This is a genomic window from Bacteroides sp. B1-V-101 (assembly GCF_023656585.1).
GTDB classification, from domain to species: domain Bacteria; phylum Bacteroidota; class Bacteroidia; order Bacteroidales; family Bacteroidaceae; genus Bacteroides; species Bacteroides thetaiotaomicron.
This window is the reverse complement of sequence record NZ_JAMOKH010000050.1, coordinates 1-42,161: the sequence shown is the minus strand read 5'-3', so window position 1 is coordinate 42,161 and position 42,161 is coordinate 1. Positions and strand designations below refer to the sequence as shown.

General features: G+C 42.8%; 24 protein-coding genes and 1 pseudogene. 21 read left to right on the top strand and 4 right to left on the bottom strand.

The genetic code is table 11. From position 1 onward, the window contains the following. The 5 genes from NBH01_RS23610 to NBH01_RS23590 all read left to right on the top strand — a co-directional run. A partial coding sequence (locus NBH01_RS23610) for a glutaminase domain-containing protein (protein ID WP_250700335.1) occupies positions 1–661 on the top strand: 661 nt, incomplete at its 5' end. Positions 662–718: 57 nt separating this feature from the next. Continuing rightward, positions 719–2,275, top strand: a complete 1,557-nt coding sequence (locus NBH01_RS23605) for an IPT/TIG domain-containing protein (RefSeq protein ID WP_055220889.1) — start codon at positions 719–721, stop codon at positions 2,273–2,275. A 16-nt stretch (positions 2,276–2,291) separates the two neighbouring features. Next, on the top strand, positions 2,292–5,414 hold the full coding sequence (locus NBH01_RS23600; protein ID WP_234119053.1) for a SusC/RagA family TonB-linked outer membrane protein: 3,123 nt from the start codon (positions 2,292–2,294) through the stop codon (positions 5,412–5,414). 15 nt (positions 5,415–5,429) lie between these two features. Next, positions 5,430–7,547 carry a RagB/SusD family nutrient uptake outer membrane protein gene (locus tag NBH01_RS23595; RefSeq protein ID WP_225680783.1) on the top strand — a complete coding sequence of 706 codons (2,118 nt, stop codon included), beginning with the start codon at positions 5,430–5,432 and terminating at the stop codon, positions 7,545–7,547. A gap of 22 nt (positions 7,548–7,569) precedes the next feature. After that, the gene (locus tag NBH01_RS23590) at positions 7,570–8,631 is read left to right on the top strand and encodes a DUF4973 domain-containing protein (protein WP_008762471.1); all 1,062 of its coding nucleotides are present in this window, start codon (positions 7,570–7,572) and stop codon (positions 8,629–8,631) included. Positions 8,632–8,765: 134 nt separating this feature from the next. Here NBH01_RS23590 and NBH01_RS23585 read toward each other — a convergent pair whose 3' ends face one another. Next, positions 8,766–11,321, bottom strand: a complete 2,556-nt coding sequence (locus NBH01_RS23585) for a hypothetical protein (protein ID WP_055299928.1) — start codon at positions 11,319–11,321, stop codon at positions 8,766–8,768. Positions 11,322–11,691: 370 nt separating this feature from the next. On the opposite strand from NBH01_RS23585, the gene NBH01_RS23580 reads away from it, so the two are divergent. From NBH01_RS23580 to NBH01_RS23565, 4 genes are all read left to right on the top strand, one after another. Beyond that, complete coding sequence (locus tag NBH01_RS23580) at positions 11,692–12,285, top strand: hypothetical protein (RefSeq protein WP_225679897.1); 594 nt, start codon at positions 11,692–11,694, stop codon at positions 12,283–12,285. A gap of 551 nt (positions 12,286–12,836) precedes the next feature. Then, entirely contained in the window at positions 12,837–13,277 is a 441-nt protein-coding gene (locus tag NBH01_RS23575) for a hypothetical protein (protein ID WP_225679899.1), read from the top strand. Then, a complete protein-coding gene (locus NBH01_RS23570; protein ID WP_011108854.1) occupies positions 13,274–13,603 on the top strand; it encodes a hypothetical protein in 330 nt (109 codons plus the stop codon). Before NBH01_RS23575 ends, NBH01_RS23570 begins: the two co-directional genes overlap by 4 nt. A 44-nt stretch (positions 13,604–13,647) precedes the next feature. After that, positions 13,648–14,151: a hypothetical protein gene (locus NBH01_RS23565; protein WP_225679901.1), complete on the top strand. Its 504-nt coding sequence runs from the start codon at positions 13,648–13,650 to the stop codon at positions 14,149–14,151. A gap of 97 nt (positions 14,152–14,248) precedes the next feature. Here NBH01_RS23565 and NBH01_RS23560 read toward each other — a convergent pair whose 3' ends face one another. After that, positions 14,249–16,762 (bottom strand): glutaminase domain-containing protein, encoded by a 2,514-nt coding sequence (locus NBH01_RS23560; protein WP_225679903.1) that lies wholly within the window; start codon positions 16,760–16,762, stop codon positions 14,249–14,251. Between the two features lie 13 nt (positions 16,763–16,775). Beyond that, positions 16,776–18,590 carry a glycoside hydrolase family 2 protein gene (locus NBH01_RS23555; RefSeq protein ID WP_117578044.1) on the bottom strand — a complete coding sequence of 605 codons (1,815 nt, stop codon included), beginning with the start codon at positions 18,588–18,590 and terminating at the stop codon, positions 16,776–16,778. 295 nt (positions 18,591–18,885) lie between these two features. Between NBH01_RS23555 and NBH01_RS23550 the strand changes: the two genes are divergently transcribed. After that, positions 18,886–21,834, top strand: a complete 2,949-nt coding sequence (locus NBH01_RS23550) for a glycosyl hydrolase 115 family protein (protein WP_195382343.1) — start codon at positions 18,886–18,888, stop codon at positions 21,832–21,834. Here NBH01_RS23550 and NBH01_RS23545 read toward each other — a convergent pair. Continuing rightward, on the bottom strand, positions 21,831–22,943 hold the full coding sequence (locus NBH01_RS23545) for a glycoside hydrolase family 43 protein (protein WP_195381255.1): 1,113 nt from the start codon (positions 22,941–22,943) through the stop codon (positions 21,831–21,833). The two genes, NBH01_RS23550 and NBH01_RS23545, sit on opposite strands and share 4 nt — an antisense overlap. A 166-nt stretch (positions 22,944–23,109) precedes the next feature. On the opposite strand from NBH01_RS23545, the pseudogene NBH01_RS23540 reads away from it, so the two are divergent. The 11 genes and pseudogenes from NBH01_RS23540 to NBH01_RS23490 all read left to right on the top strand — a co-directional run. Then, a pseudogene (locus NBH01_RS23540) lies at positions 23,110–24,093 on the top strand (glycoside hydrolase family 43 protein); the annotation flags it as partial. Next, complete coding sequence (locus NBH01_RS23535) at positions 24,091–25,020, top strand: family 43 glycosylhydrolase (protein WP_225679926.1); 930 nt, start codon at positions 24,091–24,093, stop codon at positions 25,018–25,020. The pseudogene NBH01_RS23540 and the gene NBH01_RS23535, both read left to right, overlap by 3 nt. A gap of 216 nt (positions 25,021–25,236) precedes the next feature. After that, positions 25,237–26,499 (top strand): glycoside hydrolase family 76 protein, encoded by a 1,263-nt coding sequence (locus tag NBH01_RS23530; RefSeq protein WP_225679905.1) that lies wholly within the window; start codon positions 25,237–25,239, stop codon positions 26,497–26,499. Between the two features lie 56 nt (positions 26,500–26,555). Beyond that, positions 26,556–28,721: a hypothetical protein gene (locus NBH01_RS23525; RefSeq protein ID WP_225679907.1), complete on the top strand. Its 2,166-nt coding sequence runs from the start codon at positions 26,556–26,558 to the stop codon at positions 28,719–28,721. Positions 28,722–28,750: 29 nt separating this feature from the next. Beyond that, positions 28,751–31,228, top strand: coding sequence for a glutaminase domain-containing protein (locus NBH01_RS23520; RefSeq protein WP_225679910.1), 2,478 nt, complete (start codon positions 28,751–28,753; stop codon positions 31,226–31,228). 12 nt (positions 31,229–31,240) lie between these two features. After that, complete coding sequence (locus NBH01_RS23515; RefSeq protein WP_022472144.1) at positions 31,241–33,532, top strand: GH92 family glycosyl hydrolase; 2,292 nt, start codon at positions 31,241–31,243, stop codon at positions 33,530–33,532. 48 nt (positions 33,533–33,580) lie between these two features. Further along, positions 33,581–34,999, top strand: coding sequence for a glycoside hydrolase family 125 protein (locus NBH01_RS23510; protein WP_225679928.1), 1,419 nt, complete (start codon positions 33,581–33,583; stop codon positions 34,997–34,999). Between the two features lie 9 nt (positions 35,000–35,008). Next, positions 35,009–36,142 carry an aldose epimerase family protein gene (locus NBH01_RS23505; protein WP_072067083.1) on the top strand — a complete coding sequence of 378 codons (1,134 nt, stop codon included), beginning with the start codon at positions 35,009–35,011 and terminating at the stop codon, positions 36,140–36,142. A 131-nt stretch (positions 36,143–36,273) separates the two neighbouring features. Next, entirely contained in the window at positions 36,274–38,289 is a 2,016-nt protein-coding gene (locus NBH01_RS23500; protein WP_225679912.1) for a glycoside hydrolase domain-containing protein, read from the top strand. 58 nt (positions 38,290–38,347) lie between these two features. Further along, positions 38,348–40,411: a beta-L-arabinofuranosidase domain-containing protein gene (locus NBH01_RS23495; protein ID WP_225679914.1), complete on the top strand. Its 2,064-nt coding sequence runs from the start codon at positions 38,348–38,350 to the stop codon at positions 40,409–40,411. Positions 40,412–40,625: 214 nt separating this feature from the next. Continuing rightward, a complete protein-coding gene (locus NBH01_RS23490) occupies positions 40,626–41,759 on the top strand; it encodes an aldose epimerase family protein (RefSeq protein ID WP_132059730.1) in 1,134 nt (377 codons plus the stop codon). The last annotated feature ends 402 nt before the right edge of the window (positions 41,760–42,161 follow it).

The following is a 42,161-nucleotide window of genomic DNA, read 5'->3' as shown; positions in this document are numbered from 1 at the left end:
TGATTATGTAAAAAAATATTGGGATCTCTTAACTACTTGGACAAACTATCTCGTAGAGTATGGACAGGACCCGGAGAACCAATTATGCACTGATGACTTCGCCGGTCATTGGGCTCATAATGCGAACCTTTCGGTAAAAGCGATCATGGGTGTAGCCGGATATAGCGAAATGGCGCACATGCTTGGCTTATATGATGTTGCAGAGAAATATGCAGGTATAGCCAAGAAAATGGCGGTGAAATGGGAAGAAATGGCAAATGAAGGTGATCACTATCGTCTTGCTTTCGACCGTGAGAATACCTGGAGCCAGAAATATAATATTATTTGGGATAAAATGTGGAATTTGAATTTATTCCCGAATAATGTAATCGACAAAGAAATTAACTATTATTTAATGAAACAGAATCCTTATGGATTACCATTAGACTCTCGCAAAGAGTATACTAAGTCTGACTGGATTATGTGGACAGCTGCTATGTCTCCAGATTTAGAAACTTTCAAGAAATTCATTGATCCACTCTATAAATATATCAATGAAACGACTTCACGGGTACCTATTAGTGATTGGCATCATACAGATAGTGGTGAATGGGTTGGGTTTAAAGCGCGTTCGGTTATTGGAGGATACTGGATGCAAGTGTTAATGGACAAAACTCGATGAAATGTTTAATTAACTATACATTTATTATTAACTAGAATGAAAAACATGAAATGTAAAATGAAAAAAGTATTGAAGGAATGGCGGTGGATATTGCTGGCATTATTCACGATTTGCATTTGTAGTTGTAAGGACGATGACAATGTAGAGACTGGAGCCTTTGATCCATCAAAACCTGTAGCAATTTCTGATTTTACTCCGAAAGAAGGAGGAGCCTATCAGAAACTATTGATTTATGGTGAAAATTTCGGAACAGATGCTTCGAAGGTAAAAGTGAAGATTGGTGGCAAAGATGCTATTGTTATTAATGTAAAAAGTACTTATGTTTACTGTTTTGTTCCTTCAGGAGCTTTTAGTGGTGAAATTGAAATCACTGTAGGAGAAGGAGAGAATGCAGTAACAACGACTGCGAGTACTACTTTTAGCTATGAGAAAAAGATGGTGGTAGGTACGCTTTGTGGCTATCGCAATAATCGTGATGATCAAGGTTGGAGAGACGGACCATTTGATGGACCGGAAGGTGTCAAATGCTGTGGCTTTAGCGATAACGGACGATTAGCTTTTGATCCGTTGAATAAGGATCATTTGTATATTTGTTACGATGGACATAAAGCTATACAGTTGATCGATTTAAAAAATCGTATGCTTTCTTCTCCTTTGAATATCAATACTATACCTACTAATCGTATACGAAGCATTGCTTTCAATAAGAAGATAGAAGGATATGCTGATGAGGCGGAATATATGATTGTAGCTATTGATTATGATGGTAAGGGAGATGAAAGTCCTAGTGTATATATTATTAGACGTAATGCGGATGGTACATTCGATGATAGATCTGATATACAATTGATAGCTGCTTACAAACAATGTAATGGAGCTACTATTCATCCAATCAACGGAGAATTATATTTTAATAGTTATGAAAAGGGACAAGTATTTCGTTTAGACTTGGTTGATTACTTTAAAACTATTAAGAATGGTGGAAGTTGGGATCCTATAGTAAAGAACAATCCTAATACTTTTAAGCAGTTATTCACTATTGCTGACCCAAGTTGGGAATTTCAGATTTTCATTCATCCTACTGGAAAGTATGCTTATTTTGGTGTGATTAACAATCATTATTTCATGCGTTCCGACTATGACGAGATAAAAAAGGAATTTATCACACCGTATAATTTTGTCGGGGGATATAAACAGACAGGTTATAGGGATGATGTAGGAACTGAGGCCCGTATGCACAATCCGTGTCAAGGAGTATTTGTGAAAAATCCGGATTACACTGGTGAAGAAGAGTATGATTTCTATTTTGTAGATCGATTAAACTTCTGTGTGCGTAAAGTAACTCCAGAAGGTATCGTATCGACTTATGCGGGACGAGGAGCGTCAACTTCCTTAGCTGACGGAAACCAATGGGGAACTGATGATGGTGACCTACGAGAAGTGGCTCGTTTCCGTGATGTAAGTGGACTTGTTTACGATGATGCGAAAGATATTTTTTATGTACATGATCAGGTGGGACATACTATTCGCACTATTTCAATGGAGCAAGAAGAGAATGTAGCCGGTGACGAGAATATGCCGGAAGATGAATCAACAGTGGAATCTAACGAATAAACACATTTATCAGATTATGAAAAAATATTTAGCCATTTTTTTGTTGATGCTAGTTGTCCCATTGACGATTTCAGCACAACAAACAATTACCGTGACTGGTACGGTTACCGACACACAAGATGAGCCGATGATTGGTGTTAATATCACTGTAAAGGATGTAGCAGGTTTGGGAACCATTACAGATATCAATGGTAATTTTTCTATAAAGATGGAACCTTATCATCGACTAGTCTTCTCATACATCGGATATGATGATGTGGAAGTACTTGTAAAAGAACAGCATACAGTTAATGTAAAGATGAAAGAATCAGAGGCCAGTGTACTGGATGAGGTTGTGGTAACTGGTATGGGGGCACAGAAAAAACTGACAGTGACGGGAGCTGTAACCAATGTGAATGTGGGAGATTTAAAACGTTTCCCTACTTCCAATATGTCTAACGCCTTGGCCGGTAATGTTCCGGGTATTATTGCCCGACAAACTTCTGGACAACCGGGAAAAAGTACTTCTGAGTTTTGGATACGTGGTATTTCTACTTTTGGAGCCAGTTCAAGTGCTTACATTCTGGTGGATGGCTTTGAACGTAGCAGTTTGGATGAACTTAATATCGAGGACATCGAATCATTCACAGTATTGAAAGATGCGTCAGCTACTGCTATTTATGGTTCTAAAGGTGCAAATGGTGTAGTATTGATTACAACAAAACGTGGTAAAGCTGGAAAAATCAATATAGATGCCAAGGTAGAAACTTCTTATAATACGCGTACCATCACTCCGGAATTTGTAGACGGTCTTTCTTACGCCAGTCTGATGAACGAAGCATTAGTGACTCGAAATTTAGGAATGGCCTATCAACCGGAAGAATTAGAGTTATTTCGTACACAAATGGATCCGGATTTCTATCCGAATGTGGACTGGATGGATTTGATCCTAAAAAACGGAGCATGGAGTTATCGCGCTAACTTGAACATGAATGGTGGCGGTAACACTGCTCGTTATTTTGTTTCTGCAAGCTATACGGAAGATCAAGGTATGTATAACACAGACCAAACGTTACGTGATGATTACGATACAAATGCCAACTATAAAAAGTGGAATTATCGTATGAATGTTGATATAGATATCACCAAATCGACTTTATTGAAACTAGGTATAGCAGGTTCATTAGCCAAACGTAATAGTCCAGGACTGGCTGATAACGAGATGTTATGGGGTATGCTTTTCGGATACAATCCTATTGCAACGCCTGTATACTATTCCAATGGATACGCGCCTATTTCCCACCGGGATAACGTAAACAAACTTAATCCCTGGGTTGCATCTACGCAAACTGGATACAATGAAGATTGGCAGAATAATGTACAAACTAATGTTACATTAGAACAAAATTTTGATTTCATTACCAAGGGATTGAAGTTCGTAGGGCGTTTTGGTTACGATACAGACAACAGTAACTGGATTAATCGTCATCGTCAACCAGATTTGTATAAAGCGAACGGACGTAGACAAGAAACGGGAGAGATTATTTATGAGAAAATGTTTTCCGCATATGACATGACACAATCAAGTGGTAGCTCTGGCAAACGTCGTGAATTCCTTGATTTACTGTTAAGCTGGGAACGTGCTTTCGGAAATCATCATGGAGGAGTTACTTTCCGTTACACACAAGATAGTGAGAAGCGGACAGTAGACATTGGTACGGATATCAAGAATGGAGTATCAAAACGTAATCAAGGGTTAGCTGGACGATTTACTTATAACTGGAACTATCGTTACTTTGTTGATTTTAATTTTGGTTATACCGGATCGGAAAATTTTGCACCAGGAAATCAATTCGGTTTCTTCCCGGCTTTTTCTCTTGCATGGAACGTTGCCGAAGAGTCATTTGTTAAGAATAACCTGAAATGGATGAATATGTTTAAAATACGTTACTCTCATGGTAAGGTAGGTAATGATAATATTGGAGATAATAACCGTTTTCCATACTTATATACTATAGCCACTACAGGATATAATAGCGAAGGAAAGCCTAATTATGTATATAACTGGGGATTTGGTGATTATGGAAAATCATTCATAGGAACTCATTACACTCAGATGGCTTCTAATGGTATTACCTGGGAAGTTGCGACCAAGGATGACTTGGGTATTGATCTTTCTTTATTTAATGACAAATTTACAGCGACGGTTGACTATTTCCACGAAAAACGTACAGGTATCTTTTTGACACGCGAGTTCTTGCCTGAAATTGCAGGTCTCGAGAGTAAACCAAAAGCGAATGTAGGTGAAGTGAAATCTCAAGGTTTTGATGGCAATTTTGCTCTTAAGCAGAAACTGGGTGAGGTGGATATGACTATTCGTGGGAATATAACTTATAGTAAGAATGAAGTGCTCGAAAAGGATGAAGAGAATCAAGTCTATTCCTATTTATATCAAAAAGGGTATCGTGTAGATCAAGTTAAAGGATTGATAGCTGAAGGATTGTTTGCTGATTACGATGATATTCGTACCAGCCCGAAACAAGAGTTCGGTACAGTGCAGCCTGGAGATATCAAATATAAAGATGTAAATGGTGATGGTGTTGTAAACGATAATGATAAAGTTGCTATTGGTGCTACTACCACTCCAAACTTAGTATATGGTATAGGGGCATCTTTCGCATGGAAAGGAATTGATATAAATGTTCATTTCCAAGGTGCTGGTAAATCCACTTTCCCTATTTATGGTAAGTGTGTATATGCATTCAGCGAAAGTGACTGGGGAAATATCTTTAAAGATATGATAAGTGATCGTTGGGTAGATTCAGAGACTGCTGCCAAACTGGGATTGCATGCTAATGAGAACCCCAATGCAACATATCCGCGTTTAACTTATGGGGAAAATAAAAACAACCAACAAACCTCTACTTATTGGATGCGTGATGGTCGATATATTCGTTTGAAGAATCTGGATATCGGTTATACTTTGCCAAAAAGCATAGTCAATAAACTGCATTTCAATAATATTCGTATCTATATTGCAGGATCAAACCTGATTACATGGTCTAAGTTCAAAACATGGGATCCGGAAACTGGCAATCCGCGGGGTGAAGCCTATCCGCTAACAAAATCGGTTACTATGGGTTTATCTGTTAACTTATAAAAATACTAAGAGATTATGATAAAGAAGATTTATATGTTATTATTAACCGTATTAGGGATGGGAGTAATTTCTTCTTGCTCTGATTACCTGAATTCGGAGAAATATTTTAAGGATCGTCTGACACTGGAGAAAACTTTCGAAAGCAAGGATCATGTGGAAGAATGGTTAGCTTATGCTTTTTCATTTATAAAAAATGAAAACTATGAGGTGACGACTAAAGGACCAAGTGAGAATTCGTTTTGTTTTTCAGACGATATGTATTATGGTGACCGCGATAAGACAATCGATGCAACAAAGAATGAATTGTCATATAATATGTTCAAGTTAGGAGAATATGATGAGAATACTTATAATGTTGGGGCATGGGGGGCATGTTATAAAGGAATTTTCCAAGCATCAGTATTTATCCATAATGTTGACCGGTGTCAAGAGATGGCTGATTGGGAAATACTAGATTATAAGGGGCAGGCTCGTTTTGTTCGTGCTTACTATTACTGGTTGCTCTTACGTCGTTATGGTCCAGTGCCTATTATGCCGGACGAAGGAGTGGATTATACTCAAAGTTATGATCAAATAGCTACTCCACGTAGCTCATACGAAGAAGTGGCACAATATATCAGTGACGAAATGGTACAGGCTACTAAAGAGTTACAATATGATCGTCGTACTGATAATTATGCTATAGGCCGACCTACTCGTGGAGCTGCATTGGCAGTTCGTGCTTATGCACTGATTTTTGCAGCTAGTCCGTTTGCTAATGGAAATAATGATGAATATGCGCAGCAATTGGTAGATGATGAAGGGCGTCGTTTGCTTTCTTCCGAATATAGTGAAGAAAAATGGGCAAAAGCTGCTGCCGCTTGCCGTGATGTCATCGATTTAGATGTTTATGAGTTGAATATTGTAAATAAATCCACATCTGATAATGGACCTTCTGAACGTCCGACTGTTACTCCACCGGCTGATGGCGAGTTTTCCAATCAACCCTGGCCAAAAGGATGGACAAATATTGACCCGCTCAGATCATATCGTACTATCTTTGATGGTACTATATTACCTGCAAACAATAAAGAACTGATATTTACACGCGGGGCAACAAATATAGATATGTTGGTACTTCATCAGATGCCCAAGGATGATGGCGGCTGGAACTGTCATGGTATGACACAGAAAATGCTGGATGCATATTATATGAATAATGGTAGTAATGAGCCGGGTATGAACTCTATGTATCAAGGAGTAGCTAATTATCAAGGTATTGTAGATACTCGTGAACGTAGAACCGGATTTACTGATTTGCAAGACTTGAAGGATAATAAATATCCGGAATTAGGTTGGAAATATGATCCGAAGAAAGGAGATAACGATCAGGCTAAAACTGGGATGAATGTTTCTTTGCAATATGTAGAACGCGAACCACGATTCTATGCTTCTGTTGCTTATAATGGCTGTACCTGGTATTATTTGAGCCAGACTGAAAGCAAACCTGCCGATGTAAATCAACAGGTTTGGTACTACTTTGGAAGTTCCGATGGTTATCGTAATGACGGTTTCTACTTGCGTACAGGTATAGGAATTAAAAAGTTTGTTCATCCAAACGACTATCCTGGCAATTATGTTGCGAAAGCTGAAACTGCAATTCGCTATGCGGATATTCTACTGCTTTATGCAGAAGCATTGAATGAGTTGACTGGAACATACAATATACCTTCTTGGAATGAGGCGACAACCTACACTATTAGCCGTGATAAAGAACAAATGGAAAGAGGTATTCATCCGGTACGTATTCGTGCTGGGTTGCCTGACTATCCAGACGAATTTTATCTGCAGAGTGGGGTTGATGATATGCGTAAAGCATTAAAACGTGAACGTATGATAGAGTTGATGGGCGAAGGAAAACGTTACTTTGATATTCGCCGTTGGAAAGATGCACCAGTAGAAGAATCTCTGCAAATATACGGTTGTAATGTCTTTGTTGGTGAAGCTAAGAGAGACGAATTCCATTCGGCAATTCCTGTTTACAATCTCCCGTCTACTTTCTCGGAAAAGCTATGGTTATGGCCTATCAAACATAGTGAGTTGAAACGTAATTCACGTTTAACACAGAACCCAGGATGGACAATGTATGATTAATTCTAAACATAAAGACTTATATATGAAGAAAATATATACTTTGGCAGCTTTGGCTGCAATGACAATGTTGGGAACTTCCTGCAATTCGGAATGGGAAGATGAACAATATGAGCACTACATTTCTTTCAGTTCACAACTGGATAGTAAGGGAGTGACGAATATATATGTACCTTATAGCCGCCATGATGCAGAAGGAAATTATGCAGAAGGAGGAGAAGGGAGGTCCAATTATCAGTTACCGATACTTGTTAGTGGTTCTACCGATAATCCAAGTAATGTCACTGTACACGTAGCACATGATGCTGATACATTGAATATTTTGAATTACGCTCGTTACGCTACACGTACAGAACTATATTATGAGGATATGGGAGCAGAAGGATTGGCATACGCTTCATATCCAGAATCTCTACAGATAAAAGCTGGAGAAAATAAAGGTTTACTGGATCTTAAATTTGATTTTCGCAACATTGATATGTCAGAAAAATGGGTACTTCCATTGCAGATTGTAGACGACGCGTCTTACAACTACGTAGCTCATCCGCGTAAAGACTATGCTAAGGCGATATTGAGAATCTTCCCATTTAATGATTACTCTGGCGATTATTCTGGTACAGGAATAACCAACAAGGTGGTGACGGGATATGATGGAGATGGTAAACCGATAGAAACAGCAGAATCTATCACAAAATCGTCAATAAGAGGGTATGTGATAGATGAACAGACTATTTTTACGTATGCAGGAATAGTAGATGAGGATTATACAGACCGTAGAAAGTATAAAATCAAATTTGCTTTTAATGGTGAGACGAATGGTTCGGTTACTATTTCCTGTGATAATGCAGAAGAGATTGGATTTGAATTAAACAAGGACGTGACTCCTTCATTTCGTATTTCTTCATCAATGGATGACGCGAAGCCTTATCTGGAACACCGTTATGTAATAATTAATAATGTTGATTATTATTTCAATTATATACCAGTGGAAGGTACCATCATTCGCTATCATGTAAAAGGTACATTGACATTATCACGTGATATCAATACTCAGATTCCAGACGAAGATCAAGCAATTGAATGGTAGTTCCTATTAATCGCTAATCTAATGATTCAAGAAGAGGGTGAAGTTCAAGTATTGAATTCACCCTCTTCTCTTATTTTGAAAAGTTATTTTAGGATTGATTGTGTGCCGTTTATTGTCAAATATCCTAAAGCATACTATTTCGTTTCTGCAACTGTAGAATACGTCACGCTCCCTAGCTTCCCGTCATTACTCAGTGTCTCAGCTTGAATAATCAATGGCGTGGAATACTGATTATTGTAACATTCGATCACTGCCTTACCATTCTCATCCGTCTGCACAGTCGGATTCCAGTAAAGAGTTCGTCTTTTGTCTGCTTTATCTATGTATAATTCTTTATCTATATAAGCAGGAGAATAATACTCTAATGCCGGTGTATATCCCTGCATAACAGTCTGCCGGGTACCAAGAGCTGCAGTCTCGTGTTTATTCAGAACATCATGTTTGGGCAATGGAATGAGGTAGAAAATACTATATTTGTCCAGTTCCGATACATCTACATCATTGGAATTAGACATTTTGGTATTCTGGATAATTTCATCATCTACTCCTCCTGTGCCTTTACTGATGATAATAGAAGCCAAACCGTCTATTTCAGTCAGCATCATGTTTACTTCTGTTGACGATAGAATTTTGTTATCCATAATATAACAGATCGGTTTCTGGCGGTAAGTACAGTTATCATTGGAACGGTCCCAGTAAAAGAGTGGATTTAATTTTTCCATCACTTCCGGGATAGTGGTGACAACTTTGCCATTATCGCGAAGCTGATCGACAGCCTGGCGTATATCATAGTAGGCATCAATACTTTGCTCATTAATTTTAGTCGCCATATTCGTACTTTGACGGCGCCGCTTACTTTTGATTTCAACTTCGTCCAAAAGATAAAGCCCGTCTACCCGACGGATGGAATCTATATATAAAGAGTCGAATTTTTCAGCTTCCTGTTGCCAGTGGGCAATGTTGCTCCACTCCGGGTGCAACTCTCTGTAACCGTAAGCACGCGTAGCAGGCGAGAAATGCCGGTCGATGAGAATAGAAGCGTCCTTATTTCGTTCTTTTCCCACTTTGCGAGTCTGGATCACAGCTTCCATTGATCCCTCGAAATCTTCCAGCGGAATGCTGAAATGTCCGTTCTCATCCGTAACGGTCTGACCGGTAATAATCTCTGCATCTCTCTTCACCATTACGCTGAGAGCTATATCCTTCAGCTTGTTTTTGAGAATCGTAGATTTGACTTGTCCATAAAGTACCAGTTGGCTTTCTGGCAACTGAAGTGGGGTGAATGGGCTGATACCGATCTGTTGTGTCATATCATATTTACGCCATCCGTGTACCATTAACAGTATATCCAGTTCCTTCTGTTTCCGGAGAGAACTCTCTGTGAAGTAGTAGCCGGGTTGATGAATGTAGCCTTTCAAGTCCGATGTAAGTAGAAGGTCGGTGAAGATATTGTTATCATATTCCATATAATCAGAGCGGACGGCGTCACGGATACTGACTGATAATTTGCCGGGTATCGGTTCTCCTATGGCGTTGTTCAACTGCAGTTCGCAGCGGATGGGAGCATAAGGAGCGTAAATCTCTTTTAAACCTTTGGGCGAGATTTGTAAAGGAGCCCGTGGAGAAGCAAAGATAAAGCGGTCGCATAAAGTATTTCCGGCACGATTGAGCAGACTGATTTGTAAGACTCCTGCCGGTAACTTGCGCGACAATACTGTAAATTGCTGAGGCTTATTTGCCTGACAGTGGATAAGCTGATAGGCATGGGGACGTCCCTGATGGCTTATAAAAACGGCTAATGTATCCTGCGGGGTCGCTGCATTACATGATACCGTCACAGAAATAGCCCCTGCATTATTGCCTACTTTCAGAATATACCCGCTTGGCAGTGCTTTAGGGAGGGTAAATTCATACTGTTTTCCTTGAAAGTTTACTTTAGCGATTGCCGGCAGAGCAGAAGGCGTATACTCAAAAGCTCCCATTCCATCGTGTAAAGTTTCAAAAGACGTGATTTCTTGCCCTTCTTTGGTATAAAGTGTGCCTGATAATTGAATATTTCCTTCATTTTTGCTTTCTGCTTTGAAAGCAACCTGCGAAGTTACCCCTTCGACTAACTGTCCTCCTTCCGGAAAGAAACGCAGACTCAGCTTCTCTCTTGTTTCTTCCGGCCTTTTCTCCATAGACGGACTCAACTCATAGGTGCTGATACTACGCTCCAACTGGTCGCTATGAGAAAGCTGATAGACAGGGAAAGTACGTGAAAAGTACTGCGGATCACTGAATGCAAGCATCCAGCGGGTGTAAGCACGTACTTCGTAATAACCGGATAGCATTGACTGGGGGAGTACAAACTGCCCGTTGCCTTCTCCTTGTGATAGTTTAATGATCTGTTTATCAGTAACGTGCCCTGCCTGATCTACCAGTTCCACATACAAAGGACGGCTGATTGAACTGAAAACTTGTTTTTCGGCAAGAGTGACATATGCTTTGAACCATATCGTGTCGCCCACATAATAGCTTGTATTATCAAAATGCAGATATGCTTTTTCACGCGGATAGTTATCGGCAAAAGTTTGAGCTTGATTCATGTACTGTTCGAATATCACTTTAGCGGGTGGATTTTCTCCACGTGCAGATATTGCTAAAAGTCCGCATACTGAGAGTAAAAATAATAACGGTTTATTTTTCATATTAGTGCTGTCTATTTTTAGTTGTCTATTTTATTGTATGATTTTTATGTTCAGCACTTTCTCTGTGCTATTTTAGTATCATGTGAACTACTACAAAGATAGCGGTTTCGATGAATAAAGAAGGAAAAAAAACGTTCAATCTAAGAAAGAAACTGTTCATTACTCTATAAATACTAATCGGATTGCTGTTTCATGTTGATAATTCTTTTTATCAAAATTCGTTTGTACTGAATGAGAAAGGCTGCCTTATTTTTATTGTTGAATAGATTTTATCATTTTTTGAATAGAAAATGTTCGTGTTTTCATTGTTTTTTGTCGTTCTTTGTGTATCACATTAAACAAAATCTAATCAATGATAATAAATAGAATTATGAGAACACTTATTATTTTGCTTTTATGTACGAACACGAGTTTTGCGATAGCTCAGATTTCTCCCAAAGCAGTTGAGAAGAATAACCAATCAGTGAAAACTGCGGGTTTCTTTAATGATTCCGATTCTTTAAATAAGGCAATTCATCTTTCAGATGAGGCGATAGCTTTGGAGCCTTCATACAAACTGGCATATGCAAATAAGGTGAAATACTTAATGGCGTTGGGACAGAAGGAGAAAGCACTGCAAACCATGTTGCAAATGGAGAAATTCTCTCCGGATGATCCTTACTATATTTTAGGTAAGGGAATGATGCTGGAAGAGAATGCTAAAAAGAGTCTGGCTATGGATGCTTACAAACAAGCTGCCTCTCTTTTTGAAAAACGCTTGAAAGAGAAACCAACTGAAGCAGACCTGATGAATTATGTATTCGTACTCTTTTTGAGGGATAACAAGAATTATTCTTTGGATGAAATCGAAAAGGAGTATCCCCAAATCTTCAGTCCAGCAATAAGACAACACACGAAAAAGTTGATGGATGAACTTAGCAATAAAAGAGAGGATGTAATTCATGAGATGCTGGGTGGTAAATGAAAACATAGGGATGACTGTTGTTTCTGGTCGTTTCCCGCTTGGGAACCGTGGTTTCACCTATGAATACTTACTGTCTCTTGTAGAAACAGAAATTATCGGGCTATTTATGTGTTGCAGATAAAGTATCTGCAACATATCTGCAACAGGTATCTGCAACGCTGCAAGTAGATGATAATCAATACACTATTTCGATTTTGTTGCAGATGGCAGATGTTTTTTACTTTTGCAAACTTTTGTGTAGTGCAGGATGCATGCAAGTTTTGCTCCGTTTTTTGGGGTCAAGGTGTATAATGTAAAAGGCAGGGATAGGTACTTTCAAGGCTTGAAAGGTAAGTGCTGTAACAATGCTTGTTATATTGCGTCCCAAGCATTGATAGCTATCATAACAAGCATTGTTATTTGATTTCTCAGCTGTTAATAGTTGATTCCTCAGGTATTAACGGCTGTCGCGTTGGATATTAATACTTGTCAACTCAGTTGTTAATGCCTGACACGCCGATGTGGAAAAGATTAATGTGTTGCTATAATTTGATTTTAAAACTAATATTCATATGAAGTATTATTTTATTTTTTTGTTTCAGCTTATTGTGCTTTCTTCCTATGGGCAGAAGAATAAGGAAGCTGAGATAGATTCACTGGAATCGGAAATGATGAATTTTTTTCAAGCAACGTTGGAAAGAAATTATGGTCGAAAAGATGCTCTTGACTTATTGGTAAAGGGCTTGGAACGATATCACTTCAACTATCTGTTGGATGTAGACAAAGCTCGGCTGAAACAGATTAATGAAAAACTATATGCGGGTGGTTTACTTCATTCCTATTTTGTTGATGGAGCTATTCTGAATGATTCTTGCACGCTGTTTGTTCCGGATGGTGTTTCTCCGTCAGAATATCGTCAGTCTGATGCTTATCAACAAGCGCATCCAAGAATCAGCAGGAGCATGGTGGCTCTCTTAGCCTTGTTGCCGATTCACTACAATATGCGTATATGAAAGCTCAGGTTGAGTATATAATATTGCCGTTTAAGAAACGGTTGGATGGCTTCACATATTGGCAAAGAGAATTGGAACCGGCCATTCATCCGGCCTTGAAAGCGTATGTCAAAGCGGAAAATGCGACAGGAGGAGTTTCTTCGGTTATGATATTTTGGGAAATTGCCAGGAACACGGATCATTTTTGCAGTGATTTTAAAACAGATCGTGATGTGCGAATGTTCCTGACGCTTTATTTCTGGAAATATTTGTGTTATTTTGCAAATATAGATTTTTATACCGGTCAGGATAAAACTGAAGAGATTCTGAAGGGGGAGGCTGATTAGTTTGGAAATCTGATTATTAGTTTAAAACAAGAACCATTAATGTTATGAAATTGAGAATTGTACATTTGTTATTATTGCAGTCCGTAATGCTTCTTCTTTCCTGTTCCAATCAGAGCCGGAAGAATATGGATACATCGGCAGAACCAGCTGACGTACAGGCGAATGTGTCGGACAGTAGTAGAATTGAACAAGAAGCCATCAGCATGATTGAAGACTTTTATGAGGCTTATGCTGCCAGTTTCATGTCCACCGGTAAAGAAGCTCTCGCACTTGGGGATTCAATTAAGCAAAAGTTTCTGACCAAAGAGCTGATAGAGAAAGTTGATAGGCTGATAGAGGCGACAGATGCCGATCCGATCATTCGTGCGCAAGATTTAGGTGAAAATGACATGAAAACATTGTCGGTGAAACATCTGAATGATAATTGGTATGAGGTTAACTATACTTCGGCTAAAGGCAGCCAGTATGAACGTGCCGTGAGTATCCCGGTCAGAGTGGTTAACGTTGACGGGCAATATCTGATTGATGATATAACTCCGGAAAACTGATCGTATCATTAAATGATATGAAAAAAGACAAACAGCATCTTTTACGCTAGGCAAAAGGGCTGTTTGTCTATATTCAACGAGGAAAAGAGTATTCGTTTTATTTCTGTTCTTTGACTTTTTCCATCAGTAGCTTCATGTAGTAGCCACCTACTACGGAACGTGCCTTGAAATTCATCATCTTTCCTGTATTCGTATCATGCCAGTCGCTGATAGGCACACGGGAAGTTGTTTCGTTCGCATAAGTATAGATCGGGTCGATGAACTTTTGGAACGTAGCATCGTCTGGAGACATACAGGCACTCCATAGTACCCAGTCGGATTTGGTATATTGTGCGCGGGAGTCCAATAGCAAACCATATTTATTTTGCTTGGTCAGATAGAAAGGAATTTCCGTATCAAATACTTTCTGCGGGAAAATGTTCATGTTAAACACTTTGTCCCATATCAGATTGTATTTCTGACTCCACGTTCCCGGTTTGTCAAATGCCAGTTTGTAGTGATCGCCGTCAAATGCCATCTTCTCCCATTCTATCGCCAGTCTTTTGGCGGTTTCGATGTATTTGTTCGCGGTCGTTTCTTTGCCCAGCATACGTGCCATTTCTCCGTATCCGGCGATTGCCATGATCGCTTTGGCGGAAAGATTGGCATTGTGTGCCAGATGTCCGGCAAAGTCATCTGTACAAAGTTGGTTTTCAGGGTCCAGACCGTTCTCAATCAGATAGTTTGCCCATGTTGATAATGTTTCCCAGTATTTGGAAGCATAGTTGGCATTGCCTTCCATCATAGAGATGGCTGTAGTTACCAGAATCATGTTTCCGGCTTCTTCGATAGGCATATCTTCACCATAAAGTTGCCCGTTGGCTATTGGATAAGTTCCTAAGTCATGAGCGGGGTAAGGCTTGTTCCAGCGTCCGCTTTCGCTGTAGTAGAAGATAGAGTTGAGCATTCCCTTCATCAGTTCCGTATTGTAAATAAGGTATAGTGGAGCGGATGGATAAGTTAGGTCTACTGTATTGATGCAGCCGTTACTATGGTTCTCTTTGGATAAGAAAAGCAGGTTGCCTTCCTTGTCGGTAAGGAGTTTATGGGCGGTAATGGAGTGGCGGTAAGTCAATGCGAGTAGTTCGGCATATTTCCTGCCTCCGGCTTTTTCTGCATCAGCCATCAGTTGTTGGTCGAAGGCACGGCAACGTTTCATCAATGAGGGATAAGAAGCCTGCGCACGTTCGAAAGCATCAAAGATGCTGACTTGACCGTTGTGTTTCCAGTATGCCATGCGGCGTTCGTAGAAATATTCGATAGAGTAGATATCGTCGTAGCCTAACATCACATATCCGCTTTTCCCTTGATTGTCTACCTTGCCTAAGTTTTCGGTATAAGCCATAGCGGGCATGTCGCTTTCGCTGCGGGTAATGAAATCCTGGGAGTTGGGCAATAGTTTGCCGTTGGTGATGAAGGCTTGCTTCATGTCATAGTAGTTACCTATGCTTAAGTCCTTGTTGGGTGCGCTGTTACTTCCCAGATAAGCATATCCCCAGTCGATGCGTACACCGTCTCCTTTACGTTTTACGTAAGGCTGGTCGATGGTACCTGCCTTGAGGTAATCCATTCCGTTTTTGCTGACCTTTTCTGAGATGGTTGGTTGTGACGGTTCGTGTACGGCAAGTTGCGGGGTTGTTTCGATATACACTTGCACATCATGTTGTTTCTTGTCGAGTGAACGTACCCGATAGGAGATGTAGTTGATAGGAGTCGAGATAAGATCAAGATCTTCCATCAGCAGAGGTGCTGTGAATACAAGATCCAGTTCTACCGGACCGCAGGTGAATGTATAGTAGGTCTGTGTCGGTAATACATCGACAGACTTCTGGATAGCAGCTTCCTTGAAGTTGCTGAGCTGTTTGTTCTCACGGAACAGGCCGAAATCAACGTATGCTCCGCCGGTTGTGTTGTGACAGTGTGCTGCAATAATGTTTGTTCCTTTACGGAGCTTGGCTTTAGCTGATGCGGATAGTTCGATGGTAACATCGTCATTCCAGGAATAATCGGTTGCCACCAGTTTTTCTCCGTTCAGATAGAGCTCGAATACATCGTCGTGTGAATAACGTAAGTAGATAATGTCGTTTGTCAGGTCTTGATTGAGGTTGAAACTACGGCGTACCCAGATGTCTTCGGTGTTCCACTCTGTGCCGATGCGTTTCATGTCTTTGGTGCCGAAAGCGGCTTTGCCCTTGGTCCATCCGGAATCATCGAACTGGGGCTGTATCCAGTTGGCCGCCGGTTGGCTCATGGTGAACTTTGCTTCCCAACGTTCGGTGTTTGTCATCGGAAGGATTGTTTCGAGGTTTAGCTTGTCCTTGCCCATGAAACGATATACTTTCCCGTCCACCCGGAGCGCGCCCAGTAAAGGATGGGTGGCGGCTGTCCAGTGTTCGGTGTTCCCTTCGTTCAGTTCGTTGTAGGGAGACCAGATAGCAAGATAAGTATCGGAAGTGATCAGAGGTACGGACGGTGCGCGCAAAGCGATATCCTGACTCGTTTTAAACAGGTCAGTTGCCTGCACATTGCATGCGAGGCAAACTGACATGATTGTAGAGAATAGTTTATTCATTAATATGAAACTTTTATTTATTTAGCGAGTTACAAATTTTCTGGTTGATGGCTTTGATTTTAGGCTCGTCTACTTTGATCACTTTCCGGTCGTAAGTAACCAGACCGTTCACTTCTTCTTCCACATCTGTGATTTGTGTGTATACGGCAGCCGAGAAGCCTTTCTCGATCAATTCCAATAAATGGTCTGCATATTTTATGTATTCATTAGTCACTTCTTCTGGCGTGTTGAACTTCACGTAGCCCCAGTTCTTGTCTGCCAGCCACAGATGTCCTTTCAGTGCCATACCTATACCGCCATATTCGCCCAGTACGGTAGCGCGTATCGGATCGTAGAGATAGAGGTTCGGTCCGGGATAGTTATGAAGGTCGAGAATATCTCCGCACGTGTAGTGGTTACCTCCACTGGCAGGGTTTACCAGACGGCTGGGGTCGTATTCTTTCGTCCATTTAGTGATTTCAGGAGTCTTGAATTGTCCCCATGCTTCGTTGAAAGGTACCCATACGCCGATGCTCGGATAAGAATACAGGTAGTCGATAATTTCTTTCCATTCTTTGCGATAGTTAGCTTCTGATGCTGCGGAGCGGATGGCGTCTGCGCCGTCATAGTACTTGTGCATCTGCCATTCGGCAGGACCGCGGCCACCGTTCGGCATATCTTGCCATACGATCAGTCCGAGTTGGTCGCAATAAGTATACCAACGTGCCGGTTCTACTTTTACGTGTTTGCGCACCATGTTGTAGCCGAAGTCTTTGATCTTCTTCAAGTCATATACCAATGCTTCGTCTGTTGGCGCTGTGTATAAGCCGTCCGGCCACCAACCTTGGTCGAGCGGACCAAACTGGAAATAATCTTTGTTGTTGAGTTGCAGGCGTGTAATGCCATTCTTGTCTTTATGAGTTGAGAATTTGCGGAGAGCGGTGTAACTCTTCACTTGGTCTATAGCCTTACCGTCTTTATAAAGAGTGACTTCCATATCATAAAGTGAAGGAGACTCGGGTGTCCATAATTTAACGTCTTCCGGCATTGTTAATTCTACCGGTACGCCATTGAGCGCTGCTCCTTTGGCTACGAGGTTTTTGCCGTCGAATACTTTCACTTCCACTTTGTCCGGAGAACATACGTTGGTAGCTACTTCCACTTTGACGGTCTTCTTGTCGATATCCGGAGTTGTTTTCAGTTGGGCGATATGCTGGGCAGCTACCGGTTCCAGCCATACAGTCTGCCAGATACCTGTGACTGGTGTATACCAGATTCCTCCCGGTCTTTCTACTTGCTTTCCTCTCGGCTGTTCGCCACGGTCAGAGGGGTCCCACACTTTCACAACCAGCTGGTTATTGCCCTTATTCAATGCGGAAGTAATATCAAAGTAGAATGGAGTGAAGCCTCCTGTATGTTGTCCTACTTTTACGTCATTTACCCAGACGTCGGCTTTCCAGTCCACAGCTCCGAAATGCAGTAGTATTTGTTTGCCTTTCCAGGCTGACGGTACATCAAAAGTACGCTGATACCATAATTCCTGATGTTCGTTAACAGTTTTGCCTACTCCTGACAGGGAAGATTCCACTGCAAACGGAACTAATATCTCTCCTTGGTAATTGCTTGGTGCCGGTTCTCCTTTTTTAGTAATTGCATAATTCCAGCTACCATTCAGATTTTTCCAATCCTGGCGTTCCATAATGGGGCGTGGGTACTCTGGTAATACGTTTTTAGGATTCAACTGCTCACCCCACGGAGTCTTTATCTTATCACCGGCGGGCTTCCATTGAGCGAATGTCGGGCTACAAAGAGCCAATGCGAATAGCACTGCTAGAAAATTCTTTTTCATGGTAATTATCTTTATATATGTTAAATAGAAGAAGTAAATCTCCTTAAAAGGAATATTGCAAAGAAAAGCCAATCAGAGAAGAATGAAGGAAATTTGCTGTTCAATAAATGATAAATGCTCGTCATTTTATAGTGAATGACAGCTTTTCATGCGATAATGGTTATTTTTTATCCTTAATTGAATAATAAGTAGCTTATATTACCGGAGATAATTATGACTTTTGGAGGGAGAACAATCGTATGTTTCCGCGGATAGTAGTAAATAAACTGAAAAACAACTATAATAAACTTTATCAATGAGAATCCTTTTTTTATTAATAGTATTGTCGGTTACTTCTGCCCTACAGTCGCAGGTAGTCATTAAAGAGAATGCTATTCAGAGTAAGTATGCTTTTCCCTTGGTTACTTCGAAAGCGAAAGCTGTAGTAGTTTATGATACTGATGACTATCTGGTGGTACATAAGACTGCGGAGCTTTTTGTTTCGGATGTCGAATCAGTGACCGGACAACAATTACGGTTGACGGACAAACTGAAAGGCGACAAAGAGATTATTATTGTGGGTACAGTTGAGAAAAATCGGCTGATCCGCCAGTTAGCTGAGAAGGGCAAGCTAGATATCTCTTCTTTGGAAGGGGCATGGGAACGATTCCTGATTCAGACGGTTTCCCGTCCATTCCCCGGAGTCAGCAAAGCGCTGGTAGTAGCGGGAAGCGACAGGCGGGGAGCTGCGTACGGACTTTTCTCTCTTTCGGAAATGATGGGAGTGTCTCCTTGGTACTGGTGGGCTGATGTTCCGGTGAAGAAACATAAGACGCTTTATGTCGATGCTCCCGCCACTCTGTCCAAGACTCCTTCGGTGAAGTACAGGGGGATTTTCTTAAATGACGAAGACTGGGGATTGAAACCTTGGGCTGCCAAGACATTCGAGAAAGAAAGAGGAAATATCGGCCCTCGTACCTATGCCAAAATATGCGAGCTGTTGCTGCGACTGAAAGCTAATCATCTGGCACCGGCCATGCACCCCGTTTCTACCGCATTTTATAAGATACCGGAAAATAAACTGGTAGCTGATACCTTTGCCATTGTTATGGGGTCCAGTCACTGCGAACCGTTATTGCTGAACACTGCCAGCGAATGGGACAGCAAGACGATGGGACCATGGGATTATAACAAGAACAAAGATAAGATCAACGAGGTATTGAGTAATCGTGTGAAGGAAAACTGTGCGTATGAAAATGTATATACGCTGGCTTTAAGAGGCCTGCATGATGCAGCTATGGGTGGTGGAGATGTGCCGATGCGGGAAAAGGTTAAAATGCTGGAAAGTGCACTGAATGCTCAGAGAGATATCATTGCCCGGCATATCGACAAACCTGTTGAAACAATCCCACAGGCATTTACGCCTTATAAGGAAGTGCTGGAAATCTATTCGAACGGACTGGAATTGCCGGATGATGTTACAATTATCTGGGCGGATGATAATTTCGGTTATATGAAACGTTTGAGTGGTCCGCAGGAACAAAAGCGTTCCGGACGTGCAGGCGTTTACTATCATATATCTTATTTGGGCGTTCCTCATAGCTATTTGTGGTATAGTACTACCCCTCCGGCATTGATGTATGAAGAACTTCGTAAGGCGTATGATACCACTGCCGATCGTGTCTGGCTGGCGAATTGCGGAGACTTGAAAGGGGCTGAAACACAAATCTCCCTTTTCCTCGATATGGCTTATGATATAGACAGCTTCAATGCGGATAATGTCGCCACTTATCCGGCACGTTGGCTGGCAAAGATGTTTGGTGAGGAGTACTACGATACATTGGAAGATATTACTTGTTCTCATATAAATCTGGCTTTTTCCAGAAAGCCGGAGTACATGGGCTGGGGATATTGGAATAACTATTGGGGAGGCGGAGAGAAACGTACGGATACGGAGTTCTCTTTTGCTAACTATAATGAAGCGGAAAGACGCTTGACTGAGTATAGCCGTATTGGGAAAAAAACGGAGGACTTGTTAGCTTCATTGGACGAAAAGAGTAAACCGGCTTTCTATCAATTATTATACTATCCGGTGAAAGGGGCCGAACTGATGAATCATATGACCATCAAAGGACAGTTTTACCGTCAGTATGTCCGTCAGCAACGTGCTGCAGCCAATCTGCTTAAGGCTCAGGTGAAATGCTATCATGATAGTCTCGAAATCATAACCGATGGATACAACTCTCTGCTGGATGGAAAATGGAAGCACATGATGTCTTTAAAACAGAACTATGATGGTACGAGTTCCTATTTCATGATCCCATTGATGGAAGAGGAATACACACCTGTTGGCGCTCCTAAGCTAGGACTTCAGGCAGAAAGCGAAAATTTGGATAAAGGAGGAATGAGTTTTCATACATTGCCCGCCTACAGCACTTATTCACGTAAAAGTCATTGGATAGATATATATAATCAGGGGACCGGAGAACTAAGCTGGAGCATCACGCCTTCGGAAGACTGGATACTGATCTCTCAGAAAAGTGGTAAGACGTCTGCGGAAAACCGTATCTATATATCTGTTGACTGGGATAAGGTGCCGGCAGGAGAAAAGGTGAAAGGACAAATTGATATAACTTCCGGCACCCAGAAGGAGACTGTACTGGTTTCTGTATTCAATCCTGAGTCTCCTGCACGCACAGAAGTACAAGGATTGTATGTAGAGGAGAATGGTTACATTTCTATTCCGGCAGCCGATTTCCACCGGAAGTTTGAGAGTAATGACATTCGGATGAGTATCCTTCCGGGACTTGGTTTTGAGGGGCGCTCTTTGCAGTTGGGGAATCCGACAGCTCCCTTACAAATGTATCGTGCAGGTGATGTCCCCAGAGTGGAATATGATTTCTATACATTTAATGCCGGGATTTATGATGTATATACGTATGTTTTGCCGACATTTCCCTTGCATGCTGAGCGGGACTACAAATTGCCGGAACATACTAACTCGGATACAAAGTATAGTGTCCGTATAGATGATGGTTCCATTTCTACTCCTTCCACTTCGGCTATCGAATATTCTCAAATCTGGTATGATAGCGTATTAAAGAATTGCAGAGTGAATAAGTCCACTTTATATGTAAAGAAGCCCGGTAAGCACACTTTGCAGATACGCTGTGGTGATCCGGGCGTCGTTATTCAAAAGATTGTCATTGACTTGGGAGGAATGAAGCGTTCTTATCTCGGTCCTCAGAGTACAATCTGTAATTAGTTCTGTTTTTTATGAATAGGGGAACCGGATGGCTTTGCCATTGGTTCCTCCTCTTTCTGAGGAGTTCCCAGCACGGGCATTCCGTCTTTGTCCCAGTCTATCTTCTGTAAACGGGGAGAACGGGAATCGGATGCGCCAGGAGCGTCATTCGGTATCTGGCGGGCATGATATAGCATATACCATTCTTTCCCATCCGGAGACGGAGTGAAAGATATTCCGCCGGGACCGTATACATTGTTTTCTGGGTCTTGCTGTAGTACCGGAACCGGAGACTTCTTCCAGGAAGCCGGATCGAGTAAGTTGGCTTTTGCGTCTGCAGTCAGTAATCCGACACAATAATAAGGAGTCCAGCTACCACTGGCTGAATAGAAGATGCATGCTTTGTCTTTATTCTTTGATTCAAAATATTGGGGTGCTTCGTTTACATGTATCGGATAGGCTGTTTTGCTGCCATCCGGATTTACCCATTGGCATTCCCATTCGTATTCAGGTTTGGAGATGAGAATCCTGTCAGAAGATAGTGTCCATGGATTTTCCATAGTAGCGATGTAGATACATTGGGTTTCACTGTCTATCCTTCGTTTTTGCCAGCCGCACCATATCATATAGCGTTGGCCATCATGTTCAAAGGTGCTGGCATGGATTGCCCAGTTGTTGTCTTTATCTGTCTGTATGCGCCCTTTCATCACAAATGTTCCTTCCATGGGGTTGGCGGCTTCATTCTCGACAACATAAATCTGGTGATTATCCATATTGCCGTCGTCTGCGGCAAAGTAAATATACCATTTGTTGTTTATACGATGAATTTCGGGTGCCCACAGATGATAGGAGTTGCTGGGATCGGTGGGTATCCATACATCTTTTTGAGTAGCATGTGAGAGGTCTGCTATATCATCGGTTTCCCAAAGTATGACTCTGTTTTCTGAGCCTTGTGTATAATAATATTTGCCTTCATGAAAAATAGCCCATGGCTCTGCTCCACGTTCAAGTAACGGGTTTGTATAGGTATCTCCAGAGGCTACAGTTTCTTTTTCTGTTGTAGCCTTCTTATGCTGGCAAGAGACACCGATTAATAAGATAATGGATAATAAAAACAATCTGCTTCTCATGGTACTTCTCATTTGATAATGACAATGCAAAGTAAGCATAAAATATTGATAAATCATGCAAATGGAAGTAGAATGGTCAGTTTTTGTTGTTAAATGAACTGTAATTTCTGAAACTTTTCTTTGTTTTTTCTCATCTTTGCGAAGTGAACTTTTAAATAAATAATATATGAAACTTAGACATCTTTTTCTTTTCTGTGTAATTTGCTGTTCTGTATCTATATTTGCCCAAAACAAAAGTAAGCTTCCGAAAACGAGTGGTAATCCTATTTTCCCTGGTTGGTATGCCGATCCGGAGGGGATTGTGTTTGGAGATGAATACTGGATTTATCCTACCTATTCTGCCGCTTATGATGATCAGATATTCATGGATGCTTTCTCATCAAAAGATCTGGTGAACTGGACCAAGCATCCGAGAATACTGGAAAAAGAAAATATCAGTTGGCTTCGTCGTGCTTTGTGGGCACCGGCTGTCATACATGCGAACGATAAGTACTACATTTTTTTCGGAGCCAATGATATCCAAAATAATAATGAGTTAGGCGGAATTGGCGTTGCTGTAGCAGACAATCCTGCTGGACCTTTTAAAGATGCGTTGGGAAAACCGTTGATTGATAAAATAGTAAATGGTGCTCAGCCGATTGATCAGTTTGTATTTAAGGATGATGATGGACAATATTATATGTATTATGGTGGTTGGGGACATTGTAATATGGTGAAGATGGCACCGGATTTATTGAGTATTGTACCTTTTGAGGATGGTACTATCTATAAGGAAGTGACTCCCCAAAATTATGTGGAAGGGCCGTTTATGCTGAAACATAATGGGAAATATTATTTTATGTGGTCGGAAGGTGGCTGGGGAGGTCCGGATTATAGTGTAGCCTATGCCATTGCGGATTCACCGTTCGGTCCGTTTGAAAGAGTCGGAAAAATTCTGCAGCAAGATACTAATATAGCAACCGGTGCTGGTCATCATTCGGTAGTTAAAGGTCCCGGAGCAGATGAATGGTATATCATTTATCACCGTCGTCCGTTGGGCGAAACTGCAGCGAACAGTCGTGCAACTTGTATAGATCGTATGTATTTTAATAGAGACGGAAAAATAGAGCCTGTCCGTATGACTTTTGAAGGAGTAGGAGCTAGCCCTTTGGCAACACCTGTTCGCGCTAAAACATATGCTAATCCTGTAATAAACTTTAGTTTGCCCGATCCTACTATTATAAAAGGAGACGATGAATATTACTATCTATACGCAACTGAAAGTATTAAAAATGTACCTATTCATCGATCAAGAGACTTGGTAAACTGGTATTATGTAGGTACTGCTTTTACAGATGCTACCCGTCCAAACTTCGAACCTAAAGGGAGAATATGGGCACCGGATATTAATAAAATCGGTGATAAATACGTAATGTATTATTCTATGTCCACTTGGGGAGGTGAGTGGACATGTGGTATTGGTATTGCTACTGCTGATAAGCCGGAAGGACCATTTACCGATTTGGGTAAATTATTCCGGAGCAATGAAATCAATATACAGAATTGCATTGATCCTTTTTATATTGAAGATAATGGAAAGAAATACCTTTTTTGGGGGAGCTTCCACGGAATATATGGTACGGAACTGACAGAAGATGGTCTCTCTTTGAAGAAAGGTGCTCCAATAGAGCAAATAGCCGGTACTGCTTATGAAGGTACGTATATTCATAAACGGGATGGTTATTATTATTTGTTTGCTTCCATCGGCCGCTGCTGTGAAGGTTTGAAGAGCACATATACTACAGTTGTGGGGCGTTCGAAGAATCTGTTCGGCCCTTATGTTGACAAGAAAGGGCGTTCAATGTCGGATAATCATCATGAGATATTGATTCAGAAGAATAAAGCATTTGTCGGTCCGGGGCATAATTCAGAACTGGTGACAGATAAGAAAGGAAACGATTGGATGTTCTATCATGCGGTAAGTGTTGCTAATCCCGAGGGTCGTGTATTGATGATGGATCGTGTACAGTGGAAAGGTGGCTGGCCATTTGTGAAAGGCGCTGAACCTTCTTTGGAGGCTGTCGCTCCAAAATTCTGATCAGAATGATAATCTAAAATATACGGAAATATTGTATATAAATTCCCCTTATCCGGTACGCCGGGTAAGGGGAATTTATATATATACGCTGTTATCTGATACTTTAAAAGGGCGTTTTGGTCTGTATTTGTTCTTTATTGAATAGAGATTATCGTTCTTTTTCGTCTATTTCTGCAATCTTTGTAACAGGAAAAATATTAAAACTTATCAACTATCATGAAAAGCAAAATTCTTTTGGCGGTAGCTTTACTGCTGGCGATATCAACTACTACTGTATGGGCGGCTGATAGCTCAGAAAAAACGAACCAGAAGACAGGGTCTTACACCAATGAAGATGTATGGGCGGCATACGAAGGATTTAATAATACGCTGCTCGACCCGGATAAATATATCTATAAGACAACTTCATCCTATGAACAGGCGGTAGACCGTGGTCATGGCGCAGCGGCTATCTGGTGCCAGCCTATTTACTGGGATATGTCAATGAACGCCTATAAACTGGCGAAGGCTCAGAAAGATAAAAAGAAAAGAGGCTATTACAAAGAGCTCTGCGAAAAGATATTTGCTGGAAATAAAGCCCAATATTGTCACTTTGATTTCGATAATAATAATGAAAATACCGGATGGTTTATCTATGATGATATCATGTGGTGGACGATCTCTTTGGCACGTGCATACGAACTCTTTGGTGTGGATGAATACCTGAAACTGTCTGAAGAGAGCTTCAGCCGTGTATGGTACGGTTCTAAGAAAGTAGGCGATACAGGATCATATGACAAAGAGAACGGAGGGATGTTCTGGCAATGGCAGCCGATCCATAATCCCAAGCCGAACAGACCGGGTGACGGAAAGATGGCTTGTATCAATTTTCCTACCGTGGTAGCAGCACTTACACTATACAATAATGTTCCGAAGAAGAGAAAAGAATCAACCGAAGAATCACCCAAGTATCAGACAAGAGAACAGTATTTGGCTAAAGGTAAAGAGATTTATGAATGGGGAGTAGAAAACCTGTTGGACAAGAAGACGGGACGGATAGCTGATAGTCGTCATGGCAATGGTAATCCAGCCTGGAAAGCGCATGTATATAATCAAGCTACCTTTATCGGTGCTTCCGTATTGCTTTACAAGGCGACTAAAGAAAAACGCTACCTGGATAATGCAATCCTTGCAGCAGACTATACAGTCAATGAAATGTCTGCGAAGCATAACCTGCTGCCCTTTGAAAGAGGAATCGAGCAAGGTATCTATACGGCTATTTTTGCAGAATACATAGCTATGCTGGTATACGACTGCGGACAAACACAATATATCCCGTTCCTGAAACGTAATATCGAATCCGGTTGGGCAAACAGGGATAAGACACGTAATGTATGTGGTGGAGAATATGAGAAAGTATTACCGGCCGGTGCTGAGATAGACAGCTACTCGGCTTCCGGTATACCGGCATTGATGCTTCTGTTTCCGGCAGAAAAATAATCCGAAGAGAAACGGGGTAACGACCAGATATAGAAATGAAAATACACCTGAATATCATGAACAATAAACATTTGCTGATTGCTCTCGGCTTGCTTCTTGCCTGCAATCATGCTACTTATGCGCAAAAAGGAAAAAGCAAAGAAGCAAAGACCACGTTTCAGACTGCTGAACCCTGGAAACCCGAAACAGACGTACGTGCTGATGCCACGATGGTATATGGTACACTGGATAAGCCCGGAGTAACTTTTGAACAACGCATTCAGTCATGGAGAGACAAAGGTTATCTGACGGAATTTATGACCGGAGTTGCCTGGGGAGACTACAAGGACTACTTTCTGGGGAAATGGGATGGAGTAGACGGACATCTGAAAGAAGGACAGCGCGACCGTAATGGAAATGAAATAGCTCATGGTCATCTGATCCCTTATATCGTACCTACCGAAAGTTTTATCCGCTATATGCAGGAAACACAGATCAAACGGGTGATAGACGCCGGGATAACATCCATATATCTGGAAGAACCGGAGTTCTGGATGCGTGGCGGATATAGCGAAGCTTTTAAATCCGAATGGCAGAAATATTATAATTTCCCCTGGAGAGCTCAGCACGAATCTCCCGAAAACACATACCTTTCCAACAAACTGAAATATCATCTGTACTATAATGCGCTGGATAAGATATTCACTTATGCCAAAGAATACGGAAAATCGAAAGGACTGGACATCAAATGTTATGTGCCGACGCATTCTTTGATTAATTATACTTCTTGGCAGATTGTAAGTCCGGAAGCCAGCCTGGCTTCATTGGATTGTGTAGACGGCTACATTGCCCAGGTATGGACAGGGACTGCCCGCGAACCGAATTTCTATAACGGCGTGCAGAAAGAACGTGTATTCGAGAACGCGTTTCTGGAATACGGGTGTATGAAGTCGATGACTGCACCGCTGAACCGGAAAATGTATTTCCTGACAGACCCGATCGAAGACCGTGCGAAAGACTGGCTGGACTATAAAATCAACTATCAGGCCACTTTTGCAGCACAGTTGATGTATCCTATGGTAGATACCTACGAAGTAATGCCTTGGCCGGACCGTATCTATCAGGGACTGTACCGGATAGCGGGAACGGATCAGAAAGAACGCATTCCCCGTTCTTACTCCACCCAGATGCAGACAATGATTAATACGCTGAATGATATCCGTACTTCCGATAAAAAGATTACAGGTACACAGGGCATCGGCGTACTGATGGCAAACTCACTAATGTTTCAACGTTTTCCTAATCATAACGGTTACGATGATCCGCAATTTTCCAGTTTCTACGGACAAACTTTGCCTCTGTTGAAGCGTGGTATTCCGGTAGAGCTGGTACACATGGAAAATACTCCTTTCAAAGAAACATTCAAAGGACTCCACATACTTGTCATGTCTTATTCAAACATGAAACCGATGAAACCGGAATATCACAACTATCTGGCTGATTGGGTGAAGAAAGGCGGAGTACTTATCTATTGTGGAGAAGATATCGACCCTTACCAAACGGTACTGGAATGGTGGAATACAGAAGGAAATGGATATAAAGCGCCTTCGGAACACCTGTTCGAGAAGATGAATCTGTCCCGTAATCCGGGTGAAGGAACTTACCACTATGGTAAAGGAACGGTGATTGTGATGCGTGAAGACCCCAAACATTTTGTTTTGAAAGCCGGAAACGATCAGAAATATTTTGAAACGATCGCATCTGCTTATCAGGAAAAGCAAGGGATAGAGATAGAAACCAAGAACAGCTTCATTGTAGAACGTGGCCCATATACCATTGCTGCTGTCATGGACGAAAGCGTTTCCAAAGAGCCACTGACGTTATCCGGATTATATATCGACCTGTTCGACAAAGATCTGCCGGTACTGACTTCCAAACAAATCCAACCGGGTGAACAGGGGTATCTTTATGATCTGAATAAAGTATCCAATAAAATAAAAGCAAAAGTACTCTGTGGAGCTTCTCGTATCTATGATGAGAAAGTGGGCAAACAAAGTTACTCCTTTGTAGCCAAAAGTCCGATAAATACAACGAATGTATCAAGAGTCCTCTTGCCTCGTAAACCAGAGAAAATACGTGTGAATGGAAAAGAGGAACAACCGGAATGGGATGAATCATCCAAAACTCTTCTGTTGAGTTTCGAGAACGATCCTGCCGGTGTGAATGTGTCAATAGAATGGTAAATAGATAAAATAAAACAGGTAATTAAATTATGAAACAACAACTGATGACGCTGTTGCTGGGAGCAGCCTCTGTACTTTGTAGCTGTGGGACCCAGATGGAACAGCATGTGAAGAGCGAGTTGCGTGCTCCGGCTTATCCGCTGGTGAGCATAGACCCGTACACCAGTGCCTGGTCTTTCACGGACAATTTATATGATGGTTCGGTGAAACACTGGACCGGTAAAGATTTCCCTTTAATCGGTGTGGCTAAAGTCGACGGACAGACTTACCGCTTTATGGGAACGGAAGAACTGGAATTGAGACCTTTGGTGAAAACTTCGGAACAAGGTAACTGGACAGGAAAATATACAATTCAGCAACCTGCCGACGGATGGCAAAATGTCGGCTTCAATGATGCTGCCTGGAAAGAAGGTGAAGGTGCCTTCGGAACCATGGAGAACGAACATGTAGCCAAGACCCAGTGGGGTGAAGAATTTATCTGGGTACGTCGTGTCGCTGATATTCAGGAAGACTTGACTGGTAAGAATGTATATCTGGAATATTCTCATGATGATGATGTGATTATTTATATCAACGGAGTGAAGGTGGTAGACACAGGAAACGCTTGTAAGAAGCACGTACAGGTGAAGTTGTCGGAAGAAGTGGTAGCGTCCCTGAAAAAGGGAGAAAACTTGATTGCCGCTTATTGTCACAACCGTGGAGCAAATGGCTTGCTGGATTTTGGTTTGCTGGTAGAATTGGATAATAACCGTTACTTCAATCAGACTGCACAGCAGACTTCTGCCGATGTTCAACCTATGCAGACTTATTATAACTTCACTTGTGGTCCGGTAGACTTGAATTTGACATTTACGGCACCCCTGTTTATGGATAACCTGGACTTGATGGCACGCCCTGTCAACTATATTTCTTATGAAGTCATTTCTAACGACGGACAGGCGCACCAAGTTGAACTCTATTTTGAAGCTGCTCCTCAATGGGCACTCGATCTGCCTCATCAGGAATCCGTAGCCGACAGCTTTACTGACGGTGATCTGTTGTTCCTGCGCACCGGCAGCCGTAATCAGGACATCCTGAAAAAGAAAGGTGACGATGTACGTATTGACTGGGGACACTTCTACCTGGCTGCTGAAAAAGAGAACAGCACTTATGCTATCGGTGACGGAAAGAAACTTCGCCAAAGCTTTACAGAGAACAAGCTGGAAGCTCCTACCACCAATGGTTATGACAAACTGGCGCTGGTTCGCTCACTGGGTGAAACAAAGAAAGCGAACGGACACCTGCTGATCGGTTACGATGATATTTACTCTATCCAGTACTTTGGTGAAAACCTCCGTCCTTACTGGAATCGTACAGGCAGTGAAACAATCGTATCGCAATTCCAGAAAGCAGAACAGGAATACAAGACTCAAATGAAAAATTGTGCAGCTTTCGATAATAAACTGATGACAGAGGCCGAAGCGGCCGGCGGACGCAAGTATGCCGAACTTTGCGCTCTGGCTTATCGTCAGGCATTAGCTGCCCATAAACTGGTACAAGCTCCGAATGGTGACCTGGTATTCCTTTCCAAAGAAAATTTCAGTAATGGTTCCATCGGAACAGTCGATCTGACTTATCCGGGAGCTCCGTTGCTTCTGCTTTACAATCCGGAACTGGTCAAAGCTACCATGAACCATATCTTCTATTATAGTGAAAGCGGAAAATGGACCAAACCGTTTGCTGCTCACGACGTAGGTACATATCCGCTGGCTAACGGCCAGACTTACGGAGGCGATATGCCGATCGAAGAATCCGGCAATATGGTAGTCCTTGCTGCAGCGATTGCTGCTGTAGAAGGAAATGCCGACTACGCACAAAAGCATTGGGAAACTCTGACAACCTGGACGGATTATCTGGTTGAGTACGGTCTTGATCCGGAGAACCAACTTTGTACGGATGACTTTGCCGGACACTTTGCGCACAATGCCAATCTTTCTATCAAGGCTATCATGGGTATTGCTTCTTACGGCTACATGGCAGATATGCTGGGCAAAAAAGACGTTGCTGAAAAGTACACGAAGAAGGCGAAAGAAATGGCTGCCGAATGGGTGAAGATGGCGGATGACGGCGACCACTACCGTCTGACATTCGACAAACCGGGAACCTGGAGCCAGAAGTATAATCTGGTGTGGGACAAATTGCTGAAACTACAGATTTTCCCGGAAAAAGTTGCTGAGACAGAAATTGCTTATTATCTTACGAAGCAAAATAAATACGGCCTTCCGCTGGATAACCGTGAAACTTATACCAAGACTGACTGGATCATGTGGACAGCTACCATGGCACAGGACAAAGCTACTTTCGAGAAGTTTATTGAACCGGTATATCTGTTTATGGATGAAACGACTACCCGCGTTCCGATGTCCGACTGGGTATTTACGGACAATCCGATTCAGAGAGGTTTCCAGGCGCGTTCCGTAGTTGGCGGCTATTTTATAAAGATGCTTGAAGAAAAACTAACTAAATAAAACAAGAACACCATGAAAAAACTCGCTCTATTAGCTTTTACTTTATTTAGTGCGTGGAATATGGATGCTAAAACGATTACCGGACCAGTGGACTATGTCAGTCCGCTGGTAGGTACTCAGTCCAAGCACGCCTTATCTACCGGAAACACTTATCCCGCTATCGCCCTTCCCTGGGGAATGAACTTTTGGGTTCCCCAGACCGGAAAAATGGGGGATGGCTGGGCATATACCTATGATGCCGATAAAATCAGAGGTTTTAAACAAACCCACCAGCCCAGCCCCTGGATCAATGATTACGGTCAGTTCTCCATCATGCCGATTACCGGTAAAGCCGTTTTCGATCAGGATCAGCGTGCCAGCTGGTTCTCGCATAAAGCAGAAACGGCTACTCCTTACTATTACAAAGTATACCTTGCCGACCATGATGTAGTAACCGAGATTGCTCCGACAGAAAGAGCGGCAGCATTCCGCTTCACTTTCCCTGAGAACGATCACTCTTATGTGGTTGTAGATGCTTTCGACAACGGTTCGTTTGTGAAAGTCATCCCTTCGGAAAACAAGATTATCGGTTATACGACCAAGAACAGCGGCGGTGTTCCTGCAAACTTCAAGAATTACTTCGTACTGGAGTTTGACAAGCCTTTTACTTATACGGCAGCTGTTGCCAATGGTAACATCGATACCAATAAACTGGAAGCCAACGATAAGCATGCCGGCGCATTGATCGGCTTTAAAACCCGTAAAGGCGAACAGGTAAATGTACGTGTAGCTTCTTCTTTCATCAGCCCCGAACAGGCGGAACTGAACTTGAAAGAGTTGGGCAAAGATAACATAGACCAGATTGCGGCAAAAGGCCGTAAGGTATGGAACGACGTTTTGGGACGTATCGAAGTGGAAGATGATGATATCGACCATTTGCGTACTTTCTACTCCTGCCTGTATCGTTCGGTACTTTTCCCCAGAAGTTTCTACGAAATAGACGCGAAAGGAGATATCGTTCACTACAGTCCTTATAATGGTGAAATACTTCCCGGCTATATGTTTACCGATACCGGTTTTTGGGATACTTTCCGTTGTCTTTTCCCTTTCCTGAACCTGATGTATCCGTCTATGAACATGAAGATGCAGGAAGGATTGGTAAATACCTACAAAGAAAGCGGCTTCCTGCCGGAATGGGCAAGCCCGGGACACAGAGGCTGTATGGTTGGCAACAATTCGGCTTCGGTAGTTGCAGATGCTTACCTGAAAGGTCTGAAAGGATATGATATCGAAACCCTTTGGGAAGCTGTAAAGCACGGAGCTAATGCGGTACATCCGCAGGTTTCTTCTACCGGACGTCTGGGCTATGACTACTACAATAAGCTCGGTTATGTTCCTTACAACGTAGGCATCAATGAAAATGCAGCCCGCACACTGGAGTATGCATACAATGACTGGTGTATCTATCAGCTGGGTAAGGCCTTGAACAAGCCTAAAAAGGAAATTGAGATCTTTGCAAAGAGAGCCATGAACTATAAGAATCTGTATGATCCCGAACATAAACTGATGCGCGGCAAGAATGAGGATGGCAAATTCCAGTCTCCGTTCAACCCGTTGAAGTGGGGAGACGCTTTCACCGAAGGAAACAGCTGGCATTATACCTGGTCCGTATTCCATGATCCTCAGGGATTGATCGACCTGATGGGCGGAAAAGACGGCTTCAACCAGATGATGGACTCTGTATTTATCCTGCCTCCTGTCTTTGACGACAGCTATTATGGCGGTGTCATCCACGAAATCCGTGAGATGCAGATTATGAATATGGGTAACTATGCACACGGTAACCAGCCTATCCAGCATATGCTGTATATGTACAACTACTCCGGTCAGCCGTGGAAAGCGCAGCACTGGATTCGTGAAGTGATGGATAAGCTTTATACTCCTGCTCCCGACGGTTATTGTGGTGATGAGGACAACGGCCAGACTTCTGCGTGGTATGTGTTCTCTGCCATGGGCTTCTATCCGGTATGTCCGGGTACGGATGAGTATATTCTCGGTACTCCTTACTTCAAACAGATGAAGCTGCATCTTGAAAATGGAAAGACAGTAACCATCTCCGCTCCAAATAACGGAGACGACAAACGTTATATCTCTTCCATGACCTTGAACGGCAAAGACCATACAAAGAACTACGTGACTCACGAGGACCTTATGAACGGTGCTTCCATCACTTTCAAGATGGATTCCAAACCCAATGAGCAGCGTGGTACCAAAGAAACCGATTTCCCTTATTCTTTCTCCAACGAATTTAAAAAGAAAAAGTAATTTATGAAGAAGCAAGTAAAATATATCAGTGCGGGTATGCTGGCAGGCATGCTCCTTTGTGGCGGTCAGATGCAGGCTGCAAATACGATGTCCGGAATGCATGTATGTGTGACGGACGCTATTCAGAAAGACAATCGTCCGGAAGTTTCCAAACGTCTTTTCCGTTCGAATGCGGTAGAAAAGGAAATCATCCGTGTGCAGAAACTTCTGAAAAACGAGAAACTGGCATGGATGTTCGCAAACTGTTTCCCCAATACCATCGACACTACCGTACACTTCCGCAAAGGCGCGGATGGCAAACCGGACACATTCGTTTATACGGGCGACATTCACGCAATGTGGCTTCGTGATTCGGGTGCGCAGGTATGGCCGTATGTGCAGTTGGCAAACTCCGATCCCGAACTGAAAGAGATGCTGGCAGGTGTTATCCTCCGCCAGTTCAAATGTATCAATATCGATCCGTATGCAAACGCATTTAATGACGGTGCCGTTGAAGACAATCACTGGATGAGTGACCTGACCGATATGAAGCCGGAACTGCACGAACGTAAATGGGAAATCGATTCACTTTGCTACCCGCTGCGTCTGGCTTATCACTACTGGAAAACAACCGGAGATGCCAGCATCTTCTCAGAAGAATGGATTCAGGCTATCACCAATGTGCTGAAAACATTCAAGGAACAACAACGCAAAGACGGAGTTGCCCCGTATAAATTCCAGCGTAAGACAGAACGTGCATTGGATACATTGAATAATGACGGACTCGGAGCACCTGTGAAACCGGTAGGTTTGATCGTCTCCTGCTTCCGTCCTTCGGATGATGCGACGACTCTTCAATATCTGGTACCTTCCAATTTCTTTGCCGTATCTTCATTGCGCAAAGCAGCCGAAATACTTGATAAGGTAAATAAGAAGACTGCTTTGGCTAAGGAATGCAAAGACCTGGCAAAGGAAGTAGAGACAGCATTGAAGAAATATGCGGTATACAACCACCCGAAATATGGTAAAATCTATGCTTTTGAGGTAGACGGCTTCGGAAATCACTTCCTGATGGATGATGCCAATGTACCGAGCCTGCTTGCCATGCCTTATCTGGGTGATGTAGATGTAAACGATCCTATCTATCAGAATACCCGTAAATTCGTGTGGAGCGAAGACAATCCTTACTTCTTCAAAGGCAAGGCAGGCGAAGGTATCGGCGGACCGCATATCGGTTATGATATGGTGTGGCCGATGAGTATCATGATGAAAGCCTTCACCAGCAAGGATGATGCGGAAATCAAAACCTGTATCAAAATGCTGATGGATACCGATGCCGGAACAGGCTTTATGCACGAATCTTTCCACAAAGACGATCCGAAGAACTTCACCCGTGCCTGGTTTGCCTGGCAGAATACGCTTTTCGGAGAACTGATTCTTAAGTTGGTCAACGAAGGCAAAGTAGATTTATTGAATAGTATCAATTAATAGAATACCATGAAAAAGTTATGTGTATGGGCAGTTGCCGCCCTCTTAATGGCAGCTTGTACACCGAAAGCCGAGAAAACAACGGATTCCGGTTTATTGCAAAGTAACTTCCAGATGGAAGTGGATGGAAAGAAAACAGATTTGTATACCTTGCGCAACAAGAACAACATGGAAGTTTGTGTAACGAACTTCGGTGGTCGTATTGTTTCAGTGATGGTACCCGACAAGGACGGACAGATGCGTGATGTAGTGCTCGGCTTCGATTCGATTCAGGATTATGTCAGCAAGCCTTCGGACTTCGGAGCAAGCATCGGCCGTTATGCTAACCGTATCAACCAAGGTCGATTTACTTTGGACGGTACTGAGTATCAGTTGCCTCAGAATAATTACGGTCACTGCCTGCATGGCGGTCCGCAAGGATTCCAGTACCGTGTGTTTGATGCCGTTCAGCCGAATCCGCAAGAACTGGAATTGACTTACATGGCAGAAGATGGCGAAGAAGGTTTCCCGGGAAATATCACTTGTAAAGTGTTGATGAAGCTGACAGACGATAATGCGATCGATATCCGTTACGAAGCGGAAACTGACAAGCCGACCATTGTGAATATGACTAACCACTCTTACTTCAATCTTGACGGAGACGCAGCCCGTAATGAGGCGCATCTGCTGACAATTGATGCTGACTATTATACTCCGGTAGACAGTACCTTCATGACTACAGGCGAGATCGCTCCGGTTGAAGGAACTCCGATGGACTTCCGCACTCCGACTCCGGTAGGCGCACGTATCAATGACTACGATTTCGTACAGTTGAAGAATGGTAACGGTTACGATCATAACTGGGTATTGAATACCAAGGGCGACATTACCCGTAAGTGTGCTACTCTCGAATCACCGCTGACTGGTATCGTACTCGATGTATATACTAACGAACCGGGTATTCAGGTATATGCAGGAAACTTCCTGGATGGTTCGTTGACCGGAAAGAAAGGTATCACTTACAACCAGCGTGCTTCCGTATGTCTCGAAACTCAGAAGTATCCCGATACTCCGAACAAACCGGAATGGCCTTCGGCAGTACTTCGTCCGGGCGAGAAATATATGAGTCAGTGTATCTTTAAGTTCTCTGTAAACAAGAATTAAAGATAAGTTATATCATTAGTTAACCCAGGGGTGACTAAGAAGTCGGTGCTATCTCCAATCTCCTCCTTCCCGAAGGAGGAGATTGGAGATACTACCAACTTTTTAATCAGTCCAGATACTATTTTAGAAGCATGAAAAACAACCGAAGCAGATGGTATGCCCTTCTTTTAGTCGTATTATCTATCATGACACCGTCAGTTGCACAAAATACAAAGTATGTCAACTTGTTTATCGGTACTTCCGGTGATAACGGACAGGTAGCTCCGGGCGCTGCCGCTCCTTTCGGAATGGTTTGTGTGTGTCCGGATAATGATCCGCGTAGCCATGCCGGTTATGATTATGCAGTGACGAAAGTCTCCGGTATCTCTGTCAACCGCCTTTCCGGAGTGGGATGTAGCGGCGGAGGAGGAAACCTGCGCATTCGTCCGGTAGCTCCTTCACAGGAATTGCATATTAAAAAGTCCCGCGAGAAAGCAACTCCCGGATATTACTCGACAGCTTTTACCAATGGTATCAAAACTGAATTGACAGCGACCAACGCCATGGCGGTGGAACGCTATAAATTTCCCCGAAGCCTTTCCGCTGCCCTTTGGATAGACTTCGCCTCTACGTTTGAAGACGTAGCTACCTGCCATTATAAACGTATATCGGAAACTTGCATCGAAGGCTATGTACAGGCAAAGAACGTCTGCGGACATGGACGCTACAAACTCTATTTCTCCTTAAATACCAGCCATCCTTTCCAGTTGGAAGAACAGAAAGAGACGACTGCCTGCCTTACCTTTGGCAAAAAGGTACGTTCGGTGGAAGTCCGTATCGGACTGTCTGCGTTAAGTTCCGAACTGGCGAGCTGGGAATGTGCCCGTTGGGAAAAGATGGACTTCGAAGAAGTGAAATCCCGGACCGCTGATCAGTGGGAAAAACAATTGTCAGCTATCGACGTCAAAGGAGGCAAGAAAGATGACAGGGTCATTTTCTATACTTCCCTGTATCGTACTTACCTGAGTCCGGCGGATGTCAGTTCTCCGGACGGAGCTTATCTGGGTACGGATGGAAAAGTGTATATCTCAGAAGACTTCCGATATTACAGTAACTGGTCGTTATGGGATACCTTCCGCACTAAATTTCCTTTGTTGGTACTGACCGAACCTGCGAAGATGCGGGATATGGCGACTTCCCTGATTCATCTGTATGCAACGGGAAAGAAAGACTGGTCCACCGGATTCGAGTCTACCCCGACAGTACGTACGGAACATGCTGTGATTCTCTTGCTGGACGCTTACCGGAAAGGAATTACCAACCTTGATTTCCGTAAAGGATACGCTGGTATGAAGCAGGAAATGGAGCGGCTGCCCATGCGTTCGCCCGACCAGAAGATGGAATCGGCATATGACTTGTGGGCAATGGCAAGGATAGCGGAAATCATCGGTGAAAAGGCGGATTCCGAACAATACCGGCAACGTTCGGTCTCTCTTTTTGAAGAAACATGGAAAAAGGAATTTATGAATGTGACTCCCGCTTTTGAAGTGATGAAGAACAACGGACTCTATCAGGGAACCCGTTGGCAATACCGATGGGCGGCTCCACAATACATTGATAAAATGATAGAATGGGTAGGGCAGGACTCTCTTCGTTTGCAACTTACCTATTTCTTCGACCATCACCTTTATAATCAGGGAAACGAACCGGATATCCATGTTCCTTACCTGTTCAACCGACTTGGGGCACCGGAGAAAACCCAGCAGATAGTGCGCAGTCTGATGACCGAACCGATGATCCATAAATATGGAGGCAATTCGGAATTTAAGACTCCTTATCTGGGTAAAGCATTCAAGAATGCCCCCGAAGGGTATAGTCCCGAAATGGACGAAGATGACGGTACGATGAGCGCCTGGTACGTGTTCGGGGCAATGGGTTTCTACCCTCTGCTTGTGGGAGATGAATACTATGATCTGACCTCTCCGCTTTTCGACAGGGTACTGTTGCGGTTGACGAATGGAAACGTACTTACTATTCAGACAGAAGGACGGAAAAAGAAAGACGCACCGATCAAAAGCATCCATTTCAATGGGAAAAAGATTGCTGACTACCGTATATCTCACAATGAACTGATAAAAGGCGGAGAATTGATTTATAATTATAAATAAACCGAATTAAAACAAGGCTGACTAAAAAGTCGGTAGTATCTCCAAAAAAATATTCAAAATGAAACAGAAACGATCTTTTAAAATAGGTGTTGCGGGTACGCTGCTGACTGTCGGGTTACTGACAGCAGCTTTTACCACACGTACTGCCGGTGAGTCTGTAAGGGTGATGGACCGCCCCTACACAGAATCGACGAATGTGAATTATGTGAGCTATCGGGCCCCGCTTCGTCCGTTGAACTTTATTAAGCTGCCTGTCGGCAGCATCCAGCCGGAAGGCTGGGTAAAGAAGTACCTCGAACTGCAACGCGATGGGTTGACCGGACATCTGGGAGAAATCAGTGCCTGGCTGGAGAAAGATAATAACGCCTGGCTGACAACCGGTGGTGATCATGGCTGGGAAGAAGTACCTTACTGGCTGAAAGGTTATGGCAACCTTGCCTATATCCTGAATGACCCGAAGATGATTGCAGAAACAAAAACATGGATTGAAGGTGTATTTGCCAGTTGCCAGCCCGATGGATACTTCGGCCCTGTCAACGAACGGAACGGCAAACGTGAATTGTGGGCACAGATGATCATGCTCTGGTGTCTGCAATCTTATTATGAATATTCTCAGGATCAACGGGTTATTGACCTGATGACGAACTACTTCAAATGGCAGATGACTGTCCCCGACGATAAGCTTCTGGAAGACTATTGGGAAAACAGCCGTGGCGGTGACAACATCATCAGTATCTATTGGCTTTATAATCATACCGGAGATGCCTTCCTGCTGGACCTTGCCAAGAAGATTCACCGCAACACAGCCGACTGGACAAAATCAACCTCCCTGCCCAACTGGCACAATGTGAACATCGCCCAGTGTTTCCGCGAACCTGCCACTTATTATATGCAGACCGGAGATTCCGCTATGCTCAAAGCCTCTTATAATGTACATCATTTGATCCGTCGTACTTTTGGCCAGGTTCCGGGCGGTATGTTCGGTGCCGACGAGAATGCCCGTCTGGGATATATCGATCCTCGTCAGGGAGTGGAAACCTGCGGATTGGTGGAACAGATGGCTTCCGATGAAATCATGCTCTGCATGACAGGTGACCCGATGTGGGCTGAGCATTGCGAAGAAGTAGCTTTCAACTCTTATCCTGCCGCTGTGATGCCGGACTTCAAGGCTTTGCGCTACATCACTTGTCCGAATCATACTGTCAGTGACTCAAAGAACCATCATCCGGGTATTGACAACCGTGGTCCGTTCCTTTCCATGAATCCGTTCAGCAGCCGTTGCTGTCAGCATAACCATGCACAAGGCTGGCCTTATTTCTCGGAACATCTGATATTGGCAACTCCCGACAACGGTATTGCTGCCGCCATCTATGCTGCTTGCAAAGCAAAGATCAAAGTGGGTAATGGAAAAGAAATCGTCCTTCACGAAGAGACTAACTATCCTTTTGAAGAAGGCATCAAATTCACCGTTTCTACCGATGAAAAGGTCGATTTTCCGTTCTACCTCCGCATTCCTTCATGGACTGAAGGAGCCGAAGTGCGTGTCAACGGAAAGAAGATCAGTGTGAAACCCGTATCCGGTAAATACCTTTGTATCGAACGCGAATGGGCGGATGGTGATAAAGTAGAAATGATTCTTCCGATGTCTTTGTCCATGCGTACGTGGCAAGTCAATAAGAACAGTGTAAGTGTGGATTATGGTCCGTTGACTTTATCTCTGAAGATTGACGAGAAATATATAGAAAAAGACAGTCGTGAAACGGCTATCGGTGACTCCAAATGGCAGAAAGGTGCCGACCCGAAGAAGTGGCCTACCACTGAGATTTATGCTAACAGTCCCTGGAACTATTCGTTGGTATTGGATAAGAAAGAGCCTTTGAAGAACTTCAAAGTCGTTCGTAAGTCCTGGCCTGCTGATAACTTCCCGTTCACGGTGGCCAATGTGCCTTTGGAAGTGAAAGCTACCGGCCGGATGATCCCCGAATGGCAGATTGACGAAACCGGACTTTGCGGTGTATTGCCCGAAGAAGATGCGGTGAAAGGCGCTAAAGAAGAGATTACATTGATTCCGATGGGAGCGGCCCGGTTGAGAATATCGGCTTTCCCGAATACAAAGGAGTAACTGGTGATGGAATCAGTTTACTTGCATTTGCTATAAGATAAATCATTTTGATTTAGAAAGATATAAGTGTTTATGATTGCATCATTGGCGAAATGACTGATTTGTGCTATTATTTGGAAAGAATGTTGCCTCCAAACTATCAGAATTTCGCCAATTTTGCAATCTAAATAAAAGATGTTCGTTGAACTAATTTATAATAATACTTATATCAACCATGAAGAATTTAGCATTATGGGCTGTTTCTGCCCTTTTTGTAGCTGCTTGTACCCCGAAAGCCGAGCAACCAACCGACTCCGGCCTGTTAAAAACTAACTTCCAGACTGAAGTAGGTGGTAAGAAAACCGATCTGTACACCCTTCGTAACAAGAACAACATGGAAGTTTGTGTGACGAATTTTGGTGGACGCATTGTTTCTGTGATGGTCCCCGATAAAGACGGTAAGATGCAGGATGTAGTTTTAGGTTTCGATTCTATTCAGGATTATATCAGCAAACCTTCTGATTTTGGTGCCAGCATCGGTCGTTACGCAAACCGTATCAATCAAGGTCGATTCACATTGGACAGCATTGAATATCAGTTGCCTCAGAATAATTACGGTCATTGCCTGCATGGCGGTCCCAATGGATTCCAGTATCGTGTGTTTGACGCTGTGCAACCGAATCCGCAAGAAGTGGAACTGACTTATGTCGCTGCGGATGGCGAAGAAGGTTTCCCGGGTAACATTACCTGTAAAGTCCTGATGAAACTGACAGACGATAATGCAATTGATATCCGCTATGAAGCAGAAACGGATAAGCCGACTATCGTAAATATGACCAATCACTCTTATTTTAATCTCGATGGTGATGCAGCAAGCAATGCAGACCACTTGTTGATGGTGGATGCCGATTATTATACTCCGGTAGACAGCACATTCATGACAACCGGCGAGATTGTTCCGGTAGAAGGTACTCCGATGGATTTCCGCACTCCGACTCCGGTAGGGGCACGCATTAACGATTACGATTTTGTACAATTGAAGAATGGAAATGGTTATGACCATAACTGGGTATTGAATGCCAAAGGGGATATTTCCCGTAAATGTGCTTCACTCGAATCTCCCAAAACGGGTATCGTACTGGATGTATATACCAACGAACCGGGTGTTCAGGTATATGCCGGCAACTTTCTGGATGGTTCTCTGACAGGAAAGAAAGGTATCACATATAATCAGCGTGCTTCCGTATGTCTTGAAACTCAGAAGTATCCGGATACTCCGAACAAACCGGAATGGCCTTCGGCTGTGCTTCGCCCGGGAGAAAAATACATGAGTCAGTGTATCTTTAAATTTTCTGTAGATAAGGAATAATCTGCTCGCTCCCAAGAAATAAAAAAAAGATTTTAGTCTCACGGTCTCACTGTCTTTCTGTAAAGATCAGATAACTAGATGAATAATGAATGAGAGATACCTTCGGAGCAGGGTGTCTCTCATCGTTTTATCCCATAATATGCTCCCAAACAGTGTATCTCTCATCCTTTTTTAAGTTGTCTCTCATCATTCTTTCTGCTACAGACTACAGCTGTATTGATTTTACTTTACCTATCATTTGTATGTTGTGACACTTATGTCCTTAGCATATCTCCCTTACATTGTCTTACCCTGGATTTGGTTGACTACTATAAGTATCAACTAAAATGAATAAAAGATGAAAAAGAGTGACATGACCTTTAGTCCTTATCAGCTTGAACTTCTTGGCGATTTCTATCGTTC

Coding starts and splice junctions, on each gene's coding strand:
- NBH01_RS23495 (WP_225679914.1), top strand. CDS start 38,348: ATGAAACAGAAACGATCTTTTAAAATAGGTGTTGCGGGTACGCTGCTG.
- NBH01_RS23550 (WP_195382343.1), top strand. CDS start 18,886: ATGAGAATCCTTTTTTTATTAATAGTATTGTCGGTTACTTCTGCCCTA.
- NBH01_RS23605 (WP_055220889.1), top strand. CDS start 719: ATGAAAAAAGTATTGAAGGAATGGCGGTGGATATTGCTGGCATTATTC.
- NBH01_RS23505 (WP_072067083.1), top strand. CDS start 35,009: ATGAAAAAGTTATGTGTATGGGCAGTTGCCGCCCTCTTAATGGCAGCT.
- NBH01_RS23525 (WP_225679907.1), top strand. CDS start 26,556: ATGAACAATAAACATTTGCTGATTGCTCTCGGCTTGCTTCTTGCCTGC.
- NBH01_RS23545 (WP_195381255.1), bottom strand. CDS start 22,943: ATGAGAAGCAGATTGTTTTTATTATCCATTATCTTATTAATCGGTGTC.
- NBH01_RS23570 (WP_011108854.1), top strand. CDS start 13,274: ATGAAAGCTCAGGTTGAGTATATAATATTGCCGTTTAAGAAACGGTTG.
- NBH01_RS23590 (WP_008762471.1), top strand. CDS start 7,570: ATGAAGAAAATATATACTTTGGCAGCTTTGGCTGCAATGACAATGTTG.
- NBH01_RS23585 (WP_055299928.1), bottom strand. CDS start 11,321: ATGAAAAATAAACCGTTATTATTTTTACTCTCAGTATGCGGACTTTTA.
- NBH01_RS23560 (WP_225679903.1), bottom strand. CDS start 16,762: ATGAATAAACTATTCTCTACAATCATGTCAGTTTGCCTCGCATGCAAT.
- NBH01_RS23490 (WP_132059730.1), top strand. CDS start 40,626: ATGAAGAATTTAGCATTATGGGCTGTTTCTGCCCTTTTTGTAGCTGCT.
- NBH01_RS23530 (WP_225679905.1), top strand. CDS start 25,237: ATGAAAAGCAAAATTCTTTTGGCGGTAGCTTTACTGCTGGCGATATCA.
- NBH01_RS23510 (WP_225679928.1), top strand. CDS start 33,581: ATGCTCCTTTGTGGCGGTCAGATGCAGGCTGCAAATACGATGTCCGGA.
- NBH01_RS23520 (WP_225679910.1), top strand. CDS start 28,751: ATGAAACAACAACTGATGACGCTGTTGCTGGGAGCAGCCTCTGTACTT.
- NBH01_RS23555 (WP_117578044.1), bottom strand. CDS start 18,590: ATGAAAAAGAATTTTCTAGCAGTGCTATTCGCATTGGCTCTTTGTAGC.
- NBH01_RS23565 (WP_225679901.1), top strand. CDS start 13,648: ATGAAATTGAGAATTGTACATTTGTTATTATTGCAGTCCGTAATGCTT.
- NBH01_RS23600 (WP_234119053.1), top strand. CDS start 2,292: ATGAAAAAATATTTAGCCATTTTTTTGTTGATGCTAGTTGTCCCATTG.
- NBH01_RS23500 (WP_225679912.1), top strand. CDS start 36,274: ATGAAAAACAACCGAAGCAGATGGTATGCCCTTCTTTTAGTCGTATTA.
- NBH01_RS23580 (WP_225679897.1), top strand. CDS start 11,692: ATGAGAACACTTATTATTTTGCTTTTATGTACGAACACGAGTTTTGCG.
- NBH01_RS23515 (WP_022472144.1), top strand. CDS start 31,241: ATGAAAAAACTCGCTCTATTAGCTTTTACTTTATTTAGTGCGTGGAAT.
- NBH01_RS23595 (WP_225680783.1), top strand. CDS start 5,430: ATGATAAAGAAGATTTATATGTTATTATTAACCGTATTAGGGATGGGA.
- NBH01_RS23575 (WP_225679899.1), top strand. CDS start 12,837: ATGAAGTATTATTTTATTTTTTTGTTTCAGCTTATTGTGCTTTCTTCC.